The organism is Paraflavitalea speifideaquila, from assembly GCF_032395985.1.
GTDB lineage: Bacteria > Bacteroidota > Bacteroidia > Chitinophagales > Chitinophagaceae > Paraflavitalea > Paraflavitalea speifideaquila.
In genome coordinates this window covers 5666307-5720489 of the sequence record NZ_CP135920.1, presented here as the reverse complement: position 1 = coordinate 5720489, position 54183 = coordinate 5666307, and the positions used below count along the sequence as shown (strand labels likewise).

At 45.6% G+C, this 54183-nt stretch carries 78 protein-coding genes and 2 pseudogenes (1 of these 80 cut by a window edge); 32 read left to right on the top strand and 48 right to left on the bottom strand.

What is annotated here, in order from left to right; all coding sequences use genetic code 11:
* Window positions 1–554 precede the first annotated feature (554 nt).
* The 7 genes from RS881_RS39335 to RS881_RS39305 all read right to left on the bottom strand — a co-directional run bounded on the left by RS881_RS39335 (window position 555) and on the right by RS881_RS39305 (window position 3608).
* Window positions 555–929 (bottom strand): LysM peptidoglycan-binding domain-containing protein, encoded by a 375-nt coding sequence (locus RS881_RS39335; protein ID WP_315815772.1) that lies wholly within the window; start codon window positions 927–929, stop codon window positions 555–557.
* A gap of 19 nt (window positions 930–948) precedes the next feature.
* Window positions 949–1146 (bottom strand): hypothetical protein, encoded by a 198-nt coding sequence (locus RS881_RS39330; protein ID WP_315815771.1) that lies wholly within the window; start codon window positions 1144–1146, stop codon window positions 949–951.
* An 89-nt stretch (window positions 1147–1235) separates the two neighbouring features.
* On the bottom strand, window positions 1236–1457 hold the full coding sequence (locus RS881_RS39325) for a hypothetical protein (protein WP_315815770.1): 222 nt from the start codon (window positions 1455–1457) through the stop codon (window positions 1236–1238).
* A 138-nt stretch (window positions 1458–1595) separates the two neighbouring features.
* A complete protein-coding gene (locus RS881_RS39320; protein ID WP_315815769.1) occupies window positions 1596–2030 on the bottom strand; it encodes a hypothetical protein in 435 nt (144 codons plus the stop codon).
* A complete protein-coding gene (locus tag RS881_RS39315; protein WP_315815768.1) occupies window positions 1949–2260 on the bottom strand; it encodes a hypothetical protein in 312 nt (103 codons plus the stop codon). The genes RS881_RS39320 and RS881_RS39315 overlap by 82 nt, the downstream gene beginning before the upstream one ends.
* A complete protein-coding gene (locus RS881_RS39310) occupies window positions 2224–3387 on the bottom strand; it encodes an ABC-F family ATP-binding cassette domain-containing protein (protein ID WP_315824747.1) in 1164 nt (387 codons plus the stop codon). Before RS881_RS39310 ends, RS881_RS39315 begins: the two co-directional genes overlap by 37 nt.
* Window positions 3388–3431: 44 nt before the next feature.
* On the bottom strand, window positions 3432–3608 hold the full coding sequence (locus RS881_RS39305; protein WP_315815767.1) for an ATP-binding cassette domain-containing protein: 177 nt from the start codon (window positions 3606–3608) through the stop codon (window positions 3432–3434).
* A gap of 401 nt (window positions 3609–4009) precedes the next feature.
* Between RS881_RS39305 and RS881_RS39300 the strand changes: the two genes are divergently transcribed.
* The 4 genes from RS881_RS39300 (at window position 4010) to RS881_RS39280 (ending at window position 7047) form a co-directional block, all read left to right on the top strand.
* Entirely contained in the window at window positions 4010–4603 is a 594-nt protein-coding gene (locus RS881_RS39300; protein WP_315815766.1) for a DUF3347 domain-containing protein, read from the top strand.
* 36 nt (window positions 4604–4639) lie between these two features.
* Window positions 4640–5380: a carboxypeptidase-like regulatory domain-containing protein gene (locus RS881_RS60540; protein WP_350339996.1), complete on the top strand. Its 741-nt coding sequence runs from the start codon at window positions 4640–4642 to the stop codon at window positions 5378–5380.
* 202 nt (window positions 5381–5582) lie between these two features.
* Entirely contained in the window at window positions 5583–6794 is a 1212-nt protein-coding gene (locus tag RS881_RS39285) for a TonB-dependent receptor plug domain-containing protein (RefSeq protein ID WP_315815765.1), read from the top strand.
* Window positions 6760–7047, top strand: coding sequence for a hypothetical protein (locus tag RS881_RS39280; protein WP_315815764.1), 288 nt, complete (start codon window positions 6760–6762; stop codon window positions 7045–7047). Before RS881_RS39285 ends, RS881_RS39280 begins: the two co-directional genes overlap by 35 nt.
* Window positions 7048–7114: 67 nt before the next feature.
* Here RS881_RS39280 and RS881_RS39275 read toward each other — a convergent pair whose 3' ends face one another.
* From RS881_RS39275 to RS881_RS39215, 12 genes and pseudogenes are all read right to left on the bottom strand, one after another.
* Complete coding sequence (locus tag RS881_RS39275) at window positions 7115–7945, bottom strand: DUF8612 domain-containing protein (RefSeq protein WP_315815763.1); 831 nt, start codon at window positions 7943–7945, stop codon at window positions 7115–7117.
* Window positions 7946–7992: 47 nt separating this feature from the next.
* Window positions 7993–8475 (bottom strand): ATP-binding protein, encoded by a 483-nt coding sequence (locus RS881_RS39270; protein WP_315815762.1) that lies wholly within the window; start codon window positions 8473–8475, stop codon window positions 7993–7995.
* Window positions 8476–8620: 145 nt separating this feature from the next.
* Window positions 8621–8986 carry a helix-turn-helix domain-containing protein gene (locus tag RS881_RS39265; RefSeq protein WP_315815761.1) on the bottom strand — a complete coding sequence of 122 codons (366 nt, stop codon included), beginning with the start codon at window positions 8984–8986 and terminating at the stop codon, window positions 8621–8623.
* 95 nt (window positions 8987–9081) lie between these two features.
* Window positions 9082–9435, bottom strand: a complete 354-nt coding sequence (locus tag RS881_RS39260) for a response regulator (protein WP_315815760.1) — start codon at window positions 9433–9435, stop codon at window positions 9082–9084.
* Between the two features lie 66 nt (window positions 9436–9501).
* Window positions 9502–11239: pseudogene (locus RS881_RS60535) on the bottom strand (GH92 family glycosyl hydrolase).
* A 92-nt stretch (window positions 11240–11331) separates the two neighbouring features.
* A pseudogene (locus RS881_RS39245) lies at window positions 11332–11748 on the bottom strand (GH92 family glycosyl hydrolase); the annotation flags it as partial.
* 204 nt (window positions 11749–11952) lie between these two features.
* Window positions 11953–12630 (bottom strand): DUF4973 domain-containing protein, encoded by a 678-nt coding sequence (locus RS881_RS39240; protein WP_315815758.1) that lies wholly within the window; start codon window positions 12628–12630, stop codon window positions 11953–11955.
* Complete coding sequence (locus RS881_RS39235; protein ID WP_315815757.1) at window positions 12624–12779, bottom strand: hypothetical protein; 156 nt, start codon at window positions 12777–12779, stop codon at window positions 12624–12626. Before RS881_RS39235 ends, RS881_RS39240 begins: the two co-directional genes overlap by 7 nt.
* 12 nt (window positions 12780–12791) lie before the next feature.
* Window positions 12792–14327: a RagB/SusD family nutrient uptake outer membrane protein gene (locus RS881_RS39230; RefSeq protein WP_315815756.1), complete on the bottom strand. Its 1536-nt coding sequence runs from the start codon at window positions 14325–14327 to the stop codon at window positions 12792–12794.
* Window positions 14328–14344: 17 nt separating this feature from the next.
* The gene (locus RS881_RS39225) at window positions 14345–14791 is read right to left on the bottom strand and encodes a RagB/SusD family nutrient uptake outer membrane protein (protein WP_315815755.1); all 447 of its coding nucleotides are present in this window, start codon (window positions 14789–14791) and stop codon (window positions 14345–14347) included.
* Window positions 14792–14812: 21 nt separating this feature from the next.
* Complete coding sequence (locus RS881_RS39220; RefSeq protein WP_315815754.1) at window positions 14813–17191, bottom strand: SusC/RagA family TonB-linked outer membrane protein; 2379 nt, start codon at window positions 17189–17191, stop codon at window positions 14813–14815.
* The gene (locus tag RS881_RS39215; RefSeq protein ID WP_315815753.1) at window positions 17188–17394 is read right to left on the bottom strand and encodes a TonB-dependent receptor plug domain-containing protein; all 207 of its coding nucleotides are present in this window, start codon (window positions 17392–17394) and stop codon (window positions 17188–17190) included. Before RS881_RS39215 ends, RS881_RS39220 begins: the two co-directional genes overlap by 4 nt.
* A gap of 323 nt (window positions 17395–17717) precedes the next feature.
* Here RS881_RS39215 and RS881_RS39210 point away from each other — a divergent pair, with 323 nt between their 5' ends.
* On the top strand, window positions 17718–17858 hold the full coding sequence (locus RS881_RS39210) for a hypothetical protein (RefSeq protein ID WP_315815752.1): 141 nt from the start codon (window positions 17718–17720) through the stop codon (window positions 17856–17858).
* A gap of 59 nt (window positions 17859–17917) precedes the next feature.
* Here RS881_RS39210 and RS881_RS39205 read toward each other — a convergent pair whose 3' ends face one another.
* The 5 genes from RS881_RS39205 to RS881_RS39185 all read right to left on the bottom strand — a co-directional run bounded on the left by RS881_RS39205 (window position 17918) and on the right by RS881_RS39185 (window position 20667).
* Window positions 17918–18325 carry an NHL repeat-containing protein gene (locus RS881_RS39205; RefSeq protein ID WP_315815751.1) on the bottom strand — a complete coding sequence of 136 codons (408 nt, stop codon included), beginning with the start codon at window positions 18323–18325 and terminating at the stop codon, window positions 17918–17920.
* 121 nt (window positions 18326–18446) lie between these two features.
* Window positions 18447–19070: an IPT/TIG domain-containing protein gene (locus RS881_RS39200; protein ID WP_315815750.1), complete on the bottom strand. Its 624-nt coding sequence runs from the start codon at window positions 19068–19070 to the stop codon at window positions 18447–18449.
* Complete coding sequence (locus RS881_RS39195; protein ID WP_315815749.1) at window positions 19067–19249, bottom strand: hypothetical protein; 183 nt, start codon at window positions 19247–19249, stop codon at window positions 19067–19069. Before RS881_RS39195 ends, RS881_RS39200 begins: the two co-directional genes overlap by 4 nt.
* A gap of 486 nt (window positions 19250–19735) precedes the next feature.
* A complete protein-coding gene (locus RS881_RS39190) occupies window positions 19736–20359 on the bottom strand; it encodes a phytanoyl-CoA dioxygenase family protein (protein ID WP_315824744.1) in 624 nt (207 codons plus the stop codon).
* A gap of 65 nt (window positions 20360–20424) precedes the next feature.
* Entirely contained in the window at window positions 20425–20667 is a 243-nt protein-coding gene (locus RS881_RS39185) for a hypothetical protein (protein WP_315815748.1), read from the bottom strand.
* Between the two features lie 142 nt (window positions 20668–20809).
* Here RS881_RS39185 and RS881_RS39180 point away from each other — a divergent pair, with 142 nt between their 5' ends.
* Entirely contained in the window at window positions 20810–22423 is a 1614-nt protein-coding gene (locus tag RS881_RS39180; protein ID WP_315815747.1) for a M20/M25/M40 family metallo-hydrolase, read from the top strand.
* A gap of 272 nt (window positions 22424–22695) precedes the next feature.
* Here the strand turns inward: RS881_RS39180 and RS881_RS39175 are convergent, their stop codons facing one another.
* The 4 genes from RS881_RS39175 to RS881_RS39160 all read right to left on the bottom strand — a co-directional run bounded on the left by RS881_RS39175 (window position 22696) and on the right by RS881_RS39160 (window position 24953).
* Window positions 22696–23541, bottom strand: coding sequence for a hypothetical protein (locus RS881_RS39175; RefSeq protein WP_315815746.1), 846 nt, complete (start codon window positions 23539–23541; stop codon window positions 22696–22698).
* Between the two features lie 237 nt (window positions 23542–23778).
* Window positions 23779–24315: a hypothetical protein gene (locus RS881_RS39170; protein WP_315815745.1), complete on the bottom strand. Its 537-nt coding sequence runs from the start codon at window positions 24313–24315 to the stop codon at window positions 23779–23781.
* A complete protein-coding gene (locus RS881_RS39165; RefSeq protein WP_315815744.1) occupies window positions 24296–24436 on the bottom strand; it encodes a hypothetical protein in 141 nt (46 codons plus the stop codon). The genes RS881_RS39170 and RS881_RS39165 overlap by 20 nt, the downstream gene beginning before the upstream one ends.
* Window positions 24423–24953 carry a hypothetical protein gene (locus tag RS881_RS39160; RefSeq protein ID WP_315815743.1) on the bottom strand — a complete coding sequence of 177 codons (531 nt, stop codon included), beginning with the start codon at window positions 24951–24953 and terminating at the stop codon, window positions 24423–24425. The genes RS881_RS39165 and RS881_RS39160 overlap by 14 nt, the downstream gene beginning before the upstream one ends.
* A 240-nt stretch (window positions 24954–25193) precedes the next feature.
* On the opposite strand from RS881_RS39160, the gene RS881_RS39155 reads away from it, so the two are divergent.
* From RS881_RS39155 to infC, 4 genes are all read left to right on the top strand, one after another.
* Window positions 25194–26075, top strand: coding sequence for a TGS domain-containing protein (locus tag RS881_RS39155; protein WP_315815742.1), 882 nt, complete (start codon window positions 25194–25196; stop codon window positions 26073–26075).
* Entirely contained in the window at window positions 26069–26734 is a 666-nt protein-coding gene (locus tag RS881_RS39150; protein ID WP_315815741.1) for an aminoacyl--tRNA ligase-related protein, read from the top strand. The genes RS881_RS39155 and RS881_RS39150 overlap by 7 nt, the downstream gene beginning before the upstream one ends.
* Window positions 26731–27126 carry a His/Gly/Thr/Pro-type tRNA ligase C-terminal domain-containing protein gene (locus RS881_RS39145; protein WP_315815740.1) on the top strand — a complete coding sequence of 132 codons (396 nt, stop codon included), beginning with the start codon at window positions 26731–26733 and terminating at the stop codon, window positions 27124–27126. The genes RS881_RS39150 and RS881_RS39145 overlap by 4 nt, the downstream gene beginning before the upstream one ends.
* A gap of 143 nt (window positions 27127–27269) precedes the next feature.
* A complete protein-coding gene (infC, locus tag RS881_RS39140) occupies window positions 27270–27875 on the top strand; it encodes a translation initiation factor IF-3 (RefSeq protein WP_315815739.1) in 606 nt (201 codons plus the stop codon).
* A gap of 142 nt (window positions 27876–28017) precedes the next feature.
* On the opposite strand, the gene RS881_RS39135 is transcribed toward infC, so the two are convergent.
* Both RS881_RS39135 and RS881_RS39130 read right to left on the bottom strand, forming a co-directional pair.
* Window positions 28018–29010 (bottom strand): OmpA family protein, encoded by a 993-nt coding sequence (locus tag RS881_RS39135; RefSeq protein WP_315815738.1) that lies wholly within the window; start codon window positions 29008–29010, stop codon window positions 28018–28020.
* Window positions 29011–29188: 178 nt separating this feature from the next.
* Window positions 29189–29311: a hypothetical protein gene (locus RS881_RS39130; RefSeq protein WP_315815737.1), complete on the bottom strand. Its 123-nt coding sequence runs from the start codon at window positions 29309–29311 to the stop codon at window positions 29189–29191.
* 20 nt (window positions 29312–29331) lie between these two features.
* On the opposite strand from RS881_RS39130, the gene RS881_RS39125 reads away from it, so the two are divergent.
* The gene (locus RS881_RS39125; RefSeq protein WP_315815736.1) at window positions 29332–29787 is read left to right on the top strand and encodes an MmcQ/YjbR family DNA-binding protein; all 456 of its coding nucleotides are present in this window, start codon (window positions 29332–29334) and stop codon (window positions 29785–29787) included.
* Window positions 29788–29841: 54 nt separating this feature from the next.
* On the top strand, window positions 29842–30294 hold the full coding sequence (locus RS881_RS39120) for a transmembrane 220 family protein (protein ID WP_315815735.1): 453 nt from the start codon (window positions 29842–29844) through the stop codon (window positions 30292–30294).
* A 139-nt stretch (window positions 30295–30433) separates the two neighbouring features.
* On the opposite strand, the gene RS881_RS39115 is transcribed toward RS881_RS39120, so the two are convergent.
* The 7 genes from RS881_RS39115 to RS881_RS39085 form a co-directional block, all read right to left on the bottom strand.
* Window positions 30434–30880 (bottom strand): hypothetical protein, encoded by a 447-nt coding sequence (locus RS881_RS39115; protein WP_315815734.1) that lies wholly within the window; start codon window positions 30878–30880, stop codon window positions 30434–30436.
* Between the two features lie 33 nt (window positions 30881–30913).
* Entirely contained in the window at window positions 30914–31339 is a 426-nt protein-coding gene (locus RS881_RS39110) for a c-type cytochrome (RefSeq protein WP_315815733.1), read from the bottom strand.
* A 163-nt stretch (window positions 31340–31502) separates the two neighbouring features.
* Window positions 31503–31718, bottom strand: coding sequence for a hypothetical protein (locus RS881_RS39105; RefSeq protein WP_315815732.1), 216 nt, complete (start codon window positions 31716–31718; stop codon window positions 31503–31505).
* A 16-nt stretch (window positions 31719–31734) separates the two neighbouring features.
* Window positions 31735–32079, bottom strand: coding sequence for a hypothetical protein (locus tag RS881_RS39100; protein WP_315815731.1), 345 nt, complete (start codon window positions 32077–32079; stop codon window positions 31735–31737).
* Window positions 32070–32243: a hypothetical protein gene (locus tag RS881_RS39095; RefSeq protein WP_315815730.1), complete on the bottom strand. Its 174-nt coding sequence runs from the start codon at window positions 32241–32243 to the stop codon at window positions 32070–32072. The genes RS881_RS39100 and RS881_RS39095 overlap by 10 nt, the downstream gene beginning before the upstream one ends.
* 190 nt (window positions 32244–32433) lie before the next feature.
* Complete coding sequence (locus tag RS881_RS39090; protein WP_315815729.1) at window positions 32434–33147, bottom strand: ThuA domain-containing protein; 714 nt, start codon at window positions 33145–33147, stop codon at window positions 32434–32436.
* On the bottom strand, window positions 33080–33736 hold the full coding sequence (locus RS881_RS39085; protein ID WP_315815728.1) for a ThuA domain-containing protein: 657 nt from the start codon (window positions 33734–33736) through the stop codon (window positions 33080–33082). The genes RS881_RS39090 and RS881_RS39085 overlap by 68 nt, the downstream gene beginning before the upstream one ends.
* 369 nt (window positions 33737–34105) lie before the next feature.
* Here RS881_RS39085 and rpmI point away from each other — a divergent pair, with 369 nt between their 5' ends.
* From rpmI to RS881_RS39060, 5 genes are all read left to right on the top strand, one after another.
* On the top strand, window positions 34106–34303 hold the full coding sequence (rpmI, locus tag RS881_RS39080) for a 50S ribosomal protein L35 (protein ID WP_315815727.1): 198 nt from the start codon (window positions 34106–34108) through the stop codon (window positions 34301–34303).
* 83 nt (window positions 34304–34386) lie between these two features.
* Window positions 34387–34731 (top strand): 50S ribosomal protein L20, encoded by a 345-nt coding sequence (gene rplT, locus RS881_RS39075; RefSeq protein ID WP_315815726.1) that lies wholly within the window; start codon window positions 34387–34389, stop codon window positions 34729–34731.
* Window positions 34732–34887: 156 nt separating this feature from the next.
* The gene (locus tag RS881_RS39070; RefSeq protein ID WP_315815725.1) at window positions 34888–35163 is read left to right on the top strand and encodes a hypothetical protein; all 276 of its coding nucleotides are present in this window, start codon (window positions 34888–34890) and stop codon (window positions 35161–35163) included.
* Complete coding sequence (locus tag RS881_RS39065) at window positions 35129–35821, top strand: type III PLP-dependent enzyme domain-containing protein (RefSeq protein ID WP_315815724.1); 693 nt, start codon at window positions 35129–35131, stop codon at window positions 35819–35821. Before RS881_RS39070 ends, RS881_RS39065 begins: the two co-directional genes overlap by 35 nt.
* 40 nt (window positions 35822–35861) lie before the next feature.
* A complete protein-coding gene (locus RS881_RS39060) occupies window positions 35862–36284 on the top strand; it encodes a type III PLP-dependent enzyme domain-containing protein (protein WP_315815723.1) in 423 nt (140 codons plus the stop codon).
* 81 nt (window positions 36285–36365) lie between these two features.
* Here RS881_RS39060 and RS881_RS39055 read toward each other — a convergent pair whose 3' ends face one another.
* Window positions 36366–36941: an RNA polymerase sigma factor gene (locus tag RS881_RS39055; RefSeq protein ID WP_315815722.1), complete on the bottom strand. Its 576-nt coding sequence runs from the start codon at window positions 36939–36941 to the stop codon at window positions 36366–36368.
* Between the two features lie 351 nt (window positions 36942–37292).
* Here RS881_RS39055 and RS881_RS39050 point away from each other — a divergent pair, with 351 nt between their 5' ends.
* The 14 genes from RS881_RS39050 (at window position 37293) to RS881_RS38990 (ending at window position 47006) form a co-directional block, all read left to right on the top strand.
* On the top strand, window positions 37293–38396 hold the full coding sequence (locus tag RS881_RS39050; RefSeq protein ID WP_315815721.1) for a FecR family protein: 1104 nt from the start codon (window positions 37293–37295) through the stop codon (window positions 38394–38396).
* Between the two features lie 217 nt (window positions 38397–38613).
* On the top strand, window positions 38614–39777 hold the full coding sequence (locus tag RS881_RS39045) for a SusC/RagA family TonB-linked outer membrane protein (RefSeq protein ID WP_315815720.1): 1164 nt from the start codon (window positions 38614–38616) through the stop codon (window positions 39775–39777).
* A complete protein-coding gene (locus RS881_RS39040) occupies window positions 39702–42071 on the top strand; it encodes a SusC/RagA family TonB-linked outer membrane protein (RefSeq protein ID WP_315815719.1) in 2370 nt (789 codons plus the stop codon). Before RS881_RS39045 ends, RS881_RS39040 begins: the two co-directional genes overlap by 76 nt.
* Window positions 42072–42108: 37 nt before the next feature.
* Complete coding sequence (locus RS881_RS39035) at window positions 42109–42300, top strand: hypothetical protein (protein WP_315815718.1); 192 nt, start codon at window positions 42109–42111, stop codon at window positions 42298–42300.
* A 44-nt stretch (window positions 42301–42344) separates the two neighbouring features.
* A complete protein-coding gene (locus RS881_RS39030; RefSeq protein ID WP_315815717.1) occupies window positions 42345–43247 on the top strand; it encodes a RagB/SusD family nutrient uptake outer membrane protein in 903 nt (300 codons plus the stop codon).
* Entirely contained in the window at window positions 43234–43482 is a 249-nt protein-coding gene (locus tag RS881_RS39025) for a RagB/SusD family nutrient uptake outer membrane protein (protein WP_315815716.1), read from the top strand. The genes RS881_RS39030 and RS881_RS39025 overlap by 14 nt, the downstream gene beginning before the upstream one ends.
* 2 nt (window positions 43483–43484) lie before the next feature.
* Window positions 43485–43670 carry a hypothetical protein gene (locus RS881_RS39020; RefSeq protein WP_315815715.1) on the top strand — a complete coding sequence of 62 codons (186 nt, stop codon included), beginning with the start codon at window positions 43485–43487 and terminating at the stop codon, window positions 43668–43670.
* 4 nt (window positions 43671–43674) lie between these two features.
* Entirely contained in the window at window positions 43675–43938 is a 264-nt protein-coding gene (locus RS881_RS39015; protein ID WP_315815714.1) for a hypothetical protein, read from the top strand.
* A gap of 8 nt (window positions 43939–43946) precedes the next feature.
* On the top strand, window positions 43947–44261 hold the full coding sequence (locus tag RS881_RS60530; protein WP_350339995.1) for an FG-GAP repeat domain-containing protein: 315 nt from the start codon (window positions 43947–43949) through the stop codon (window positions 44259–44261).
* Window positions 44171–44428 (top strand): hypothetical protein, encoded by a 258-nt coding sequence (locus tag RS881_RS39010; RefSeq protein ID WP_350340378.1) that lies wholly within the window; start codon window positions 44171–44173, stop codon window positions 44426–44428. Before RS881_RS60530 ends, RS881_RS39010 begins: the two co-directional genes overlap by 91 nt.
* A 55-nt stretch (window positions 44429–44483) precedes the next feature.
* Window positions 44484–45305: an FG-GAP repeat domain-containing protein gene (locus RS881_RS39005; protein ID WP_315815713.1), complete on the top strand. Its 822-nt coding sequence runs from the start codon at window positions 44484–44486 to the stop codon at window positions 45303–45305.
* A gap of 2 nt (window positions 45306–45307) precedes the next feature.
* Complete coding sequence (locus RS881_RS39000; protein ID WP_315815712.1) at window positions 45308–46018, top strand: ASPIC/UnbV domain-containing protein; 711 nt, start codon at window positions 45308–45310, stop codon at window positions 46016–46018.
* Window positions 45982–46746, top strand: a complete 765-nt coding sequence (locus RS881_RS38995; RefSeq protein ID WP_315815711.1) for an FG-GAP repeat domain-containing protein — start codon at window positions 45982–45984, stop codon at window positions 46744–46746. The genes RS881_RS39000 and RS881_RS38995 overlap by 37 nt, the downstream gene beginning before the upstream one ends.
* On the top strand, window positions 46743–47006 hold the full coding sequence (locus RS881_RS38990) for an FG-GAP repeat domain-containing protein (protein WP_315815710.1): 264 nt from the start codon (window positions 46743–46745) through the stop codon (window positions 47004–47006). The genes RS881_RS38995 and RS881_RS38990 overlap by 4 nt, the downstream gene beginning before the upstream one ends.
* A 219-nt stretch (window positions 47007–47225) precedes the next feature.
* On the opposite strand, the gene RS881_RS38985 is transcribed toward RS881_RS38990, so the two are convergent.
* The 7 genes from RS881_RS38985 to RS881_RS38955 all read right to left on the bottom strand — a co-directional run bounded on the left by RS881_RS38985 (window position 47226) and on the right by RS881_RS38955 (window position 51182).
* Window positions 47226–47549, bottom strand: a complete 324-nt coding sequence (locus RS881_RS38985) for a T9SS type A sorting domain-containing protein (RefSeq protein ID WP_315815709.1) — start codon at window positions 47547–47549, stop codon at window positions 47226–47228.
* A 100-nt stretch (window positions 47550–47649) separates the two neighbouring features.
* The gene (locus tag RS881_RS38980) at window positions 47650–48357 is read right to left on the bottom strand and encodes a PQQ-binding-like beta-propeller repeat protein (protein ID WP_315815708.1); all 708 of its coding nucleotides are present in this window, start codon (window positions 48355–48357) and stop codon (window positions 47650–47652) included.
* A 14-nt stretch (window positions 48358–48371) separates the two neighbouring features.
* Window positions 48372–48668 carry a hypothetical protein gene (locus tag RS881_RS38975; protein ID WP_315815707.1) on the bottom strand — a complete coding sequence of 99 codons (297 nt, stop codon included), beginning with the start codon at window positions 48666–48668 and terminating at the stop codon, window positions 48372–48374.
* Window positions 48623–49129 (bottom strand): hypothetical protein, encoded by a 507-nt coding sequence (locus RS881_RS38970; protein WP_315815706.1) that lies wholly within the window; start codon window positions 49127–49129, stop codon window positions 48623–48625. Before RS881_RS38970 ends, RS881_RS38975 begins: the two co-directional genes overlap by 46 nt.
* A gap of 209 nt (window positions 49130–49338) precedes the next feature.
* Window positions 49339–49698, bottom strand: a complete 360-nt coding sequence (locus RS881_RS38965) for a hypothetical protein (protein WP_315815705.1) — start codon at window positions 49696–49698, stop codon at window positions 49339–49341.
* A gap of 223 nt (window positions 49699–49921) precedes the next feature.
* A complete protein-coding gene (locus RS881_RS38960) occupies window positions 49922–50521 on the bottom strand; it encodes a carboxymuconolactone decarboxylase family protein (RefSeq protein ID WP_315815704.1) in 600 nt (199 codons plus the stop codon).
* A 97-nt stretch (window positions 50522–50618) separates the two neighbouring features.
* Window positions 50619–51182: a peroxiredoxin gene (locus RS881_RS38955; protein ID WP_315815703.1), complete on the bottom strand. Its 564-nt coding sequence runs from the start codon at window positions 51180–51182 to the stop codon at window positions 50619–50621.
* Window positions 51183–51643: 461 nt separating this feature from the next.
* Here RS881_RS38955 and RS881_RS38950 point away from each other — a divergent pair, with 461 nt between their 5' ends.
* The gene (locus RS881_RS38950; protein ID WP_315815702.1) at window positions 51644–52021 is read left to right on the top strand and encodes a transposase; all 378 of its coding nucleotides are present in this window, start codon (window positions 51644–51646) and stop codon (window positions 52019–52021) included.
* Window positions 52022–52214: 193 nt separating this feature from the next.
* Here the strand turns inward: RS881_RS38950 and RS881_RS38945 are convergent, their stop codons facing one another.
* The 3 genes in view from RS881_RS38945 to RS881_RS38935 are tightly spaced (each overlapping or abutting the next) and all read right to left on the bottom strand, a layout consistent with a single transcriptional unit that may run on beyond the window.
* Window positions 52215–53000: a triple tyrosine motif-containing protein gene (locus tag RS881_RS38945; protein WP_315815701.1), complete on the bottom strand. Its 786-nt coding sequence runs from the start codon at window positions 52998–53000 to the stop codon at window positions 52215–52217.
* Window positions 52937–53887: a hypothetical protein gene (locus RS881_RS38940; RefSeq protein WP_315815700.1), complete on the bottom strand. Its 951-nt coding sequence runs from the start codon at window positions 53885–53887 to the stop codon at window positions 52937–52939. Before RS881_RS38940 ends, RS881_RS38945 begins: the two co-directional genes overlap by 64 nt.
* On the bottom strand, window positions 53836–54183 hold the 3' end of the coding sequence (locus tag RS881_RS38935; RefSeq protein ID WP_315815699.1) for a ligand-binding sensor domain-containing protein. Its footprint extends 945 nt past the window's final position; only the last 348 of its 1293 coding nucleotides appear in the window; the start codon falls outside the window, past its right edge — the gene reads right to left on this strand; its stop codon occupies window positions 53836–53838. The genes RS881_RS38940 and RS881_RS38935 overlap by 52 nt, the downstream gene beginning before the upstream one ends.

The window sequence follows — 54183 nt, the reverse complement described above, 5'->3', positions numbered from 1 at the left end:
CGTAACGCCAATCTTCGGGCGTGCGGCTGGGGTGGGCTGTGCACGGGAAAAAAAGTGAGATCAGTAAAAGGATACAGGCAATACTGTATTTCATTGACGCGTGGGTTAGAGTGTAATTTACAATTTACAGCTGCTACTATTACAAAATAAAAGCCGTTCCGTTTAAATGGAACAGCTTTGTTTCAAGAAAATGTTAAAATGCCTGGGAGAAGGCCATTAGGTATAAAGGCCAACAGGCACTGGGAGGGAATATGCTGCGGTCGCGGAAGGACTACAAGACATCTGGTGCCTCCCTCGTTGCCTCGATGCCTCTACGTCTTCCCAAAGCCTAAAAAGGTGGGCTTGCCCTGTTGTGCGGCCTGCAGGGTGCCCACCTTAAAGAGTGCCAAACTTGACGGATCCGGACAGCCAGCATTATTTTTCCGGCCTTCCCGCCCAAACCTGTCAGGTTCTATAGTCTATCAGCTTGTTCAATCAAAGTATCTCCATAGCCTAAACATCTCTATACCTCATAATCCGTGCAATCCATAAAAATCAGTGTAATCTGCGATTCCTTAGCCCTTCGGTATCTTCAATTTAGCCCCCACGTGAATGAGGTCGGGATTTTTGATCTGGTCTTTATTGGCCTCAAAGATATCCTTCCAGCTTACCCCGAACTTCTTACCTATTTTGGTCAGGTTGTCGCCGGCTACCACTACATATTCTTCCGATGCCGCACTGGCCGATACTGTAATATTCAATACAAGGTCCGAAGCACGGTAATCCGGATCTATTTTATTGTAGATATTCCACAACTGATCTTTTACTGCATTGGTAGGCGCTTCACCATCTACATACAACACATTGTCCTGTTCCCGCACCTGCAGGTTCGTTACGCCCGATCCCTTGGCCGCATCTACCAGTTCTTTGTATTTGTCTTGTAATGCCATGACTTGGTTCCTCCATTGATTATTTAATGGTTAGTTTATTCTCGATCTTCTTGGGTTTTAAGGCATGCAACAGGGGCATCAGCGTAGGTAATTGCGTTTTTTTGATCTCACCGGTAAGTGTCACTACGCCATCCTTAACATCTGCTTTTACACCGTTATACGCTTTGATCACATCCGCCACCGCTTTATTGAGCGTTTCATCTGGCGAAATAACCACGGGCTCCGGCGTTACTGGGGCAGGTGCTACCGTAATATTGTTGATGACCTGTTTTACGCCTGGAATGGTTTTGATGGCCGATTCATAAGCTACTTTGGCTGTTTCATCAGTAGCTTCCCAGTCAAGGTTACTACCCCATCTTTTACCGAAGCAGTAGCGGTACCCAGGCCGGTGATTGTTTTTGCTTTATCGGCTATGACCAGTTGCAGGTCACTGTCTTTTACCTTGCCTTTACAGGAATAAAACATTACCCCGCTTACGGCTATCAACAGGGAAAGCAGCGTAAGCCTCATTGGAATTGTTTTCATCATTTTATAGCTGGTTTTATGAAAATAAAGGACCATGCTACGGATGGAGTGGGGAGTGCAGGGCAAAATATACCTGCTTACGCAGATAAGGGTGCTATCCACGGAATAGTGTAATGGGGAATGATTATAACAGTGGCTGGGCTACTGAGATTCCAGGTCAATAATGCTTTCAAATACTTTTTCGTACTGAGCACCCGTTTCTTTAAGACTGTCTGCAACAGATTTGTATTCGCGTTCTGTTGCCAGGAACTTATTCTTATCCGAAAATACATCGGGCGATGCCAACATAGCTTCAATTCGCCCTTCCGTGTTGTTAAGGTAGTTATTTTTCTTCCAGTTCTTTAAAAAGCCGTTGCTTTTTTGAAGCTCCTTTTTAACCTCTTTGTTAACAGGCTCCTGTTTGACAGGCACAGGTGGAGGGGGAGCCACCGGTGCAGACTGCGATTTCGGCTTATCTTCAGCTTTTTTATCTTTCATGTCTGACGTCTGACTTTTCACGCCTCCCTTCTGTATTTTGTCTTCTGAATTTTGTGTTCTTTTTCTTCTTCCTGCTTCTTCTTCATCCGCTCTTTCCATTCTACCCATTCCTCATAACCGCCATCAAAATCCTTGATCTCATAATTGTCGATCTCCCAGATCTTATTGGCTACTTTAGAAATGAAATAACGGTCGTGACTTACCAGGATCAGGCTGCCTTCATATTTATTCAAGGCTTCGATCAATAAGTCTACTGTATGCATGTCCAGGTGGTTCGTAGGCTCATCCAGCATCAGGAAATTAGCTTTGCTGATGATCGTTTTAGCCAACGCCACCCTGGCTTTTCTCCTCCACTCAATACCTTGATCTTTTTATCGGCATCATCACCACTGAATAGGAAACAACCCAATATCGTGCGCAATTCCAGTTCAGTTTTCTGACTGCCTGCATTTTTCATTTCATCCAGTATCGTATCGTTGATATTGAGCGCTTCCAACTGGTGCTGGGCATAGAAACTCTCATCCACATTATGACCCCAACGCCGTTCACCGGTAAATGATTCTACTCCGGCTATAATACGCAACACAGTGGATTTACCTTTACCGTTGGCTCCGATCAAAGCGATCTTATCCCCGCGGTTGATCTCGGCGCCCGTATTTTCGATGATCTTATTCGTACCAAAACTCTTACCCAGGTGTTTTAACTCACACAATACCTTGCCAGGTGTTTTGTCGACCTGGAAATTGATCCGCAAACTAGGACGTTCAATGCCGATATCTTCCAGCCTGTCCAGTTTATCCAGGCGCTTCATTGCACTTTGTGCAGCTGCCGCTTTGGAGGCCTTGGCTTTAAAGCGCTCAATAAACCTTTCCTGCTGCCGTATATAGTCCTGTTGGTTCTCAAAAGCCCGTTGCATCAGTTCCAGCCTTTGTTCCTTCTCCGTTTCGTAGAAGGCATAGTTGCCATTGTAAATATGCAACTTGCGCTGGTACAGCTCAATGATCTTCGTCACCATCCGGTTCAGAAAGTATTTATCGTGGCTGATGATCACCACCGATCCCTGGTAATGCGTCAGGTATTTTTCCAGCCATTCAATAGAAGGAAGGTCAAGGTGGTTCGTAGGCTCATCCAATAACAGCAGGTCGGGTGCCTGCAGGATCATTTTGGCCAGCAATACCCGCATACGCCAGCCACCACTGAATTCTTTATAAGGACGTCCCAGATCGGCATTGGCAAACCCAAGGCCCTGTAGTATTTCTTCTGTTTTGTGGTGGATATTATAGCCGCCCAGCGTTTCCAGCTCGTGCAGCATATCCGTATACTTGTGCAGCAGGTCCTCGTCCCCCGTTTTTTCCAGCTCTTTACCCACCTCCTCAATTTCTACTTCCAACTGGCGCACCCGTTCAAAAGCGCCCAGCGCTACTTCCAGTATACTATCATTGGTATCAAAGCTCAGCAGGTCCTGGTGCAGGTAGCCAATCGAAGTGCCACGGCTCCGTTCTACCGTACCCCTGAAGGCAGGTATTCGCCTACCAGCAGCTTCAATAAAGTTGATTTACCCGTTCCATTGTAACCGATCAATCCAATCCTTTCATTCGGCTGAATATGCCAGGTTGCATCTTCCACAATGGCCCGCGCACCAAACTCAAAGGTCATATTCGTAAATCCTGCTAACATATATGGTTGTATTTCTTAATTCTATAATTCAACTTAGAATAGTCCGAAAGTCAGTAAAGTCCGAAAGTCGGTAACCAATGTAGTCGTTCACCAGCCGTTTTTCTTCCCGTCTTTCCGTCTTTCCGTCTTCCCGTCTTCCCGTCTTCCCGTCTTCCCGTCTTCCCGTCTTCCCGTCTTCCCGTCTTCCCGTCTTCCCGTCTTCCCGTCTTCCCGTCTTCCCGTCCGGAAACCCCGCAAGTTACGCATTATCATGGAAATCCGGGACTCGAAAATGCTATTCCGGCATCCCGTATAGGTTAAATCTTTTAACTTTGCCCAAACTTTTTCACCGGGAGCCATAACTGTCTGGAAATGCCCTCCCTGGTGAACCCGGCAGGACCCTATAAATAAAATGCAGACTGATGAAAAAATTGATCATAGGCCTGGTAATACTGGCTATTGTAGGCCTGATTGCCTGGAAATGGCTGGCTGGTAAAGATGAAACGCCTCGTGAAAAACAAAAACCTGTGGCTATTGCCGAAAATACCGGCCCTTTCAACCAGTCTTATGCGGTATTATTGGCCGCCTATTACAGTGTAAAAGACGCCCTGGTAGCCAGTGATACGGCTAAGGCATCGGCAGCTGCCCACAACCTGGTGGTAGCCTCTGATGGGTTGAAAGTGAATGAAATACAGGGCGATTCTACCGGCATGATCAAAGAAACCGCTAAAAGTTATACCGCCAATATCAGCACCACTGCCAAGGTACTGGCCAATAGTAAAACACTGGACGACAAACGCAAGCAATTTGAAATGATTGCCGATGCCGTGTGGAGCCTGACCCGTACAGTGAAATACAGTGGACAAAAAGTATACTGGCAATATTGCCCCATGGCTTTCAATGACAAAGGCGCTTATTGGATGAGTAATGATACAGTGATCCTGAATCCCTATTTTGGCGATGAGATGTTGCATTGCGGAAGCGTGGAAGACTCGCTGGATTATTCAAAGAAGTAAAAGATAATAGGCGAGCCGCTCCCGCATGGCAGAGAAGTGCTGCCCACTGGCATTGGCAGTATGGCAGAGCAGCCCACCTTCCTGGCCGCAATTGATATGAAGCACTGCGCCACCACCATACTTATCCTGCTATTCATTTTTCCTGCGCTGGCGCAGCCCAAATACACATTAAGCGGGTATATCAGGGATTCCCTCTCCGGCGAATCACTTATTGGCGCCACCATAGCTGTGAATGGTCAGGGCAAAAGCATCAGCAGCAACCAGTATGGGTTTTATTCCATCACCCTTCCCCAGGCCACCTATACCATCTATGCTTCCTTTGCCGGCTACCAGCCCATACAAATGACCCTGGCATTGGACAAAAACCTTGTCTTCAATTTCCATCTCTTACAACGCTCTTTGTTAGAGGAAGTAGTTGTATCCTCCCGCCGACGTGATGGCAATGTGCAAAATGCCCAGATGGGTAAGATCGACCTGTCCATCAACCAGGTAAAAGCAGTGCCCGTATTGTTGGGCGAGGTTGACCTGCTCAAAACATTACAATTGATGCCCGGTGTACGCAACGCGGGTGAAGGCAATACCGGATTGTATGTACGTGGGGTGGTCCTGATCAAAACCTCATCCTGCTCGATGATGCCATTGTATACAATACCGGTCACCTCTTTGGCTTTTTCTCCATCTTCAATTCCGATGCTATTAAGAACATATCCCTTATCAAGGGTGGAATGCCGGCACAATATGGCGGTCGATTGTCTTCTGTTCTGGACATTGCTATGAAGGAGGGCAATATGAAAAAGTTTGAAGTAGAGGGTGGGATAGGGGCTATTGCCTCCCGCTTATCGGTACAAGGGCCCATTAAAAAGACAAAGCTTCCTTTATCATCTCCGCCCGCCGTACCTATATTGACCTGCTCGTAAAACCATTTATCCGGAAAGACAATTCCTTTTACGGCTCCGGATATTATTTCTACGATGTGAACATGAAGGTGAATTATAAATTCTCGGAGAAAGACAGGCTTTACCTCAGCGGTTATTTTGGTCGTGATGTATTTGATTTCCGCAACGCACAACGCTCTTTCAATGCCCGCATCCCCTGGGGCAATACCACCGCCACCTTGCGGTGGAACCATGTATTTAACCGGAAACTATTTGCCAATACCACCCTCGTATACAACGATTATGCTTTTTCATTTGGCGCTTCGCAAAATGATTTCTCCCTCAAATTATCATCCGGTATCCGTGATGTAAATGCCAAGGTCGATATCGATTATTATCCCGATCCCCGGCATAAACTGCGCTTTGGCGGTATGTATACTTATCACAGTTTTACCCCCAATGTATTGAGCGGCAACCAGGGCAGCACCACTTTTGAACCCAACAATGAAAGCAAAAAGTATGCATTGGAATCGGGCATCTATATCCAGGATGATTGGGAATTGAGCCAACGAATTAAGGTCCATGCCGGCCTTCGTTTCAGCAGCTTTACCCAGGTAGGACCCTATACCATTTTTCAAAGAGATGCCAATGGCAATAAACTAGACAGTACCCTATATAGCCGCGGCAGCCGGGTGAAAACCTATGGTGCCCTGGAACCCCGCTTTACCATGCGTTATACATTGGATGATGCTACTTCCCTCAAAGCGGCTGTTACCCGCAATAGCCAATACATCCACCTGGTGAGCAATGCGGGCTCTACCTTGCCTACCGATCTATGGGTGCCCAGTACTTACCGCGTAAAACCACAGATCAGTTGGTTGTATGCTGCTGGTATCTTTAAGAACTTTAAGGACAATATGTTTGAAACGTCCATCGAGCTCTATTACAAAAGCATGGCCAACCAGATCGAGTACCGCGAAGGTTATACCCCTTCTTTGAAAGATCCCGAAGAAGAGTTTGTGTTTGGCAAAGGGTGGAGTTATGGCGCCGAATTTTTTGTGAATAAGCAGAAGGGCAAGCTCACGGGTTGGATAGGATATACCTTATCCTGGACCTGGCGTAAGTTCGATGGCATTAATGGGGAGAGAAATACCCCGCTAAGTACGATCGCCGCCATGATATGTCCGTGGTGGCCATGTATGAGATTGATAAAAATGGCAGATCTCCGGCCTCTTTGTATATGGTACCGGCAATGCCACTACCTTACCCGAAAGGTTTTATGTGATAGGTGGCGTGCTTACTCAGGAATACAGTAAGGTTAATCAGTATCGCCTCGAAGCCTATCACCGTGCTGATGTATCTGTAACCCTTACACCCCGTCAAAAGCCTGGTCAAAAATGGCAGCAAAACTGGGTCTTCAGCATCTACAATATGTACAGCCGCCTCAATCCTTATTTCATTTACTTCGACCAAACCGGCAGCCCCTACGATGGAACCCTTAAAGTAGAATCACGCCAGGTTTCCCTCTTTCCCATCATTCCTGCGGTTACATGGAACTTCAAGTTTTAGTAAGAGTTAGAACAGGGCTTTTAAGGAAGCTGATTAAGTTTGAATAGTGACTCTTTGTGTGCCTTTACTAATCCTGCTTCTCAATTTCTTTTTCAAACCACTCCAAATAACCATCAATTTGCGATACCAGGAAATAGGGTAGGCTCAAGAGAAAGTATTGCTTTTGCGCTGGTGTTGTTATGGGAGTAATATCAATTTCGCCGGCATAAAAGCGAACGGCCATTTGGTGTGGCGTCGTATCCATGTATAAATGCAATGATCTTAGTCGTCCCTCTGTACCCGATTTTACCTCGATGGGAATCAGTTTGCTGTCGTATTGGTACAGGTAATCAATTTCAGCTGTAGCGCCTGCTTTCTCCCTGACCCAAAAGTTAATACCATGTAACGCGCTGAATTGCTTGGCCAATAATTCTTGCCCAACAATATGTTCAATCATAGTTCCCTGATAAATGCTACTAAGGTCTGCAATACCCAATATCTCTTTTTGTATCCCCACGATATAGTTCAGCATTCCGGTATCCAGCACATGCAGGCGGGGTGATTTGCTAAGGTCTGGTTGAATTGGAAGCGTAGGACTGGTTTGAGGATAAATGAGGTGGATCAACAAGGCCTTTTCCAGCGCTCGTAAGGCTTCTCCCATCTCTCTCGACTTATAGTTTGAATTTCCAAATCCCTGGAATTTGATGCGCTTTCCTGCTTCACCAAAACTCGATCGGATAGCATGGCGGATATAATTTGCCTGAACCGGATTGGCTGCATACTTTTCGACATCATCGATATAAGAAACAAGAAGTGATTCGTATACAGAACTCAATTCAGAAAGATCCTTTTGGTCCGCATAAGTAGCCACAATTTCAGGCATGCCTCCAATCAGGCAATAAGTCCTGAATAATTGCATCAATTTGTCTTTGGCGTATCCTAGTAAAGGAACCTCCTTCAGTTTCTCTAAAGTGGCAGTTTCCCCATAGCTCCCAAAAACTCAACAAAGGAGGCGGGATGTATCACCAGGTACTCTACCCTTCCTACAGGGAAACTGATATCTGGATCGAAAAGGCTTTCCAACATAGAACCTGCTGCTATCACAGAAATCTCCGGGGCTTCCTCATAAAAATAGCGCAACTGCTGCGTCGCTTCAGGGGCTTCCTGGATTTCATCAATAAAGATCAGTGTGTTTGAACGCTCCGAAAGTGTAAGATTCTTGAGAAAAAATAAAGCCTGTAGAAGCGTATCAAAATTGACAAACTCCTGAAATGGTTTTTTATCCTGGGGAAGTTCCAGGTTAAGATAGAGGAATTGTTTAAACTGCTTACCAAACCGTCTGCCGACAGTTGTCTTGCCAACCTGCCTTGCGCCTCTGATAATCAAAGGTTTGCGGTTCTTTTTCCTTTGCCATTTGGCTAGTTCGTTTTCAATGCTCCGGTCAAACATGTAACAAAATTAGGGCATTTTTAGAGCTTTCATGTTACAAAATAGGGGTTATTTGTGGCCTATTTTGTATCAAAATGGGGGTTATGGGGAGTCGTCAGCTGGAATTCTGACAGGATTCCCATCATTCCCACCGTGACCTGGAACTTCAAGTTTTAGTATTAACACGAATAGCGCTCTTGACCTTCTCAATATAGCCTGACAGCGTCATCTTAAACTGTTTTTGAAAGTTGCGTCTCAGCTGGGCCGAAGACCGGTAGCCCACTGCTCTTGCCAATTCATTGATCCTGAAATTGCCGGCGTTGATCAACTCGGCTGCTTTTTTTAGCCTGGCCAAATTAATAACATCATTGGGCGAACCGCCCGATAGGGATTTTATATTGCGGTACAAGGTAGATCGGCTCATATTCATCATTGCAGCAATTCTTTGTACATCCAGATCCGGCTGGTGCAGATTATTGAGGATCATATCCGTTAATTGCTCACCAAAGGTTTCCTCCAATTTGGTTGGCACGATGCCATTGACAGGCGCAATGGAAGGCCTGGTAAAACTCTCTTTTAACTTAAGACGGTTTTCCAGTAAGTTATCAATTTGTACATACAGATGGTCTAATGAAAACGGCTTTTCAATATAGGCATCTGCGCCTGTTTTAAGTCCTTGTATCTTCGATTGTAAGGTGTTTTTCCCGTTAGTAAAATAACGGGAATATGACTTAATTCAGAGGCTGTTTTAATTTTTACACAAAGTTCAAACCCATCCATTTCGGGCATCATCACATCGCTTACTACCAGTTGTACAAATTCATACGCCAAGATCGTAAGCGCTTCATGTCCGTCCCTGGCGGTGTAAATATTGTATTTCTTTTTTAGATCGGTAGACAAATAGTCCAGCAAGTCTTCACTGTCATCTACCAGTAAGACCACGGGTTTGGCCGTCTTCGGAAACGGATCCATTTCTTTCATTAGGATGGGTATTGATTATGAAATATACGAAGTAGTCGTATAGTAATATAAGCAATAATTTATCCATTAGCGACCGGATACTTTACCATTGGAAACCGAGTAGGGCAGATCAGCTTGTCTCAATTTCAATGATGTATCCGGATGGCTTTTCATTTGGAATGTCAGTGTACCACCATTAATAATGTCCTGATAAGTAATAAATGTCTTTGCGTACTTCTTGTTGTTCAGCTTCGCACCATGCGTATAAACGTTTGCCGCTGTATTGTTTTTAGCCTGAATGATGAATTTCTTTCCATTCTCAAGCGTGATGGTGATCTTTTCAAATAGCGGACTGCCTAAAACATATTCATTGGTGCCCGGGCAAACGCTGTAAATTCCCAATGCGCTTAATACAAACCAGGAGGATGTTTGCCCCTGGTCCTCATCACCGGGATAGCCGTCTTCGCTTGCATTGTATAGCCGCTGCATCACCTCTCTTGCATGGAACTGTGTTTTCCAGGGCTGGCTTCCATAATTGTATAAATATACCATATGCTGTATGGGCTGATTGCCGTGCGCATACTGCCCCATATTGGCCATCACCATTTCTGTCATTTCATGAATCATACCGCCATAAGTACCCACTTTTACATTGTTCGGTACTGAAAACACCGAGTCTAGTTTGCTACAAAATGCCGCATCACCGCCCAATAGTTTTTAAGCCCTTGATATCATGAAATACCGACCACAACCAATGCCATCCATTGCCTTCCGTAAAGGGCCCGCCCCATTCAACCGGATCAAAGTTTTTTACCCAGCCACCGTTTACATCCTTTCCGCGCATGAATCCTGTTGAAGCATCAAAAACGTTTTTATAGTTGAACATCCTTTGCCCAAATAACTCCACGTATTGCTTATTGCCCGTAGCTTTTGCCAGCGTATACCCACAAAAATCGTCATAGGCATATTCCAGGGTTTTGGCCGTAGCTTCTCTGTATTGAGGGTAGGGAACATAGCCGGCCTCATTATAGGCTTTATACCCGTCTCTGCCGTTGGCTGGCCCCCAGGGGCCTTTATTATTGGCTTCATGGTGGTAAGCCTCCAAAGCCTGTGCAGGATCAAAACTGCGTATGCCCTTGGCCCAGGCATCGGCCAGCAGGGAGATGGCGTGATTGCCAATCATACTGCCCTGCTCATTAGGAAATGACCACGACGGTAACCAACCACACTGTTTTTGCGCATCCAGCAGGGCTTGCATATATCGCCCGTGCATCGTTGGGTACAAAAGCGCGTTTAAAGGAAATTGTGCCCGGAAGGTATCCCACAGACCGGTATCGGTAAATAGATAGCCATCATGTACCTTGCCATCGTAAGGACTGAAGTAATAAGGCGTTCCATCCCGCTTAAGCTCATAAAATTTTCTGGAAAACAAGCTGGCCCTGAAGAAACAGGAATAGAAAGTAGCCTTATCTGCTTCAGAATTGCCTTCTACTACAATGCGTGACAGGTGCTGATTCCAGGTTTCCCTGGCAGCGTCCCGGGTTTCTTCAAGAGTAGCATATTGCCCCAGTTCACGGGTTACATTTAAAATTGCCTGTTCTTCACTAATGTACGAAGAGGCCACTTTTAATTGTACTGTAGCACTTTCCGCAAACTGAAGGAAGGCACCTCGACCTTTTCCTTCATCTTCCAGGCTTCCATGTCGTATCGTATTACCGGCGTTTTCCCAGGTGCCGTAAGCAGCAAAAGGCATATCAAATTCAATGACAAAGTAGTTTTTCCATCCTTGCTGAAAGCCTCTGCCATTATTGACATATCCCGTAATCCTTTTTCACTGGGGAATATTTTTACCCCACTGATGCCCGTATAGCCATCGAGCACGATATAACTTTTATGACCCTTTGGAAAGCTGAATCGTATATGAGCTCCCCTTTCAACAGGGGATAGCTCGGTACTGATGCCATTGTTGAGCCCTACTTTATAGTAATAAGGCCTGGCTACTTCATTTTCATGCTCAAAGGCCGTGGCTCTTTGATCTTCCTGCACCGTAAGCTGATCAACGACAGGCATGAAGGAAAATACAGCATAGTCATTGGACCATGAACTGCATTGATGCGCCTGTTGAAAACCACGGATCGCTTTCTTCTTGTATTGATATTTCCATCCATCTCCATTCCTGCCTGTTTGTGGGGTCCAGGTGTGCATACCAAAGGGTAGGGCAACGGTAGGGTAGGTATTCCCCCTCGTTAATTCATGACTCGAATTGGTGCCTTGTAATGTATTTACATAATCGGCAAGCGCTGTACCTTGGCACAGTGTCGATATAGTCGTCATCCATTGAATACAGAGAACCAGGAAACATTTTCTCATAACAGGAATGGTAGGGATTTAAAAACAATGATCATTGTTCAATCTGCACTTGCTGGTCTTCATCAGGAATTTGGATATTCTTTACCTTTTCAAGCGTTAACGGCCCAATAAATCTATAATTGATCGGAAAGGCCGGGTTGGTAATATCGCTGTACCAATACTCAAGATTCATGGTAATATAAGTTTTTCCAGGTACGGTTGTACTTCATCCATTCTTTTGCGGATGGAATAAGTACCTTTCTGCTGGGTAAAATTGATGGATGCATCGGGTGCAGAAAGTGTAACCGTACTATCAGTATTTAACTTCGCTATTAACTTATACTTTTTACGGTCGTAAGCTTCTTCGTCAATATTGCCGGCAAAGAAAAATACCGATTGCTCATCCACTACCCAGGCCGTACGGTAAGGCGTGGTCAAAGCGGTTTGGTTATTTTGCGGTACATCCCTATTCCAAATAAGACCTGCATTGGAATACCTGCCCGAATAATCATTGAACGGAATGACTTGCATCAGCGATTTGCTATACCATCTTCTTTGAGAAACATTGTCCCTGGAAGTCGATACTATTTTTATAGGGAGAATGTATTTGTTGATCAGATCCACCCCTTCCAACTTCAGGTCTAAGTCGAAATAACCTTGTAACGCCCCATTAGGGATAGTTGTGGTCATAGACTTAAAGGAATAATTCACTTGCGGAAGCTCCAGGAAATACAGATCACTCCTCAACCTGAACCGGTCGAAGTTCAGTTTCTCCAGCGTATCCTTGTCCAGCGCAATCGTCACCTCTATATTATCCCTGTTGCCATTGGTGCCACTGACGCCTACAGGCACTTTCAGTGTTACCATACCCCCTGGCTTTTGTATTTTGCATTTACCCGTACAACCCCACTCTTTACAAAAGACACTTCTTTTTTATACAATTCCTGTGTCCATTCTTTCTTACAGCCAAGGCCCAAAAGCAAGCCTGTTACTATATATAAATAAGACTTTTTCATGTTGATACTTTTTTAATAAGGTGTTGTCCAACCGGGGTTTTGTGTGAGCTTGCTGTTTCTTCTCAACTCATCGTATGATATGGGCCACAAATACATCTTTTTTACAAATATCGTAGGGAAGGAGGGGATCACAACAGGCGTATGGAATAGATCCCGCTGTGCTGCCGTCATATCCATATTACATCCCATTATTGGCATTGCTTCTTCCACAGGTGCATCTTTCCATCGTCTTAGATCATAGTACCGGTGGTTTTCTCCCAGCAACTCAATCTGCCTTTCCCTTTTGAGCGCTTTTCTGAACGAATCTTTTGAGCCATATACACCGCCATCAAAATCGGGCAATCCGGCCCTGATCCTTACCTGACTGATGGCTTTACTCATCTCCAGGATATTTCTCGATATGGCGTGCGTAGTGGCGCCGGTATAGTCGGGGATATTGTAATTACCTCCCAGTTCATTGAGCGCCTCGGCATAAATTAACAGCACTTCCGCATAGCGGATAGCAGGCTCATACTTCGGCACAACAAAAGAGCCCAACACTTTTCCATCGTGCGAGTCAATGGGATTGATAAACTTTTTGACACCCAATCCTGTCCTTACATGGAACTGTGGAGATGCCGGTTGCTTGCCGTCCGGTTCTCCCCGGTAATAAAATACCTGTTTACTTCTTAAACCTGGATCAAGCGCACTTAACCTGTACCAGATGCTTCCATTATAAGCCACCGAAGCATAAAAGCGGGGCTCGCGGTTGGCATATTGCAAAGAAACACCAGCAGGCAGGGGCGGATTATCTACCGCATTGTTGGTAAAGCCTGGCACCCGTGGGTTGGTGGAAATGTCACCACCATCATTCCTATAATAGGCATCGCATTGTTTTTGCGTAATGCCATGCGCATTCCATCCCCCCATTGAATAGGGCGTTTGGTGTTTGGCCAATGCTTCCGGCCCTACGCCATTTACTTCTGTTACCCGTGAAAATATCAATTCAGGATTGCCCGAAGCCGTAAGTGCCCCATTGAATAACTGGCGGTACGACTCAAATGGATCGATATCTTTCCAGCCATTGGGATAAGAGGCGTCTGAATACCGGGGATTATAAGGAGGCACGATCGTTTTGGGTTGAGCCGGCCCCTGATCTGTAGCATTAAAGGGGGCTGTGAAAAGGCGATAGATACCCAGGTCCATTACATCTTTGGCTGCTGCGGCGGCTTTCGCCCATTTTTCTTCATTATAGGCCTGCGATATAAGCGGTTTTCCTTCTTTATTGACCAGGTCTGCCATTTCTGTGTTCCCATTAAATTCAGGACTGGCTGCATACAAGTATACTTTAGCACGGGCGGCCAGCGCTGCTCCTCTTGTGGGGCGTACCATATCCCGGTTGGTACGGCTGGCAGGAAGGTCTTTGGCGGCCGTTGCCAGCTCTCTGGTGATGAAATCGACACAGGAATCATAGCTGCTTCTGGGAATAGCCAGTTGGTCGTAAGGCAATGTATAATCGATACCTGTCTCGGGTACTATTGGTACGGGTCCATACTTTCTAATCAACAACCAGTAATAATAAGCCCTTAAAAACGGGCTTCTGCTTTGCGGCCGGCAATTTCGTCTGTACTCATTTCCCGGTTGCGATCAATATTAAAAATAAAGATCGAAGCCTTTCGGATGCCCTGGTAGCAGGAGCCCCAGGAGTTTTGCGTCCAGCTTTCATTATACTCTCCATTCTTGTAGTTTTTATAACTCCTGCCATCCAACTCATCACCCCGGTCTCCAAAGAACATGTCGTCGGAGATGAGGTTGAAAGGCGCAAAGTCTTTACTGGCCACATCCAGGTTTTCACCTTTCAAATGCGTGTATACATCTGCCAGCCATTGATCGGCATAATCTTTTCGCACAAATAAGGTATCAATATTCATCCTGTCTTTAAAGAAGTGATCCATATTCATAAACTTCTTGCAGGCAGAGAGAGAGCCGGAGACAACCGCTATTAATAGAATGATATTTATATACTGTTTCATGATTGGCTGTTGCGTAGTTGATTAAAATTTGAAGGTCATACCCATCGTGAATGTTTTGGGCAATGGGTAACGCGTACCATCACTGGTGGCCATTTCGGGATCCCATACCTTTACTTTATCCCACACCATCAGGTTTTGCCCCAACAGGTACACCCGCAACCCCCGGAGACGTAATCTTGTTGCAATACTGGCCGGTAAAGTATACCCCAACTCTAATAGCTTAAAGCGCAGGTAAGTCCCATCCCTTAACCAAAAAGTAGAAGAACGGTAATTATTTGCATTACCACCATAACTTAAACGTGGGTATTGGGCAGCAGGATTTTCAGTACCCTTACCTCCACCAGGCGAAGATTCAGCTATCCACCGACTGCCTGGCTTTACCATTTCAGCTAGAATATTGCCCCATCCACCTTCCACAAAAGGATACACCGTAGGGCCACTTAAGAAGTATGAATTGCGCCCAGCTCCCTGAAAGTGAACATTGATATCAATCCCTTTATAACTGGCCGACATACCCATGCCGTATTCCAGCGATGGTCTCCATCCGGCGCCCACAGGTACCACATCTTCGTCAGTAATAATACCATCCCCGTTTACATCTTTGTATTTGATGTCACCAGGCATATACGAGCCGAATGTTTGCCGGGGGCTGTTCCTGATATCTTCATAATCCTTGAACAAACCCAGCGCGATCAACCCCCTCGTTTGCTCGGCACGGTATCCCTTTTGTAACAGGTACTCATAACTGTTAAATTGTTCATCCCGGTCCAGTATCTTATTCTTATAATAAGTGAGGTTTCCCCGCAGTACAAAATCAATCTGATGGATCTTTCTCCGGATCGCAAAATTGCCATCGATACCCCGGTTGTCCATCTTGCCCACATTGGCCCAGGGCTGGCTGCTGATGCCGGTCATTGAAGGCAACTGGCTTCTACGTATATAGATGTTCTGGCGGGTTTCCTGGAAGATGTCAACCGTGAGCGACAGGGCATTGTTAAAGACGCTGAGGTCCAGGCCCAGGTTCTGTTTCCTGGCCACTTCCCAGGTAAGTGCATCCGACGCTACCTGGGTATAATACAACCCGGAATAGGTATTGGGACTTACCGGTTCTCCGAAATTAAAACCGCCGCCGCTTTCAATCGTACTCAGGTAGGCAAATCGCAGGTTGCCAAAATTATCGTTGCCTACTTCCCCAATAGAATAACGGAGCTTGAGCAGGTTCAGCCAACTATATTTTTCCTGGATGAATTTTTCCTCAGCTATGTTCCAACCTACCGCCACGGCCGGAAAGAAACCAAACTGATGCCCCGATTTGAAATTTTCCGATCCGGTATAGCCAAAGTTGAATTCTACCAAATACCGGTTCATATAGCCATACATCGCCCTGCCCGAAAGCGACAGGTTGCGGCGGGGTAACCCATTTTTAATATCTGTTCCCAGGTTTTGCGTTTGCCGTTGTTCCCGTACAAAAGATTTGAGCAAGCCTTCCACCGTATGTTTATTGTTAAAGTTCCGGCTGTAGCCCAATTCAATATCTCCCTGGTAAACCCTTTCACCCCATGAGCTTGATTCCTGAGTCATTAACGACGCCGGAGATACCCGGTGCATAATGAGGTTGCCGTTGCGGTCCCTTCTCCGTTCCACATTGTATTGTTCGGGCCATTTGATACGGTTAATATCATTCAGGCTATTGGCGTCAAATGCCAGTCTCGCCGTAAGTCTTAGCCCTCTGGTCAGCATATCCAACCGTTGGTTAAGCGTGATATTGGATTCCGTTTTATTTTCCCAATGTTCCCGGTAACCGGTTTGTGTGGCCAATACCCAGGGATTGGTTTGGTTGCCCGTACCATAGGCAGGTATCAGTCCATTAGAATATTTAAACGGTATAGAAACCGGCGACTGGCCAATCAGTGAATACCAGATATTCATATTATTCAAACCCGGAAAGTTCTGCTTCTCCAGGAATCCGGAAACACCCAGCGCCAGGGTGGTTGATTTGGAAATATCAAGATCATAGTTCACCCGGTAATTCCACCTCGACAAGTGCGCATTTGTTTTATAATCTTGTAATGCCTGATCCGTTTTATACATACCCCCTTCGTCCACGTAGCTGGCCGAAACAAAATACCGCGCAATGGAGGCCCCGCCTGATAGATTAATAGCAGCCCTGTATATGCTGGCCCCGTCTTTCAGCATCTTGTCCTGCCAGTCTACATTGGGATATAGATCGGGATCTAACCTTTCCTTAAACAATTGGATCTCATTAGCCGTATACAATGGCTCCTGGTTCCTGGTGATCTTCGCTTCATTGGCCAATTGAGCGTAAGTATAGCCATCAACAAACTTGGGCGTGCGTGTACGTGTTAAATAACCGTATTCAATTTTCCCATCCACATTCACTTTGCCCGTCCGGCCCTTTTAGTAGTGATCAGGACCACGCCATTGGCGCCCCTGGAACCATAAATGGCCGTAGCCGATGCATCTTTTAAGACCGAAAACGACTGGATATCTTCAATATTGATCTCATTAAAAGGCCGTTCAAATCCATCCACCAATACCAGGGCACTTTGATTGGCGCCAAAGGTGGAGATCCCCGGATCCAAAATTCAGATTGATTGTTACCTGGTTCTCCCGACCCTTGCATAGCAATAATGCCCGGAACATTCCCGGCAAGCCCATTCGTGATATTGGCAGTGGGCGTACGCAATTCATCAATATTGATGGACGAGATGGCCCCCACAACAGATACTTTTTCTGCAGACCTGCTGCGGTCACGATCACTTGTGTTAATGCACTCGAATCCGCTGTTTTAAGCCTTACATTCAATAGCGTCTTATTCCCTATTTTAATTTCCTGGATACCAAAACCAACATAGGAGAATATTAAAGTACTATAAGGATCTGTTCTTATCGCATACTGACCTTTTTTGATTAGTCATCGTACCGCCGCTTATCTTATCTTTTATGGAAACACTAACACCAACGAGCGGATTATTGGTATCATCGGTTATGGTGCCCGTTACCTGTATGGTTTCCTGGGCATGGGTAGCCATCAAACTACCGACTAGTAGCAGTAGTAATGTTATATATTTTTCATTGTTACAATATTCAGGTTGCGCTGTGTAGGTTAGCTGTTACATGTGTTATTCTGTGGAGATGATTCTGATACGCCTGTTTTTTGATCGGCTACATAAAAGGTGCCGGTTGCTTTATCATAGATGATGCCCATTGGCCGGTCAAATTGAGCATCCCGCAAAGCACCATCTGCATAGCCGTATGTCCTGGGACGGCCGGCAAAAGTGCTTACTACACCTTCAGGCGTTATTTTCCGGATACAATGGTTATAAATATCGCAGACATAAAAGTTGTCATTTTCATCGAAAGCTCCCTGGTGCGGTTGATCGAACCGTGCATCCGTACCCACCCCGTCCTGATAGCCTGGACTTCTTCTTCCTCCAACAAAATGCACAGGTGTTTCCAACTGCCTGGTCTCCCGGTTAAAATTGGCTTTCAGAATATAATGCTGGTTCACCACTACGATGTAAGCGAAATCTCCACTGGGGGCAAATTGGATATTGAATTCCCAGCTTACATCGCCTATGCGGAAAAGCTCTCTGGATACCTTTGCTACCCGGTCCCATTTAAAAATGGCGCCATTAGAATAAGAATTGTAAAAGTATTCCCCGTCTGGGGTTGTACGTCGCCCCCGTTGGTTTGCAAGCTATAGATGAGCGATGTCCACCTGGTAAAATTATCCCCTTGGTAGCTACTGCCGTACTTAAACCCGTCCATGACCCTTGATCGTTGGTGATATAAAGTGTATCCCAGGTAGGATTAAAGGCCAGCGTTCTCGGACGGTCCATTCCGTTACCTGTTCTGAATTTGGTGGTTACCTGCGTTTTGGCGGCATTTATAAAACGCAAGCCCCTGCGTTCTTCCAACAAATAGATATTCTTTTGTTCGTCAAAGCACAGCCAGTAAGGTTCTTCAAATTGTGCCTTGTCAATAGGACCGTCTACGATGGCCGTTCTGCCGTCTTTATCCGTAAAGCCGGCCAACGTACTGACAGAGGGCAGGAAAATGTATTTGAATGGACCAGGGGCGATCACTTCTTTGGCAGGATTGCCAATCACCACTTTTACTTCGCCCGTGCCGGCTTTGGAAGGTACTAAAACATAGAGTGCTGTACCGTTGATGCCGATGATACGGGCGGGATGCCTGTTGATGTACACTTTGATAAGGGACGTATCATTGCCGAAATTGGAACCATAGATGATCATTTGCGTGTTAACGCCCCGCTATCGGGAGCAATGCGGCTAATACTTACAGGTTGGGAAGGATCGTAAGACGTTCCTGTATCGATCGTGTTTTTGTCCGAACACGCATAGACCAGGATAAACAATAGCAGGGCAGGCAGAGGCAATGCCCTTTTCGGTTTGGTGGCAAGGTTGGTATTCATACTAAATCGTTAAAGCAGTTAGGCTATTAGCCTCAAAAGTACAAGACGACTTAGCGAGTAGGCCTCAATATTGGATCAAAACCGGTTCAATTTGTACCAATCCTTTTAATACCTCAAGGCAGGCTGTCTCTCCATAGGCGGGACCAGCCACTTTTTATGGTAAGGGGGAGTTCTTCCTCTGCAACACCTCATCAGGTCTTTCCTACCTGTTTGGCTAGAATTATCCTGGGAACAGGCATAGACAGGCTTATCGTGATGCTTAGATATTCCGTATATGTTCCGTATACATCACGTATATATTACGTATATAATACGTACTTTAAAGGGACGGAATGTCTACGGAATGTATAGGTACTGTATACGTTTTGTATACGGATTGTATTAGCCGGTGAATTGGGTGGAAAATGGCTTATAGCAGCCTTTGCCAGGCTGCGGACTGGCTGATTAATGGAGTAACATTGATTGTAGGTAGTGGGGAGTTGGTGGTTAATCTTCCAGCAAGGAAGGCCGTTCTGTGATTTCGTGGTATTTGATCACATCTTTGGCATAGTAGTGGATCACCATGCTTTTACGGGTGCTTGTTTTGATAATGGGTGCGCCACCGTGAACCAGGTTGGCATGCCAGATGAGTATATCGCCTTTGCGAGCCAGAAACTCCTTCTTTTCATAATTTTTAGTGGCTATCAATTCTTCCACCATATCCTCATAATCGGGATAATCTTTTTTGCCTAACCTGAGCTTGGTTGACCCCTCATTGAAATCATTGTTAAGGAGGTAGGGTAGTTGATGGCTGCCGGGGTAATAAAACAGTGGGCCATTGTCGTTGGTTACGTCTTCCAGTGCAATCCATACGGCAATAAGATAACCCAACGGATAGGTGGTCATGTGGATGCTATCTGAATGTGCCCGCTGCTGGCTGCCCTGAATGAAATTGATGGTTTGGAAGGGCACTACTTCTTTATCCAAAATGAATTGTAGTAAAGCGGTGAGATCAGGGTTAAGGGTAAGGTCCTTTATAGGGGCTGATCTTTTATTCGCAAACATGAGTTTATTACCATAGGTAAAAGCCAGTTTGCCTTTTTGCTGTAGTTGGTCAATTTCCTGGTTTATAATATTACAGGTAGTGGTATTGAAGAACTGTTCCAGGATGAGGTAACCATTGGCACTCCAATCTTTTAGTTTTTGTTGTACCGCTGGTTCAAACTTGTGAAAGCCTTCTTTTGAGGGGCTAATTGTGCCGAATTTCCCGTATCCAACCAGGCCTGTGATGTTTTGTCCGGGAAATCCTTGCTGGAAATAGAAGCGATGAGCGATTTGCGAAAGCCATACCTGCTATAGGCGGCTTTGTTGTGTTGCAGCGCCTTATAGTTTAGCAGGTTGTAAATCCAATGCAGGGGCTTGAATTGCTTAATGTTCATGGGTTAAATAGACTTCAAATATAATGCAATAGCCTTGTCAATCTGCCATTCATCCTCTATTTAAACAAATTGTCTTGTTGGGTCTTCGCTTTACAGCAGGAATGCCCTAGTTTTCCCGTCCAACCAATAAAATTTATCACTAATGAGAAAATTGCTATTCACCGGGGCTGCTTTCCTGGTTAGCTATCTGTCCATGGCCCAGGAAAAACTGGATGCCGATATGGTACAAAAGATACGCGCCGAGGGGCTCAATAATTCCAAAGTGATGGACATTGTTTTCTACCTCACCGAAGTAAGCGGTCCCCGCCTCAACAATTCACCTGGCTACCTGCGTGCTGCTAATTGGGCCAAAGCCGAGCTTGCCAAATTTGGCGCTGAAGGTGCTCAACTGGAATCCTGGGGCGAATGGGGTAAGGGCTGGGAACTGGAAAAATCTTATGTAGCCATGACGGCCCCTTACTATAAGCCGCTGATTGCCTTCCCCAAAACCTGGACTTCCAGCAGCAAAGGATTGAAGAGTGCTGAGGTGATCATTTTGAACGCCAAAGATTCTACCGAATTACAAGCTTATAAAGGAAAACTGAAAGGCAAGCTGGTTCTGTTGCCCCGTACCGATACCCTGAAGCCTACTTATAAGACAGACGGCAGCCGTTATACCGAAGAAGAGCTGGGCAAGATGGCGGCGTTCGATCCCAAAAATGTTCCTACCCGTGATGTTCGTGGTGGTGGCGGACCAGGCGGCCCGCGTGGTGGTTTTGGTGCTGCCATGGCATTGCAAGGCAAGATCAGGGAATTGGCCAAAGTCGAAGGTGCGTTGGCTTTATTGAGTACCAGCCCTCGTGGCCGTGATGGTACTTTATTTGTACAGGGTGGTGGTGCTTACATTGGGTCGGCTCCCGAAAACTTCCTGGATATTATGCTGGCCTATGAAGATTATATGTCGCTCCAAAGACTGGTTAGCGCTAATATACCTGTGAAGATTGATGTGGATGTAAAATCAAAGTTCTATACCAATGACCTGAAAGGATACAATGTGGTTGCGGAGATCAAGGGTACCGATCCTCAACTGAAAGAAGAACTGGTTATGTTGGGTGGTCACCTGGATTCCTGGCATGGGTCAGTAGGGGCCACGGATAATGCAGCCGGCTGTGCGGTGATGATGGAAGCCATCCGCATCCTGAAAGCATTGAATATAAAACCGCGTCGTACCATTCGCATTGCTTTATGGGGTGGGGAAGAGCAGGGCTTGCATGGGTCGCGCAACTATGTGCGCAACCATTTTACCGATACCGCTACCCGCCGCTTCAATGCAGCTGGTGATAAAGTGGCTGCTTATTTTAACCTCGATAATGGTACGGGTAAGATCAGGGGTATTTATACCCAGGGTAATGAAGGGGTGAAGCCTATTTTTGCCGAGTGGCTGAAACCTTTTAATGATCTGGGCGCTACCACGGTTACCCTGCAAAATACCGGCGGTACCGATCACCTGTCATTTGATGGCATTGGGTTGGCTGGTTTTCAGTTCATCCAGGATGAAATAGAATACAATACCCGCACGCACCATACGAATATGGATTCTTATGATCACCTGCAGGCTGATGACCTGAAGCAGGCTGCAACGGTGATCGCTTCTTTGTTTATCATGCAGCCCAGCGCGATGAAAAATTGCCACGCAAAGCGCCTGCTCAGGGTACACAAGGAAGGCAAGGGTTTTAAGGAGAGAATACAGAATGAAGATTCAATATCGTTAAGTTAAGAAAGCTTTTGCCAGTTACAAAGGTGGCCCACTCTGCAGCGCTGCATTAGCCGGGCGGTAGCGTGACTCACCTTAAAGGTGTGACAAGCTTAATTGAACGAGATTGAATGTGGAATACAGAATGCAGAATTTAGAATACAAAAGAATTCAACACCCCGAAGATCTCATCAGCAGATGATCATTCTTCCGGACGTTCTGTTTTATTTACAATCTAAACTCTTGAAACACTAATTCATCGAAGCAAACGCATTGCCGATTCACGATTGGCGACATCACTGCGTATACTTAAACTTCACCACTGCACTCTTTTGTTCACTGGATGAAAGTCGTACTTCATACCGTTTTTTACCGGCTGTGATCACCATGAGTGAGGTATTGGGAGGGATGCGGCCCAGGTTTTCGGCATACATCATCAATTCATATTCAGTATTGGGAAAAGCATTGAATTGTAAGGTGAGCGGTTTGTCTGTAAGCCTTTTCTTATGCAGCAATAAGGTATTGTTCAGGAATACACTTACTGTATCATCATCGATCTCTGCATTGTCATACAATTCAATTTTGATAGCCGACGTGTCAATCACCACCGTTTGCACAATTTCCTTTTCCCGGTTTTGCAGTTTCAGATTTTTCTGCACATTCACTAAGGTATCGCTTTGAAATACATCAACAGGGAAAGTGGGTACAGCCTCCCGGTTCAAGGTGATCTTGCCCGGTGGGCAGGCATTGTTATTGCCCATTTCATGTCCTTGCCATTCGCCCAGTAAGGCTTCCTGACCGCCATTTTTAGACCAGGTAAGGTCGTATGTCTTGATACAAGGAATGCAATTGGCAGGAACGCTGTATTGCAATACGGCGCTTTCTGTGATCACCATCCGTTTATTCAATGGATTGTATCGGCCCGTGAAATTGATCTTGGTGTATTGCTTATTGTCAATATAACTGTAGGCATTGCCCATGATCTCTTTTTCATTGGACCAGGTAATATGCATCTCCAGGTAATATTCAGGAAAACAGCCTTGCGAACCTTGTGTGCGTTTACCTCGCCAGATGCCAGTAAGGGACTGTGCTGCCAGGGAGCTACTACAGATAACCAATAAGCAAAGCAGGAGAAAACGCATCCGGGGATTTTAATGGAAATTAATAACTACTACAATGTCCACCATGGTAATTTATGTGAACGGTATCGCTGATTATTGGATTAAGAGGATTTCGCAGATTTGATAAAAGCGGCTATTAGTGCGCCATATCCTAATCATTTATTCAGTGCTTTTTATCAATGAAATCCAGTAAGTCTTATTGATCAACGATCCCCATCAGTGTAATCCCTAAAATCCTTCTATCAGCGATTTGTTTCTTCAACGTTGATACTTAAAGTTCACTACTGCATTCTTCTGTTCTGTGGAGGTGATCCGCACTTCATACTGCTGTTTCCCGGCCTCAACAACCATCAGTGAAGTATTGGGAGGTATTTCTCCCAGGTTTTCCGCTACCATCACTAATTCATGGAAATTGTTGTCGTCATCCAGCTTGAAGCTTAAAGTGATCGCTTTTTCTGTCAATCTTTTCTTAGAGAGGACCAGCTTTTTATCCAGGTATACCGAAATCGTATCATTGTCTACAGCGCCATTATCGTAAATCTTGATATATACCTCATTGGCATTGGTAGTAATGGTTTTCACCAGCTCATTTTCCCGGGTGATTAATATTTTAGGGGTAGGAACTGCGGGGGCTGCTACAACAGGTTTTTCTATTTTTTTAGAACTGTCGATAGTAATGGGTTTGGTGGTTGGTTTTATTTCCGGGGCCTGGGCAACCGGTGGATTTTTCTTGGGCGTTGTTTTCTTGACGATCGCATTGGTTTTGGGAACTGTTTTAACAGGCGGTGTAGCCACTGGTTTTTACCGGTGTGGTGGTTTTGGCTATGGTACCGGGTTGCTTTTTAGCGATACCAGATTTGGTTTCCGGCGTTGTCTTCCTGGCAATGGTGCTGCTATCGGGTTTAGGCGTCACCAAAGGTTTCTTTTTCCGCTTCCTTTTCCCGTTCTACCAGGAAAGGTTCTTTATAAAAATCGGAGGTGACTACTTTTCGCAGGAATACTGTACCCTTGCCGCAATCGGAAGAATCGCTGGTTTTCATGCTGGAGTAGGTGCCTTCCAGGAATTCTTCTTCTCCCACCTTGGAATATTGCAGGAATAAGGTCATGATACAAATACCGCCTCCGCTACTCATACGTTGTTCTACAATCTTGATCTCTTCCAGTAAAACTTTATGCGTTTTGGGATTTACTGTACCCTCACAGGTGGCTTTACCATAAAAAACGGTGGTGAGATATGAATAGGTAACGCCAGAGAAACGTTTATCCTGCTGGTCTATCTGTACTTCAAACTTATACCGGTCATCCTGGCCCAGCATTTCCATCAACCGGTTCTTGACGGTTGACCTAAATCCTCCTCTCCAGATGCCCGTCAGATCCTGGGCCGATGCGGAAATACTGATACAACAAATCGTAAAAAGTAAAAATCGCTTCATGAATAGTAGCCTCACGTTGGCAAATTAATTAAATTCTTAGTTTATTACGACAAATATCGTATGTCGCAGTCTGCAAAAGTTCGTTAAATTTGCGGTCTTTCGGATATGGGACAACAGGATGCGGGCTCAAGATACGTGTTTCACCAATACGATCATCTACCCTGCATCCCGGAGGCAGCATGAACAGTTAGCTCATACCGTATGTTAGTAATCATTCAATAGAAACGGCAATAATAACAAATGATCAAAATTACATTACCGGACGGAGCAGTACGGGAATATGAAGCAGGTGTTTCTGCTTTAGACATCGCCAAATCGATCAGTGAAGGGCTGGCCAGGAAAGTATTGGCCGCCAATGTGAACGGACAGGTATGGGATGCTACGCGCCCCATTCAGGAAGATGCAGCGCTTAAATTATTGACCTGGGATGATGATGGTGGTAAGAGCACCTTCTGGCATTCCTCTGCCCACTTGATGGCAGAGGCGGTAGAAGACCTGTTTCCCGGCGCGAAGTTCTGGGTAGGACCTGCCATTGAAAAAGGCTTTTATTATGATATCGACCTGGGTGGCCGCCAAATCTCAGAAGATGACCTGCGCAAGCTGGAAAAGAAGATGGGTGAGCTGGCCAAACAAAACAATAGTTATGTACGGAAAGCCATGCCCAAGGCCGAAGCTGTTCAGTATTTTACTGAAAAAGGGGATGAATACAAGCTGGACCTGTTGAGCAACCTCAACGACGGCGAGATCACTTTTTATTCCCAGGGTACTTTTACCGACCTGTGCCGTGGACCGCATATCCCTACTACTGCTCCCATCAAGGCCATCAAGCTGACCAATATTGCCGGCGCTTACTGGAAAAATGACGCCAACAATAAGCAATTAACGCGTATTTACGGGGTTACTTTTCCTTCGCAAAAGGAATTGGATGAATACCTGGCGATGCTGGAAGAGGCCAAAAAACGCGATCACCGCAAGTTGGGCAAGGAATTGGGGATCTTTACCATGGATGATGATGTGGGCCCTGGTTTACCCCTCTGGATGCCCAATGGCACCATTATAATTGAGGAGTTGGAAGAACTGGCTAAGGAAACGGAGATCAAAGGTGGTTATAAAGGGTGGTGACCCCGCATATTGCCAAGGAAAGTATGTACCTCACCAGTGGGCATCTGCCTTATTATCAAGACAGTATGTTCCCTCCCATGGAGCTGGACGGTACCAAATACTACCTGAAGGCCATGAATTGTCCGCATCACCATAAGATCTTTGCAGCCGAACCCAGGAGCTATAAGGAACTGCCATTGCGCCTGGCGGAATATGGCACCTGCTATCGATATGAGCAAAGCGGGGAGCTGTTTGGATTGATGCGCGTGCGCTGTTTGCACATGAACGATGCCCATATCTATTGTACCCGGGAGCAGTTTGCGCAGGAGTTCAGGGCTGTTAATGACATGTATATCAAGTACTTTAAGATATTTGGTATTGATAAATACGTGATGCGTTTATCATTGCACGAGCCTTCCAAGCTGGGGCAGAAGTACATCAACGAGCCGGAATTGTGGCTGGAAACGGAAGAAATGGTGCGGCAGGTACTGAAGGAGTCAAATATTCCTTATATCGAAGTACCTGATGAGGGCGCCTTTTATGGCCCAAAGATCGACGTACAGATCTGGAGCACCATTGGGCGTGAATTTACGCTGGCCACCAACCAGGTGGATTTTGCTCAGGGACGCAGGTTCAAGCTGGAATTTACCAATAAGGAGAATTCCCCGAAACGCCCTTGATCATTCACCGGGCTCCCCTGGGGACCCACGAACGCTTTATCGGGTTCCTGCTGGAGCATTATGCCGGAAAGTTCCCAGCCTGGCTGGCGCCGGTACAGGTGAAGGTTTTGCCCATTAGTGATAAGTTCTTACCTTATGCAAATTCTATTTTAGAATCCCTGAAAAATGCGGATATTCGTGGAGAGGTCGATGACCGCAATGAGAAAATAGGTAAGAAGATCCGGGATACTGAACTGATGAAAGTGCCATATATGCTGGTAGTTGGGGAGAAGGAGATGAATGAAGGCAAAGTGGCTATCCGTCGTCAGGGTAAGGGTGATACAGGGGTAAAACCGATTGATGAGTTCATCGCAGAATTGTCGGCCGAGATCAAGGAAAGAAGAGGCGAATAACGGTATAATAGACGCAACGATGTAAGCATAAACGTACTCAATATTTATCCCGGTCATTGCCGGGCATGCAGTTCACCTCCGGCTGGTGAATGCAGGGAAAACAAAGATGCCGGTATTTAAAATTATTCACGTAAAAATTGTAAATGGCATTTCCACCGAGACCTCCGAGAGGTAATTTCAATCCACGTTTTAGAAAAGAACAACAACAAGAACACCGTACCAACCACATGATCCGCGTACCACAAGTACGTTTGGTTGGCGACAATGTAACAGTAGGGGTATACTCTACGCAGGAAGCGCAGAAAATGGCGCAGGATCAGGGACTTGACCTGGTAGAGATCTCACCACAGGCAGACCCACCAGTATGTAAAATCATCGATTATAATAAATTTCTGTACGAGAAGAAGAAGAAGGAAAAGGAGATGAAGGCCAATAGTAAAACGGCTGAAGTAAAAGAGATCCGTTTTACACCTGGTACAGATGATCACGACTTTGACTTTAAAGCCCGCCATGCGGAATCATTTCTGAAGGAAGGCAACAAAGTAAAAGCGTATGTGCAGTTCAAAGGACGCGCCATCATGTTCAAGGAAAGAGGTGAGCTGGTTCTTTTGAAGTTTGCAGAGCGCCTGGCCGAAATAGGACAACCCGAAGGTATGCCTAAGTTGGAAGGTAAGCGTATGTTGATGATCCTGGCACCAAAGGGCAAGCAAAAGAAGCCGAAAGACGCAAAGAGTAGCCTGCGCTACTGATCATATTAAAAAAGCATCCTGCCTTGGCGGGATGCTTTTTATTTGGGCATGTCAGGCAGCGCTTGTCGACTTTCAGCCTTGTCGAAGGTGGCCCACCTTTCGTCTAAGGGAGCTTGCCGAAGTCGGCTTTCCTATAATGGCGTTACAACCTAATAAACTCCACGCGCCTGTTATTGGCCTTGCCAGTGGGCGTATCGTTTTTATCAGTAGGCTGTGATTCCCCTTTACCATCTGTTTCCAGGCGGGAGGCATCAATGCCAAACTCTTTTGATAAGGCTGTCTTTACAGCCGCAGCACGGCGTTTGGAAAGGTCCATATTGGCCTGTTCTTCCCCATCACTATCCGTATGGCCAATGATCTTTACTTTCACCTCTTTGTTTTCTGTAAGCACAGTAGCAATTTCCTTTAACACCCCATAAGAGTCGGGTTTGATCCGGTCACTGTTTACATCGAATAAGATGCCATGCGTTACAAAACGTCCTTCTGTGATCAGTTTATTGCGTGTATCAGGCGCTCCCACCGCGAGCCGTAGGTTATGGATCAGGTAGCGGTCCTCGGCTTTGTCGGTTCTCCCTGTCATGAATAGAAGCGTATTGTATTTTTGATCTGTTTCAAAAGCACGGGGAATATCCCATACTTTCTCTTCATTGAGGTATACCCGTAAGCGCTGCTTCTGACGCCATACAGAAACCTTTACGTAGTTATTGGTCTTATTATGGAATTGAGGTGTGCTGCTTTCATTGTGCAATCCTTCTGTACCACCATCCCAAACCGTCAAGCCCGTATGACCACGATTGTTCCCTGCTTCCAAAGGATGTATCCATACTTCCACCCCTTCACGTTTGGCCGTGCCTAAATACTTGTAATTGTGAAAGTCTTTCCGGTTGGCCAGGGCTACCATGTACAAATGAAGTTCGGTAGAGTAGTAGCTGTATTCTGTGTTGCACATCACCTCAAATTCAAGGGTGAAGTTTTCGGGCAGGGAGGTGATGAATTCCGGCATAAATACACCCTCTTTGGCCAGCGATAACCATTTGCCGGTTTTGCCTTCTACTGTAACCAGCTCACCGGTGGAATTCGTATTCCATTTATCGGGAAAATCACCCAGGACATCTTGTGAGAAATCTTCTTCCACCAGGATCTTATCGCCGGGAACAAAATCAAATTTGCTGTAGCTTTTAAGGCTGCCTGGCTTACCATTGCTACCATTGTTGTTATTGGACCCTTCTGTAGGATCGGATGTTTCGCTACCAGTTTTTCCCTTTTCCTTTTGGGTTTCTTATTGCCATCTACTGCATCGTCAATTGCCTTATCTACCTTTTGATCAAGCTTTTGCTCAGCTTTTGTTGCGCCCGGTTGGCAATACGCTTGAGTAGCTGCGCCTGCGTGAAATGTGTACAACATACAATCACTGCCAGGAGGGTGAGCTTTTTCATGATCACAGGTTTTAATAGTTGTGTTCACAATATTACGCCGCCTGCACAGCCGCCACAAGATGCCTTTGGTACTATTACATGTAGTTGTTTTTATCCAGGAAATTGTTTATAGCTTGCAAGCGTTTTTGGGAGAGGTGACACCTTTCGTTCTTCGCAGCAAAGGAAAGGTGTCACCTCCCGTTAATTATTTATACCTCAATATGGACATAGAATGGTTACAGAAAACCTGCCTTTCCTGGCCTGCCACGGAGGAAGAGGTGAAATGGGAAAATGCCCTGTGCTTTATGGTAGCACGAAAGATATTTTGCCTGGTTAGCCTGGATGAAAACCGGGTGTCTTTTAAAGTGCCCGATGAACAGTTTGAGGAGCTGTCGGGCACCGATGGATTCATTCCCGCACCCTACCTGGCCCGTGCCAAATGGGTTACTTTAGTGCAGTTAGAGAAAGTGAGTAAAAAGAACTGGCTGCTTACCTAAAACAATCGTATGACCTGATTAAGGCCAAATTGCCCAAAAAGGTGAAAGCCGAGTATGGTTTATAATGCTTTTGTATATTGGTGTATGAAAATCCTGAACCTGTTCTTTTGCCTTCTTTTTGTAATCAGCGCTGCCCTTCAGTACAATGATCCCGATCCTTATGTATGGGTTCCCATTTATAGTTATGGTGCCGTACTCTGCTGGCTGGCTTTCAGGGGCAGGTTTTATCCCCGGGCCTACCTGGCCGGAATGATCGTATACACCCTCTATGCCGGTTATTTATTCTTTACCAACGATGGCGTGCTGGATTGGATCAACAAACACGATGCCGAAAACATTGCACAAACCATGAAGGCCGAGCGTCCCTGGATTGAGGATACCCGCGAGTTCTTCGGATTGATGATACTCAACCTGGCTTTGGTCATAAATTATTGGTACCACAAGCGCATAAAAAACGCAGTTGATCTATTGACCAACTGCGTTAGCTCTTTAACTGCCGTTACCTGACCTGGATCCACTGAACCCCACCTGGCTGGTCTCTGTGGCATCAATTGGTTTGCTTACAATGTATAAGTTGTGTTTTTTACCGTCTGTTACTCCTTCAAAAGCAGTAGCCAATGCTTTGCTGGTAAAGGGTTTTTGTTCATTACCTGCTTGTTCTCCGCCGGGCAGTGTAATAGCTCCCAGTTTTTACCACCAGGCCCATCCAGGTGAAACTCGAAGCTATAACCCGATTGAGCCGGTTTTCCCATACCAGGTTCAACGTGACATTGGTGATGCCTGTAAGGTCGACGGAGTCTATTACAAACCAGCCTGTAGTCTTAGGAGCCAGTAAGTAGCGCATGCCCTGTTTATCTTCGCTGGTATATTTTTCCTTCTTCTTGAGACCTTCTACGTATATTTTGCTATTGCGCAGTGCTACTACCTCGTTATTCGTCATGGGTTTAATATTATTGCCTCCCTTATCTGTATAACTGGCGCTCAGGTACAATATCCCATTGTCTTTTTCTGGTTTATTCAATGTAGGCTGCAAGGTGCCGGTAGCGGGTAAAGATTTCTTGGTTTGTTGTGCTGCGGTGAGCGATTGTATCAAGTCACGATCTGTTTAGCATCTGATTCTTTCAGGCTAGGGTGGGCGGCCATGGCCACCTCTCCCCCATACGCCACCTCCACCTTTGATGATCTTATCCACCAGGTAGGAAACAGCTTTAGGGTCTTTCTCGTATCGCTTGGCAACATCCTGGAAAGAAGGTCCGATTGATTTTTCATCTACTTTATGGCAGGTTTTACAATCCAGCGATAGCATCAGGTTTTTGCCCATGGTAGCTTCTGTGAGCACCTGGTGTCCCTGCGAAGCGCCTGCTTTATCACTTCCTTCTACATAATCAGCCGAAACGATCAGGTTATTGAGGTCTTTTACTTTAGCGGTATCGTCCTTGTCAACAATCTGCACACTATATTGCACGGGGCGACCGGCAAAGTAGAAGCTCTGGTTTCCCTGCAGTGTAATATTTACTGTAGGTGTTTCATTACCGGCATACACATTTACCACACTGCTTTTGGCCTTTGCTTTCTTATCATCAATTACATCTACTGAAATGGCATAATCTCCCGCTTTCTTGATGGTATATTCCAGTTTGGGTTCTGTAGTTTCCTGTATTGAATCGCCAATATGCCAGGTATACCGGAGGGCATCTTTTCAGGATCTTTGGCTATTACGGTGGCCCGCACCACAAAGGGAGTGCACCTGAAAATTTGTTTACTTCCAGGCTGTCTACCTTGGCAGGGCGGTTGCCTCCATTGTAATCTACCCGTGAAATGGCGGCATCCACATTTTTGCTGAACCAGCCAGTACCATATTCCAGCATGTACAATTTCCCATCGGGGCCTACTTCCAAATCGATCATGGAATTGAGTTTGGTATGTTCCATGAAAGGTTCCATTTTATCAAAATCCCCATTGGGTTTTAACGTCACCGTTTTTATCCACCCCGTACCCAATCATAAATGAACACCTTATTATTGTAATAGCTGGGAAGGCGGGTGCTATCCGGGAATAGATCGGTATAATAAGCAGGGCCTGCCATCGCATTACGCCCCCACTACCCACCTGCGGAAATTCGGTGGAATTGGCATACGGGTACCAGATAAAGGCCGGCTGGGCAGGTGGTAATGACTGTAAGCCGGTATTGTTGCGTGAATTATTAACTGGTTTGGCTGGATCATAGGAGCCTGCGGAAGCGCCCGTATTATAATTATAAGCGTGATAGGCGTAGTTGTTGCCTACGAACAAAGGCCATCCAAAAAGCCTGCTTTACGCGCCTGGTTTACCTCATCATAACCACGTGGACCGCGGCTGTCCAGGCTATCATTACTGGCATCTGGTCCTACTTCACCCCAATACAGGTAATTGTTCTTCTTGTCGACTGAGATACGGTAAGGATTGCGATTGCCCATTACATAGATCTCTGGTTTGGTATTGGGGTACCCTTGGCAAATAAATTGCCCGCTGGTATTTCATAAGTCCCATCCTCCTTCAGCTTAATTCGTAAGATCTTACCCCGCAAGTCATTGGTATTGCCAGAGGAACGGCGTGCATCATATTGCTGATGGCCTGGCCGGTCGTCCAGTGGACCAAAGCCATGATTTACATAGCGCTGCTTAGGCTCATCAAAGGGGTGGAGTTATCGCCTGTTGAAAGGAACAACTCATTTCCTTCACGTCCAAAGGCTATGGAACCGCCTGTATGGCAACAGATATCTCTTTGTGAATAAAACTGGAGGATGATCTTTTCCGACTTCATATCCAGTGTATCCTTTTCAAACTTGAAACGCGAAAGCCGGTTAACGGAAGTGTCCCTGGGGCTATAGAATACGTATACGAAGTGGTTCTGGGCAAAATTAGGATCGGCCTGCAGTCCCATAAACCCTTCTTCGGCATTTACATCTGGTACATTGGTTTTGTGGTATACATCCAGAAACCCCACCTGTTTAACACAGGCACAAGTGTCGAGCTTCTTATACAACAAAAGTTCTCCCCGCCGCTGGGCAACCAGGATATCCAGGTTGGGCAAAATGGTCATTTCAGTGGGTTCAAAGAACATTCCTTGCGCCAATACGGTTTTGGTGAAGCGATCTTCATCCGGCGTGCGGGCCGATTTAGCTTTTGAATAATCAAGTTTGTAGTTGTTGCCCATTGCATACCGGATACCTCCCAGCAGGTGCTTCAGGTAATTTTCTTCGGTAAAGGATTCTTCTGTGTGCCCCAGACCAGTATAGAAGGCGCGGCCACCATCAAAATCGCGGTACCAGGCCATGGGGTGGTTGTCGCCATTCTTGCCTCCCTGGTAACTTTTTTTCATCGATGGTGAGCACAACGTGTACACTCGAATCCAGGTTCTTATAATTGTACCATTCGTCTTTCCGTTGCCATTCATGAGGCAGGTGCCGGGTAGACAAATGGTTAGAATCCTTAACCAGCAATTTAGCTACCTGCTGTTCGGGGTGGCTTTCAAAATACCCTCCCACCAGGCGGCCGTACCATCCCCAGTCATATTCGGCATCGGCGGCGGCATGGATGCCTATATAGCCACCTCCGGATTGTATATACCGTTCAAAATCAGCTTCCTGGTATTGATTCAGCAAATCGCCTGTAGTATGCAGGAATATCACAGCTGCGTATTTGGCCAGGGAATCTTCATTAAAATAAGAGGCGTTTTCGGTGGTATCCACCACAAAGCCATTTTCCTGTCCCAGTTTGGAGATGGCAGCTATGCCCTGGGGGATGGATGTGTGCCGGAAGCCGGTGGATTTGGTGAAGAGCAGTACCCGGGCCTTGCCTGGGCGGGATTTATTACAACCAAACAGATTGAATACCAATGCTACGATAGCAAGTAACCAGAGCGTTTTTTCATATGCGAAGGGGATAGGTTTTAAAGATAAGGTTTTCAATACATTCAGAGTGTTATTGGTACACGTATAATTCCTGACAAAAAGTCTTTAACCAGTACTATAAGCATTTAGCTATAATTGTTGACTCGAATATGGTATATATAGTATTGATAATGAGATACTTACTTCTTTTTATCATTTTTCAGTACTTTTGCTAAGTTATTAAACCTGGTGTTTTCCAGCATAAATGGGAGGAATAGCTAATCTTTCTTTGGGAAATACTTCTCATTTGACGTCCTTTTTCCTACCTTTGCGCTCCATTTTCAGGTTTTATTCTTTTTTGAATAAGGCCACTATTGCCCACAAGGCCCAAAAAGTTCCCCGGAGGACCGGGGGCGCCAGCAGGGTGTAACAATTAAAGGTGTAAAAATGCCTAAAGTTAAAACAAACTCCAGTGCCAAGAAGAGGTTCAAAGTAACCGGCACCGGCAAGATCACTCACCAGAAGTCTTTCAAACGTCACATTCTTACCAAGAAATCCAACAAGCGTAAACGTGCCCTCGGCAAAGTTGGCATAGTACACAAATCCAACCTGGATTTCGTAAAACGCCTGTTGAGGCTGAAATAGGCTTCTAGCCGTTCGCTATTCACCTTCAAGGGAACGCCACGGCCTGGTAACAATTCAATTTTAACTTTCAAACTTATTAAGATATGCCACGTTCAGTAAATGCTGTAGCAAGCAGGGCACGCCGCAAAAGGATTTTAAAACAAGCCAAGGGCTTTTATGGCAAACGTAAGAATGTATATACCGTTGCCAAAAACGTACTGGAAAAAGGTCTCCAATACAGATATGTAGGCCGTAAGCTGAAGAAAAGGGAGTACCGCGCATTGTGGATCGCCCGTATCAATGCCGCCGTTCGTGAAGAAGGACTGACTTATTCCGTATTCATCAATAAGCTGGCTGTAAAGGGAATCACCCTGGATCGTAAAGTACTGGCCGACCTGGCCATGAATGAGCCAGATACCTTCAAGCTCCTGGTAGCTTCTGTAAAATAAGCTGCTTAACGATTTCATAATACTGAAAGCCGGGCGTTAAACAACGCCTGGCTTTTTTTGTTTGTAAAACCTACCAAACTGTTACTTTTGTATACTTTTTTGAATGGTGTTTTTTGCTAACTATTTAAATTCACTGCCATCAGCCAGAATCAGTTCATGAACAACTCGTACACCGACCTGGTGACGCAAACCTTTAACTTTCCACAGGAAGGGTTTGAAACGAAAGACAATAACCTCTTCTTTAATGGCCTTGATATAAAGGCGCTGATTGACAAGTACGGTACACCCATGAAGCTTACCTACCTGCCCAAGATCGGTATGCAGATCAAAAGGCCAAGAAGATGTTTGCCAATGCCATTAAAAAGCATCGGTATGAAGGGGAGTACAATTATTGTTATTGTACCAAGAGCTCCCACTTTTCTTTCGTGGTAGAAGAGGCGCTGAAACACGATATTCACCTGGAAACATCTTATGCTTACGATATAGAGATCATCAAAAGCTATACGAGAAGAAAAAGATCACCAAGGATACTTTTATCGTTTGTAACGGCTACAAGCAAAAGACTTATACCAGCCGCATCGCCCATTTGCTCAATACGGGCTTTAAAAATGTAGTGCCCGTACTGGACAACAAGGAAGAACTGCAGCAATATAAAAAGTCTGTCAAGGTTCCTTTCAAACTGGGAATACGCATAGCCGCTGAAGAAGAACCCACCTTTCCTTTCTATACCTCCCGCCTGGGTTTCAGGCCAAGGGATGTATTGGAATTCTATGTAGATAAGATCGAAGGCAATGAAGACAGGTTCCAATTAAAGATGTTGCATATTTTCCTCAACAAGGGAATTAAGGATGATATCTACTATTGGAGTGAGCTAAACAAGGTCATCAACTTGTATTGCCAGCTCAAGAAGATCTGTCCAGAACTGGATTCTATCAATATCGGAGGCGGTTTCCCCATCAAGCATTCCCTGGGCTTTGAGTATGACTACCAATTCATGATCAATGAGATCATTGGCAATATCAAGAAAGCCTGCAAAAGAACAATGTTCCCATGCCGCATATCTTCACCGAATTTGGTAGCTATACGGTAGGGGAGAGCATGGCCCATATATACAGTGTGATAGGACAAAAATGCAGAATGACCGGGAAACCTGGTATATGATCGACTCTTCCTTTATCACTACCTTGCCCGATACCTGGGGTATTGGTGAAAAGTTTCTGATGCTACCTATTAATAAATGGGATCAGGAATACCAGCGGGTGGTGTTGGGAGGTATTACCTGTGATAGCCATGATTACTATGATTCGGAAGAACATGTGAATGAGGTGTTCCTGCCCAAAATAAACAATGGCGAGCCCTTGTACCTGGGCTTCTTCCATACAGGGGCTTACCAGGACCAGATCAGCGGTTATGGAGGTATCAAACACTGTCTCATCCCTTCGCCCAAGCATGTAATTGTAGGGCATGATAAGAACGGTAAATTGGTAGATTGGGTATATGCCAAAGAGCAAACCGCCCAAAGTATGCTGAAGATCCTGGGATATGTAAAATAGATATTACATTACCTTACATAATAAGGGTGGGGCGCCTGCTGGCAAGCCTCGCCCTTTTCTTTTATACCCTGGTAGAGGGGCTTATTTTGCAAGGAACTCTTCCTGCCACAGATTGCGTAGTTTTTGGAGGGCTTCATGCAGGAGGTTGTATACGCTTTGGCGGGATACATTCATGAGCTCGGCAATTTGCCCATGATCGAGTTGTTGGAAGAACTTCAGGTAAATCACCTCATGTTGTCTTTTAGAGAGCTGGGATAAGGTTTTACGAAGGGCGGCTGCTCTTTCTTCGGACAGCTGCTTTTCAATGATCAGGCGTTCTATGGAAAACTCCTGTATGAAATCATAGCTGATCTGCCAATCAGCCATTTCTGTTCGCTGTGTTTGTTGATGGAGTGATTTGAGTACTTTGTTCTTGACAGCCCGCAATAGATAATATTTAATTGAGAGTATAGATGTTACATTCAGTCTTCGTTGCCAAAGGCTGATAAACACTTCCTGTATGGAATCCTTTACCAGGCTTTCATCCATTGTAAAACGAATGCCAAAGCTGTACAGGTTGGTATAATACTTTTTCATCAGCGCGGCAAGGGCTTGCTCATCGCTTTGTTGCAGTTGTTGCAGCCAATTTTGGTCGGCTTGTGCATCATTCTCTGGCATCAGCAATCACTTGGTTATGGAGCAGGTTGATCCGTTTAGGCAACCGGGTAACCTTACAATATTAGGATATAAACATTATTCAAAAACTATGCTGCACTAAAACACCTAATAGGAAATGCCTATTCAAAAGACGCATTCATACTGTGTAAAAGACAGCAAAACTCATTGTGTATGAGCAATGTTTAGACAGTATGGATAGTATCGTTGCTTTGTGCGAATAATTGTTAAAAACACCAATAACAGTTAAAATTGTATCACTGCCCGGATCGGCCATCTTTCTAAAAAAATACTTTCCATTTTTCCAGTAGATTTTGCTTCCCGGTGGAACTTATAGGTACAACACCGCCAGGAATGAAAGATTTTCGCTTGTTCGATATTACGGACTTCGTTATGGATGAGGACTTTGCACGTTGGGTTTATGAGCGGCGGCTTGAGGATGATGCAGCCTGGAATACATGGCTTGCCAGGAACCCTGGTAAGCATTTGGTGATAGCCGAAGCCCGCAGCATCCTCGAATCAATTTATATAGCTCCTCCTGTGCTTCCGGCGCAGGAAATAGAAGAGGAAGCTGCCCGGTTATTACAAACCATTCAGCGGCATCCAGTACCCCAAACACCTGTAATAAGCCGGATGAAAGCTCGTAGCTGGTATGTGGCGGCAGCTGTATTGGTTGTTTGCCTAATGGGTGGTGTATTGTATTTGTACTTTACATGGGGTCATGCAACACCCTTTACCTGGGAGAAAATGACGGCCTCCCGCCAATTGATTGAAAATGTAAATACCTCGGATAAACCTGTTACCATCGCCCTGCCGGATGGAAGTTCTCTTTCCTTGTCGCCAGGCAGCCGTATTGGCTATGGGAACCAGTTCGATAGTTCGGTTACCCGGGATGTATACCTGTCGGGAGAAGCTTTCTTTGAAGTGACTAAAAACCCTGACCGCCCATTCCGCGTTTTTGCCAATGAGATCGTTACAAAAGTGTTGGGGACGAGTTTCACGGTGCGCTCCTTTGAGAATGATACTACCATACAGGTTATTGTTCGTACTGGTAAAGTAACCGTATATTCTCAGGCCATTACCAATACCCGCCGTAGCGCTACCGATCATAAACCAGGCGAGGTGATCTTAACACCCAATCAACAACTGGTATATGAAAAGACCGGCCATAAATTCCAAAAGGTATTACTGGATGATCCTTTATTGATCGTGCCCCGTGTATCCGAACAAAAGATGGAATATGAAGATGCCCCTGTAGTCAAGGTATTCAATGAGTTGGGTAAAGCTTATGGAATAGGCATTGTGTATGATAATGAACTGTTGGAGAAATGCACGGTAACTGCCGACCTGAAAAGTGAAACGTTTTACCACAAACTGGACCTGATATGCACGGCCATTGGCGCTGTGTATGAAGTGATTGACGGACAGGTGGTCATACAGTCCAATGGATGTCAATAAATATAAGCTGAGAGTTAAGAACTGCGGGCAGGGAGCTGATACAATAGGTTTTGCGAGTCAAAAGGCTCAAATCTCAAAGCGCGTAGCCCGAAGCTATCAATAAAAAGGCTGGTATTGCTGCGAACAATATCAGCCCGGAATTTTCCCCACAGCCACCAAAGATTGCGGGGACCTGTTTTGATTAAACCGATTTGCTTTAACCAAACAATGCAAAAGTATGAAAAAACAGCTCGTTAACCAGTTAATTTACGGGTTTATGAGGATAGGACTGCTGCCACTATTAATGATTACAATGCTCCATGTAGTTATTCATGCCAATCCCATCAATGGGCAGGAAGTATTGAATAAAAAGATCAATCTTATTGCCGAACAAAAGGAGGTAAAAACGGTACTGGGCGAGATCAGTAAGCTGGCCGGGATCAAGTTTGTATATAGCTCCCAGCGCATTCCCACCCGTCAAAAAGTATCTGTTGTAGCCCAGGACCGCCGTCTGGGTGATGTGCTGGATGTATTACTTCAACCGTTGAATATATGTTACCAGGTATCTGGTACGCAGGTAGTACTGATGCGTAAGGGAGATGGCAATGGTGTAAATATTGCTTTTTATGAGGAAGGCGCTTTGGAAAAAACTGATGTGATCAATGAAATGTCTTATAAGATCGTGACAGGTAAAGTAAACAACGAGAAAGGCGATGGACTGGCCGGTGTTTCGGTGGTGGTAAAAGGCACAGCGAAAGGAACTTCTACTAATACCGAAGGGGCTTTTTCGATCAATGCAGAAGTGGGAGAAACGCTGGTGTTTTCCATGGTGGGTTATAAACCATTTTCGGTTTTGATTGGACAGGAGAATGAGGTGGCGGTCACCTTACAGGCTGAAATGATCAATATGAATGAAGTAGTCATTGTAGGGTATGGAAGTCAGCGCAGAAGCACCCTCACGGGTGCCATTGCTTCGGTAAGTGGTAAAACCATTGCAGAACTACCGGTGGCCAGTGTTGAAGCCGCCCTCCAGGGGCGGGTAGCAGGACTTACTGTTACTAATAATGGTGAACCTGGCACCACCCCCATTGTACGCATCCGGGGTATCAGCTCCATCAGTTTTGCATCTGATCCATTATATGTTATTGATGGTTTCCCTACAGGTAACCTTAGCAATTTCAACAGTCGTGATATTGAATCGGTAGAAGTATTGAAAGATGCCAGTGCTGCCGCTATCTATGGTTCCAGGGCCACCAATGGGGTGATCCTTATTTCCACCAAAAAGGCCGGAAAGATGGTAAGCTGCGCATCAACCTCGATAGTTATGTGGGTACGCAAAGTGCCTGGAAGAAGATCGACCTGCTCAATACGGCGCAATACCTCCAATACGAAAGAGCATTGAACGGTAATGCAGGTATTGGTTTGCCGCCCCGGTTGGAAACTGCCAATTTCAACAAACCCATCTATGCTGGCGCTACGCAAACTTTTGCACAGACCAATACTGACTGGCAGGATGCTTATTTTAAGAGTGGTATCCTTACGCAGCAAGATCTTTCATTGGCAGGAGGTAATAATGTTTCCCGTTATTTCGCTTCTGCCGGGTATTTCAAACAGGATGGTATTGCAAGAGGAGTGAATTATGAACGGGGAAACTTTCGCATTAATTCGGACCATGCCATCAGTAAAGTGTTTACATTCGGTGAGAACCTCTTTATTTCTTATTCCAAGCAACGATATGATAATACAAATGGCAACAGGACACGCCTGGTGAATGTGATCCGCAACCTGCCTTATTTGCCCGTGTATGATCCTACTACGATTGGCGGTTACCGGGGCGCTGAAAATAGTGTGGATGGGGCCGATCCTACCAACCCGGTTGAAGATGCTGAACTGTTGGGCAATGCCACCAATAAAACACTGAAAGTACTGGGTACTGCTTTCCTGGAAATTAATTTTACTTCCTGGCTTAAATTCCGCTCTACCTTCGGGGTAGATCATGTAAACCTGTTTCAGCACCAGTTCCTTCCCATCTTCAATGATAAAGGGCGAAACTCTGCAGTGTCGACCATCAGGGATCAACGTAATTCATCAACGACTATCTTATTTACTGAACAACTTACTTTTGATAAAACTTTTGGTGATCACCATATTAATGCGGTAGGCGTATTTGAGGTACAAGGGACCAGGAGTGCTGCGGAGAACGCATCGGGTAACCAGAACAGCAATGATATTGAGGTATTGCGTGGCGCCACGAATGTAAGCTTTATATCTACCACGAGTGAAAACCTGCTGCAATCGATGGTAGGCAGGATAAGTTATGAGTATGCCGGTAAGTACCTCTTGAGTGCTGCTATCCGGCGCGATGGATTATCTCTGTGGGCGCCCGGAAAGAAATATGCTAATTTCCCCTCTGCTTCGGTGGGATGGCGTATAGACCAGGAGCAATTCATGCGCACTGCCCCCTTCATCTCTGAATTAAAGGTAAGGGCTGGTTATGGTATTACGGGCCTCAACGCAGTAGCTGCCCTCAATAATGATTATCCCTGGCAGGTGGTGGTGGCTGCCAATGGTGCCACGTATCCCTTTAACAACGTGAACTCTACGGGCAATGCTTCATACTACAATGCACTGGGCAACGCCAACCTGGAATGGGAGAAAACCAAACAGTTGAATATTGGATTGGATATAGGTGTTATGAACAATAGGTTTACGCTTTCTGCCGAATATTTTGTTCGCAAAACGGACAACCTTATCCTGAATGTACCCACTCCGCCTTCCTTTGGTTTTGCTGGTACAGGGGTGTTGGCCAATGTCGCAGCCATGGAAAATAAGGGGTTGGAGTTTCAGGCAGGATACAATAAGAACCAAGGTGCGTTTACCTGGAACCTTACAGGAAATATTAGCTTCATACGCAATAAAGTAACTAGCCTGAATACAGAAACGGCTACTATTGATCAAGGAGGCGACCAGGATTTTGGTGGGGGTACAGCCATTACGCGTACGAGGGCAGGGGAGGCCATTCAATCCTACTATGGGTATGTAGTGGCAGGTATATTCCAAACAGCTGATGAGGTGACTAAAAGTCCTACGCAAGCCCCGGGTACGGCCGCTGGTGACCTGAAGTTTGCTGACCTGGATGGAGATGGAAAGATCACAGATGCGGACCGCACCTTTATCGGCAGCTACCTGCCCAAGTTCTCGTATGCCCTGAATTATAGCGCCAAGTATAAGAACTTTGATGCTTCCCTTTTTCTGCAGGGGGTGCAAGGCAATAAGATATTTAATGCTGCCCGGATCATTAGTGAAGGCATGGCCCGCTTATTTGGTTCCGGTACGGCTGTGCTGAATGCCTGGAGCCCAACGAATAAAAATACTGACATACCAAGGGCTGTTAGTGGCGATCCCAATCAGAATGTACGTCCTTCTACCCGTTGGATAGAAGATGGGTCCTATTTGCGGTTGAAAAATATTATTATCGGTTATACCATTCCCAATAAAGTATTGCAGTCAGTATCAAAAGGAGCTATTAGCAGTTTCAGGTTATACATATCATCCCAAAACCTGCTAACCTTTACCGGTTATAATGGTTGGGATCCTGAAATAGGTTCCAAAAATACAACGCTTACAAATGGGATTGACTATGGTCAGTATCCGGCGGCAAGGTCATTCCAATTTGGCCTTCAGGTCGGATTTTAAAGGCATTCATTCCAAATCGTTTCTTAAAAAGCTTCATATGAAATATGCAGTTGTATTTAAAGTAATAACACTGGCCTGTATCTTCACAGGGATTGTGCTGATTGCTTGCAATAGAGAGCTTGATAAAACCAATCCCAATTCGCCTACGGTAGATAACTATTTTAAAAACAGCACCGAACTGCTGGGGGCACCAATGCTATTTATTCCATTTTCCATTCGGCGGCTTTAATTGGCCGCGAATGGTTTTTCCTGCACGATACGCGCAGTGATGATGTGTCGGCCGGTGGTGGGCAACTGGAACCTCCGCGTGCACAATTGCTGAACGGCGCTACAACTGCTTCCAATGCTGTGATGAACAGTGTTTGGAATGGTTTGTATACGGTCATTCATCGCGCCAATACGGTGATCGATAATGGCCCTGCTATAACAGACAATACAGCCCTTCGTGACCAGTGTGTGGCTGAAGCCAAATTCTTCCGAGGCTGGGCTTATTTTGAACTGGTTTCTCAATGGGGTGCTGTGCCATTGTATGTTAAACAAGTTACGGCGCCCGACCAATTCCAACCAAGGACTCCGGTAGATGCTGTCTATAACCAAATATTCCAGGACTTGAAAGATGCTGCCGCCGGATTGGACGCGGTGACTACGGACCTTGGACGGGCTACCAAGGGCGCAGCCAATGCGGTATTGGGCAGGGCCTATATGCAAAAGGGGGATTATGCCAATGCTAAAATTGCCCTCCTGGCTGTTAACCCCGGTGGTAGTGTTTATAGCTTGCGCCCCAATTACCTGGATAATTTTGATGAGGAGCATGAGTTCAACAGTGAGTCTATTTTTGAAGCGGTATTCTTCGACCGGGGCGACAATAACTTTAACTGGGGTTATACAGGCGATGATAATCCCAACGCACAACCACAAAGTACGGTACGTAACCAGGAATATTCTCCCATTGCCTGGCGCAACCTCATACCCTCCAATAAATTCCTGAATGAGTTTGAAAATACGGCTTCAGGCGCCACGAAGACCGATCCTCGTTTTGCTTTTTCGGTATACCAGACGGGGGATAAATACAATAACAACGCCAATACGCTTACTGATGCCGAGCAAAATGGAAATACCTCTGTGGTAAATGGCGTAACAAAAGATCAGCTGGCGCAAATTCATGCTGATCTATAAGGACAACAATACTTTTAGGCCAGGTGGGATCAACCAACGGATTATACGTTATGCTGAGGTGCTACTGATGCTGGCTGAATGTGAAAATGAATTGAATAACCCGGGTGCTGCCATTGGTTACCTTAACCAGGTTCGCGACCGGGCCAGTGTGGCTATGCCTCATTACCCTACCACCCAATACCCCACCTCGAATAAAACAGAGATCGCCAAAGCCATCATACATGAAAAACAGTAGAGATGGGTGGTGAAGAGGTGCGCAACCGGGATATTCTTCGTTGGCGAAAGAAAGGGTATTTTGGCATTCCTGATCCCATTTCCTATTACAAAACAAGGGATGAGTTATTACCCATACCACAAGCCGAGATAGACAATAACCCACGGTTGTCGGATGGTGGCATTGACAGGCAAAACCCAGGATATTAGAAAGATGATCTTATTAAAACCGCCCTATTATTATTGTTGCTGTATACTTCTGGTAATGGTAGTGGCCTGTAAGCCGGCAAAGGTGGATACCTTATTTTCTCTAATACCAGCCACTCAAACAGGTATTTATTTTAGCAATGATATACAAGAGAATGATACGTTGCAATCCTTCATCAATGAGTTTGGTTATATGGGTGGGGGAGTAGGGATAGGCGATTTCAACCACGACGGATTGCCTGATATTTTTTTTTTACGGGCAACCAGGTAAGTTGCCGGTTGTACATCAATACAGGGAATAATCGTTTTGAAGACATTACAGAGTGGGCGGGTCTCCACACGCAGGTATGGGCTACGGGTGTGAGCATCGTGGATATCAATAATGATGGGTTCGATGATATCTATGTATCGGTATTTGGGAAAACCTTTCACAACGGGCGGCTAATCTGTTATTCATCAACCAACACAACCTGCACTTTAAAGAATCGGCGGCAGCTTATGGGTTGGCCGATACCAGTTATTCCACGCAGGCTGTATTTACGGATTATGACCGGGATGGTGATCTGGACATGTACCTGGCCAATTATTTACTGAATGGTCCCAATGCCAATACCATTTACCCCCGCAACCTTACGGGCACTTCTCCGGCCAATGACAAGCTGTATAGGAATGAAGGTATACCTACAGGGGGCGATCATCCGGTATTTACCGATGTTACCAAGGCCGCAGGTATCAAAGATGATGGCTATGGGCTGGGGTAGTGGTCAGTGATTTTAACAATGACCAGTGGCCGGATATTTATGTAGCCAATGATTTTTGTCGGACGATCTGCTTTGGCTCAATAATCACGATGGTACGTTTACCAATACGGCTGCAAACAGCCTTCGACACCAAAGTTATTCCAGTATGGGTGCGGATGCCGGAGATATCAACAACGACGGTTTGCCGGATATAGTAACGCTTGATATGATGCCGGAGCTCAACCAGCGGCGTAAGACCACTTTTTCATTCATGAACTATGAACGATACCAAGCGGAGCGGGCGGCTGGATATGAACCCGGCTTTATGCGTAATATGTTGCAATTGAACAATGGTGTTTATAAGTCCGGCGATACTCATATCCCTTTCTTTAGTGAAATTGGCCAATTGGCAGGCATAGCTACCACGGATTGGAGTTGGAGTGTACTGTTGGCCGATTTTGACAATGATGGATGGAAAGATATGCATATCACCAATGGTATTGGCCGCGATTTTATCAACGCCGATTTTATTGAGTTTAGTTCAACGGTCTTTGCCAATAAGCGAAGCTCCCAGGAGCAACGTCAGCTGATCAATAATAAACTGTCTTCTTTAAATCATATTAACCTGGGTAATTACCTCTACCTGAATAACCATAATTATACGTTCTCAGACGCTTCCACCCGGGCGGGAATTGATGAGCCGTCCATGTCAAACGGAGCGGCCTGGGCTGACCTTGACAATGATGGTGACCTGGATATGGTGGTGAACAATATCAATAAGGAAGCTTTTTTGTTTGTAAACAATACCATCCATGCCGGCCAGCCATCACCGGTTCATTACCTGGCCATCAGGCTGGAGGGGATCAAAACAACAGGCAAGGGTTTGGTGCAAAGGTGACCTTGTATAACCAGGGTCATTTGCAGGTGCAGGAACAAGGCCCGGTACGGGGTTATTTTTCGTCGGTAGACCAGCGTTTATTTTTTGGATTGGGTACTACGCAGGTGCAGGCCATGCAGCGCCAGGAGGCGGGAGTAGTACCGGCGGCTACGGAAACATGGAATGTGGGATCGGTAAGGCAAGGGGTATCAACCTTCAGGATTGATTCTATCGAGATCGTATGGCCTGATGAAAGAAGGCAGGTATTGATCGGGGTGCCTGTGGACACGTTGCTGGTGCTTACTATCCGTGATGCCCGGCAACAAGCCAGTGAGTCAATACCTGATCCTGCGCCCGTTTTTACAGAAGCATCTACTGCCACGCATATCGCCTATCAACATACCGAAGGGGCTTATAATGATTTTGCCAATCAACGTTTACTACCGCAGAAGTATTCGCAGTTGGGGCCTTTCCTAACCGCTGCTGATGTAAATAAGGATGGACTGATGGATTTTTTTGTGGGCGGGGCTTTCAATTTCTCCGGGCAGTTATTCATACAGGACGCTAACGGGCATTTTACAGGGCGACCAATTACCAATAGTATAAAGATGCAGGTGGACCAGGATTGTACATTCCTTGATGCAGATGCTGACGGTGATATGGACCTGCTGATCAGTGTGGGGATGTTCGCTTTGAGGTGGCGGCGGTATACAACCAGCCGCTATTATACCTGAATGATGGGCTGGGTCATTTTACGGTGAGTCCGGCTGCCATCCCTGCTCATGTACGTACCATTGCAGGCAGTGTCAGTGTGGGCGATTACGACCAGGATGGCCTGCCCGACCTGTTCATTGGCGGGCGTGTATCCAACCGCTATCCATTGGCGCCGAAAAGTTTTATCCTTCATAATAACAGGGGTGTTTTTTCGGAGGTAACGGCAAATGTATGTGCTGATCTGCAAGAGCCGGGTATGATCACAGGGGCGGTATGGACCGACTTTGACAATGATCAACAAATTGACCTGGTGATAGCTGGTGAATGGATGCCGGTACGGTTCTTCAAAAACGACAAGGGGCGTTTACGGGAAATAACGAATACGACAGGCTTGCAACAGATGGAAGGCATGTGGCGAAGCCTCGCTGCAGCGGATGTGGATGGCGACGGTGATGTAGACATCGTAGCTGGTAATATGGGATTGAATTGTGATTACCGGGTAAGCAAAGAGGAGCCAATGCAACTGTTTGCCAAAGACATGGATGGCAACGGAAGTATTGATCCCATTCCATTTTATTTTTCAAAGACCAGGATGGAAAGCGCAGGTCTTTTCCAGCCATTAACCGCCGGCAGTTTGCGGACCAGGTGCCTACCATTAAAAAGCAGTTCCTGTATCATAAGGATTATGCCCGCGCTTCTTTTGCCGGGATCTATCCTGGTAAGGCTAAGGATAGCCTGCTTTCATTGATCTGTGATGAAACTGGCAGTTGCTGGCTGGAGAATATAGGCAATGGAAAATTTGTGAAGCGCTATCTTCCCATGGAAGCCCAGTTTGCCCCGGTAAATGCTATTGTTTGTGTAGATATAGATGGCGATGGGATGATCGATCTTTTATTGGCAGGCAATGAATACCAGACCGAAGTAATGACCGGCCGATATGACGCTTCATATGGATGTTATTTACGGGGCAGAAAAATAAGCAGTTTAAAGCTGTTCAGCCGGCCATAAGTGGTTTTGTGCTTATAGGAGATATAAAGGACCTGGCCCTGATACCTATGGATAACGGGGGCAGGGTTGTGGTGGCCGCGACCAATAATGATGCTTTGCAGGTACTAAGCCTACAACCGCCCCGGGTAAAGCGGAAATAAAAAGTACGGCCTTCGTTAGTGATAGCCGTGCCGGAACCATCCGGTGCCCCTGCTTACCTGTTCAGTATTTCCAACCTTTTCACACTTTTATCACTGCCATGCTGGATGAAAAATAATACATGCCCGAAGCCAGGCCGGTGAGGGGAACTTCTTCTTTCAATTCAAAGTTGGTTTTGGTGCGTTGCACGGCCATCACTTGCTGGCCGATGGTATTGTATAAAACGATGTTGACAGGACCTGTATAATTGTTTTTCATCGAAAGGAACGCTGTTGTGTTAGCAGGGTTGGGGTATACGGTGAGTGATCCGGTGGCGGCAGGTTGTTCTGTGGTAGATATTGTACCGGCTTTTGTAAAGTAGATATAGCCTTCTCCGTATCCATCCTGTGAATTGCCAGCCAGCACTACTTCATCACCCTGTACCCATATTTTTCTACGCTTGTCTGAACGCCCTGTTTGCCTAAATATTGTACACGCTGCTTATTTCCATCTTTGTTCAGGGTCATCAGGAATCCGAATTTCTCCAGGTTGCCGGCCAGTGGCTCCCCGGTGGTGCCTGCCAGCAGGATGGTGTCGCCGGGTAAATAGGCAAGGGAAAATCCTTCCTCCAGCAGGTGCAGGTCGTAGGTTTTTCCCAGCGTTTATCGCCCTGCCTGGTGAGCTGCATCACCAACAGATCTCTTCTGTCATAATTGGTGCCAGCTGATCCGGCCATCAGGTAATCACCATCTGGTGTGATCACCACATCGTAGAACTGGCCATGAGCATAACCTGCCGAGAAGGTTTTTGACCACAGGATATTCCCTCCTTTATCTACTTTGGCTGCGTAGGCAGCCCCGGCATCATCAAAAGCAACTCTTGATGTACCAGCGATGATAAAATCATGTTCGGGCGTTTCTTTCACACGGGTACCTATTTCCCAGTGTGAGCTAAGGCCTGTTTTTTTTCTCCATAGCTCTTGCCCGGTTGCGTTTGTTTTTATTATGATCAGGTCATAGTTGGAAAGTGTGTGGTCTTCTCCGCCGACCAGCAGATAGCCGCCGTCGGTGGTGGTGATGATATCACGTGCGATGGTGGTGCCCAGGCGGGCAGTCCATAAGGTATCACCATTGGTGGTGAATTTAACAAGTGTATAGATCCTGCCGAATACGTCCTGCTGTTCTGCCATGCCTATAAAGTTCCCATCAAGGGTATTGGTGACGGCTTTCAGCACGCCGGGCTGATCGGTTACTTTTTTTGCCAGGTGGCTTGTCCTGTTTTACTCACTTTAAGAAGATAGGGATATACTTCATCGTCCATTTTATCCTGGAAGTTTCCTCCGGCAATAAAAGTGCCTCCTTCGGCCGGGATGGCTTTGGTGAGTTTTTGTATCGGGGCATCGTTATTTACCAGCACCTTCGTGAAACTGGAGGGTGGAGCCGGCTGAAAGGGCAGGGTAGTGGTAAGGTTGCCCTGGTTATCCGTTTTGAAGAGTACGGCTACGGGGACAATAAACCCGGGCCAGGATACACGTCCGCCAACCAATATACTATTGGCATCGGGTACCAGCACTTTAGTCGCATTGTCTTTCCGGGTGCTCCCCAATGCCTTTTCCACTGTGTGTTGCCCTGCCAGTCGGTTTTCAGCAGCACGATATCTCCCGCTACATCATTGGACCAATCGTCATCAAAACCAGCCTCTGCCAGCAGCAAATACCCATCAATGGTGGGTACTATACTCATGATCTGATCATCCATATAAATATTCAGTTCTTTCTGCCATAGCAGGTTACCATCCTTGTCTGTTTTGTACAATAGACTGTTACCGAATTTGCCGGGCGTGTATACCGAACCTGCCATGGCGTAGCCACCGCCGGGTGCAGGGCAAAAATCGTAGGTAAACTGCTCTGCATTGGGCTGTTTGGGAAGGGGAATCTCTTTGAGTGAAAAATTACCGGTTGCATCAACCTTGAATAACCAGGTTTTCTTATCTCCCCTTGTATTCATTACTATCTCCACGGAACCATTAGGTCCTTCATGTGCAGCAAATAGTTGAGAGGCGTCATTGGTGACAATTTTATTCCATAATTCGTGCCCCTGTTCATTAAATCGAGCAACTACAAGTTGGTAATCCGATCCGTAAGAAAGGGTATAAATGACGAATACTCCATTATTGGACGCCTTGCTGATCCTGATGGTATGAGCCGACGCGTTAACTATCGGTACAGAAAAAGGAGCTGCCCACCGCTGTTCAATTTATACAGTAACATCTTTGAATCGCTGAGGCTGGTAGCCATATAGCCTGCTATATAGAAATGACCTGTTTGGTCTGTCAGCATGGAATACAGGAAGGTGGATATGCCCTGTTTGAGGCTGTTATTGGTCAGGATATTTCCCTTATTATCTATCCGGTAAAAATTGGACCTGGTGATGAAGGCGTACTCATTAGCCGAAACATACACCATGTCCTTTAAAATATCACTATCAGTTCCATCGGGGTAGATCCTGGAAAAGGTGGTCTGGGAATGTACAAACAGAGGCAGTACCAATAGCCACAGCAAATGGATTACTTTCATGAGATTGGGTTGTTACAATGATAAAAATAAGCGGGTGGCTTATTGCAAACGACCGGGAGGGTGATGAACTGGCCTATTTGCGGTGTGACACGTCTGTTGAAGCAGACGACAAACGGTTAACAACCTGATTGAAAGAAACGTTGCATGGAGATAATGGATGCTCAATAATAAAGGCGACACGCATCAGCATGCCGCCTTTATGGATCCTGAAAACAGGTGCATCTTATGCCAATACGTTGATCAAACCTTTGATCACGGCGCCGAGCTTCACAGCCTCAAATACCCGTGCTTCACTGCTGCCGTGTTGTAATACGGATTGTTCGTGTGAAGTAACACACATTTCGCAGCCATTGATAGAAGATACTACCAGGCTCACCAGCTCAAAGAATTCCTTGCCCAGTACCGGATTCATCATAATGCTCATTTTGATGCCGGCCGGCTGGTTATTGTAAAAATCCCTGCCCATGAAATGGCGAAAACGATAAAATATGTTATTCGTATTCATCAGGGAGGTACAGGCGGTGATCTCTGCTATCTCTTCTTCCGTAGCGCCTGCTTCTTTGGCCAGGGTGGCAAAGCTTTCTTTCAGCAGGTCAAATTTTTCATTGATGGCTACTGCCAGGGCCAGCAATAAGGCTTCCTTGCGCTGAAGGTTTTGGCTATTGTTCAATACATTGCCCGTATTGATCTTGATATCCTTGATAAAACGTGCATTTACGTTTAGCAATGCTTGTGCATTGGCTGAAGGTATATAATGGGGAATACCCAGGTCGTTGACCAGGTTCTGAAATGTTTCGTTTGATATAGTGGCTATTGCACTCATAGTAATTCGCGTGAAATGTGAAACGATAAACGTGAAAAAGAACGTGAGGAGCAAGACGCCAAATTAATTTTCGTCTCACTGCTCACGTTTCATATGATTAGTTCAAATTCAACTGGGTGGTCAGTGTTTCCTGTCCTTTATTCCAGTTGCAGGGGCACAGTTCATCTGTTTGTAAAGCATCCAATACGCGGATTACCTCTTGTACGCTTCGGCCTACATTGAGGTCATATACGCTTACCCAACGAACGATACCTTGTGGATCGATGATGAAGGTAGCGCGGTAGGCGATCTTTTCTTCGCTGTCGAGGATACCCAACTCTTCGGCCAGTGATTTGGAAGTGTCGGCCAGCATGGGGAATTTCAGATCGCGCAGGTCGGCATGATCCCTTCTCCAGGCAGCATGAACAAATTCTGAATCGGTAGAAGCACCGATCAATACGGTATCACGATCAGTGAATTCGCTGTGCTTTTTGTTGAATTCAGCGATCTCTGTAGGACATACAAAAGTGAAATCTTTTGGCCACCAGAACATGACGGTCCATTGACCGTTGGCACTATCATTGGTCAATTCTGAAAACTCTTTTCCTTTTTCAATAGATACTACTGCTTTCTTCTTAAAGGCAGGAAATTGGCTGCCAATGGAAATTACTCTGTTGGACATATTATTATGCTAATTAGTTACGACAATAAATAAAAGGATGACAAACTTTTCGCAGGCAGGCTGATCGTGTGTATTAAAGTGGTGCAAATGTAGGGCTTATGCTAATAGAGATTGATCATCGTTTTCTATTGAGTGATAGACAATATCTATGGGTTCCTGGCCCTGGCAGGTTAAAACAGCAGAATAATTATCTAAAGGTTCAGGTTTGTTATTTTTATTATATATTTATCAGGTAAATTGATTAGTTAAACAAGATCATTCGACTGCTTATTTACAGAAACACAGGAAAGCACAATATTTTTCAGTAAGATCATTACTTTTTAGCTTTTCCCCACGTCTGTAAGGTCCTGGTAGACAAAACCCGGAAGCGCAAAGCCTGTGGGGTTCTCAAAGAGCAATTAATCACTGTAGCAGTCAAGTCCAATGGGCTGGTCACCGAAAGGTTAAAACTCAGGCGTGTCTTGTTTAAAACAGAAGACGGTAAAGTATATGCCTATATGACCAATAATTTTACCTTGCCAGCTACTCAGGTCACCACCCTCTATAAAAACCGATGGATGATCGAACTTTTGTTCAAACAGATCAAACAGAACTTTCCCCTGCGATACTTTTGGGGCGAAAGCCCTAATGCCATCAAAATGCAGATCTATTGTGTCCTGATCGCCCAGTTGCTGATGGTGGTTATCCGCAAGGAAGCCGCCACCAAAAAGTCCTTTGCCAATATGATTACCGTTATACGACTGCATCTGATGAGCTATGTAGAGCTATTGGACTTTATGCGGGACACTTATAAAGCCTGGCGAAAAACTAATAATGCCTCTATCGCATTTAGTCCGTAATAATCTGGGGTACTACCCCCTATTTTGAAACCATCTATTTTTAGCCTCAATGTTTTGCCACTGGCTGCATACAGGCTATTTTGTACCGGGTTTACCCGGACAATAATGCAAAAGAATATAAATTATATCTTCCATCTAAAGCCGCCTTAAAAAAGATAGTTGGCTAGGTGCTGAATTATCCTTTATCTTATATTTACCTGTTTTCGATTGCTTCCAGTAAGTAAGCATTGAGTGAAACTTCACCAGGGATGCCCAGCTTCCGCCGGAGCCGGTAACGGCTGGTTTCCACACCCCGTACTGAAATTCCCAGTAATTGAGCGATCTCCTTTGAAGTAAGATCGATGTGCAGGTAGGCGCACAACTTCAGATCGGTAGTTGTGAGCATAGGGAAATGCTTTTTCACTTTTGCCAGGAAATTACTGTGCACCTCATCAAAGTGCCGGGAGAAATGTTCCCAATCTTCTTCATTGTTTTCGGCATCCTCAAAAAGCCGCATCACTCTTTTAAAATGATCTTGTGTTACTGTTGGCTCCAGTTTCTTAATGGTGGTATGAAGTACTTCCTTTATGTTGGAAAGCACCTTACCCCTGTCTACCAGGTGCATGGTTACGGTAGCCAATTCCCGGTTCTTGAAATGTACATCCGACGCTAGTTTATCATTCTGTACTTTGATCAGCGCTTTTTCATTCCTTTCCAATTCCAATTGATGTAGGGAAATAAGATGTTCTTGTTTCTGCTGGTATTTTTGTTGCTGGTGGATGAACTTGCGTTTTTGCCTCCTGTACAGCAGATAGAGTAGACTGATAAAAAGTAAAACATAAAAGGTCTTTGCCAGGTTGGTTTGGTAGAAGGCCGGTAAGATGGTAAAGCTGTACCGGGTTTCTTCCGATTCAAGGCCCAGGTTATTGCGGGCCTTTACTGCAAACGTATAGTTGCCATAGGAGAGGTTGGTGTATTCCTTTTCTGTTTTGAGGTCCACTCACTCCAGGTATTGTTGAAACCCAGGAGGCGGTAACTGTATTCAATATTACTTCCCTGATCATAAGCAGGGGAGGCATATTCAAAATGAAAATCATTGTATCCGTTGGGTAATTGTACCGTACGTTGTTCATCTTGCTTGGGAATTAAGGTACTATCGTTGGAAAAATAACCTCCAAAAAGCAGGCTGTCCGATTTGCCCATGGCACGGGCAGTACCAATAGAGATAGCTGGGCCGGCAGCGGACTGTATGTACTTGCGGTAATTGAGGTGATACAGCCCCTTTTCGGCGGCCATGAATATATTTTCATCATCATAGGGATAGATGGATTCAAAGCCATTTACAATTTTCTGCTGCAATTCCGGGAAGTAAATAACTGAATAGGGTTGATTGTCCGATGGTTTGTGGTAATCTATGATACCCGGGCGGCGGTTAGATGTAAACCAGATATTGCCATTGATATCCTCGGCCAGGAATTGAACACCTATATTACCCAATACATTATAAAACAAAGGCGATTTCACAAAACGTCCGGTAGCGGCCTGGTACTCATAGATCCCACTCCGGGTAGCGATGAGTATCCGGTTACGGATCCTGAAAACAAAATTGTCGTAATCGGAAGGCAACCCCTCCTTACTGGTATACAGTGTATAATGCACGGAATCGCCCGGAGGGCTTATTTTATAGATGCCCCGGTAGGGATGGGAGGCCCAGATGGTATCATCATTGTCTATTGCCAGGAAGCGCAGGGACTCCTTCAGGCCATTAAAATGAGTAGGTGGTGTAAATCCCTTTGGGCTGGCTTGAACGCCGTATAAGCCATCATAAGCGCCAATCAGTACATTGTAGGGGAGGAACGTGCATGGTATGGTTTGTATAACCAGCATCCTTTTTCGGTGGTTAGCTGTGAAGCGTTGTTATTGCTGATGAGAAAGGTGCCTTCGTGGTGACCCATCAACAATTGATTATTTATCACGGACAGGTTCCAAACCTGCCCCTGGCTGTTACTTACCCGTTGAAAATGGTTATTGGAGAAGCTATAATCACTGGTGCTGCATAAAGGGGTACTGTATACTCCATCTGAAGTGCCCACAAAGAGTTTATTGTCAAATACCTGAGCAGCGTAGGTAGTCAACATGTTCTTTTTGTCGGGGTAAATCTGTTTGATGAAAGTATTGTACCT

What these genes read in the sequence shown, in the direction of transcription:
- RS881_RS39060 (WP_315815723.1), top strand. Translation starts at nt 35,862, where the DNA reads ATGCAGAATGACCGGGAAACCTGGTATATGATCGACTCTTCCTTTATC.
- RS881_RS39240 (WP_315815758.1), bottom strand. Translation starts at nt 12,630, where the DNA reads ATGGTAACACTGAAAGTGCCTGTAGGCGTCAGTGGCACCAATGGCAAC.
- RS881_RS39235 (WP_315815757.1), bottom strand. Translation starts at nt 12,779, where the DNA reads ATGAAAAAGTCTTATTTATATATAGTAACAGGCTTGCTTTTGGGCCTT.
- RS881_RS39105 (WP_315815732.1), bottom strand. Translation starts at nt 31,718, where the DNA reads ATGGAACATACCAAACTCAATTCCATGATCGATTTGGAAGTAGGCCCC.
- RS881_RS39120 (WP_315815735.1), top strand. Translation starts at nt 29,842, where the DNA reads ATGGTTTATAATGCTTTTGTATATTGGTGTATGAAAATCCTGAACCTG.
- RS881_RS39045 (WP_315815720.1), top strand. Translation starts at nt 38,614, where the DNA reads ATGAAAAAACAGCTCGTTAACCAGTTAATTTACGGGTTTATGAGGATA.
- RS881_RS39090 (WP_315815729.1), bottom strand. Translation starts at nt 33,147, where the DNA reads ATGAAAAAAAGTTACCAGGGAGGCAAGAATGGCGACAACCACCCCATG.
- RS881_RS39015 (WP_315815714.1), top strand. Translation starts at nt 43,675, where the DNA reads ATGATCTTATTAAAACCGCCCTATTATTATTGTTGCTGTATACTTCTG.
- RS881_RS39020 (WP_315815715.1), top strand. Translation starts at nt 43,485, where the DNA reads ATGGGTGGTGAAGAGGTGCGCAACCGGGATATTCTTCGTTGGCGAAAG.
- RS881_RS39070 (WP_315815725.1), top strand. Translation starts at nt 34,888, where the DNA reads ATGAACAACTCGTACACCGACCTGGTGACGCAAACCTTTAACTTTCCA.
- RS881_RS39225 (WP_315815755.1), bottom strand. Translation starts at nt 14,791, where the DNA reads ATGAAACAGTATATAAATATCATTCTATTAATAGCGGTTGTCTCCGGC.
- RS881_RS38970 (WP_315815706.1), bottom strand. Translation starts at nt 49,129, where the DNA reads ATGAATACAAGGGGAGATAAGAAAACCTGGTTATTCAAGGTTGATGCA.
- RS881_RS39320 (WP_315815769.1), bottom strand. Translation starts at nt 2,030, where the DNA reads ATGGAAAGAGCGGATGAAGAAGAAGCAGGAAGAAGAAAAAGAACACAA.
- RS881_RS39160 (WP_315815743.1), bottom strand. Translation starts at nt 24,953, where the DNA reads ATGAAGCGATTTTTACTTTTTACGATTTGTTGTATCAGTATTTCCGCA.
- RS881_RS39195 (WP_315815749.1), bottom strand. Translation starts at nt 19,249, where the DNA reads ATGAATACCAACCTTGCCACCAAACCGAAAAGGGCATTGCCTCTGCCT.
- RS881_RS39155 (WP_315815742.1), top strand. Translation starts at nt 25,194, where the DNA reads ATGATCAAAATTACATTACCGGACGGAGCAGTACGGGAATATGAAGCA.
- RS881_RS39305 (WP_315815767.1), bottom strand. Translation starts at nt 3,608, where the DNA reads ATGTTAGCAGGATTTACGAATATGACCTTTGAGTTTGGTGCGCGGGCC.
- RS881_RS39300 (WP_315815766.1), top strand. Translation starts at nt 4,010, where the DNA reads ATGAAAAAATTGATCATAGGCCTGGTAATACTGGCTATTGTAGGCCTG.
- RS881_RS39130 (WP_315815737.1), bottom strand. Translation starts at nt 29,311, where the DNA reads ATGAAAAAGCTCACCCTCCTGGCAGTGATTGTATGTTGTACACATTTC.
- RS881_RS39260 (WP_315815760.1), bottom strand. Translation starts at nt 9,435, where the DNA reads ATGAAAGAAATGGATCCGTTTCCGAAGACGGCCAAACCCGTGGTCTTA.
- RS881_RS39025 (WP_315815716.1), top strand. Translation starts at nt 43,234, where the DNA reads ATGCTGATCTATAAGGACAACAATACTTTTAGGCCAGGTGGGATCAAC.
- infC (WP_315815739.1), top strand. Translation starts at nt 27,270, where the DNA reads ATGGCATTTCCACCGAGACCTCCGAGAGGTAATTTCAATCCACGTTTT.
- RS881_RS38960 (WP_315815704.1), bottom strand. Translation starts at nt 50,521, where the DNA reads ATGAGTGCAATAGCCACTATATCAAACGAAACATTTCAGAACCTGGTC.
- RS881_RS39270 (WP_315815762.1), bottom strand. Translation starts at nt 8,475, where the DNA reads ATGTTTGACCGGAGCATTGAAAACGAACTAGCCAAATGGCAAAGGAAA.
- rplT (WP_315815726.1), top strand. Translation starts at nt 34,387, where the DNA reads ATGCCACGTTCAGTAAATGCTGTAGCAAGCAGGGCACGCCGCAAAAGG.
- RS881_RS39185 (WP_315815748.1), bottom strand. Translation starts at nt 20,667, where the DNA reads ATGAACATTAAGCAATTCAAGCCCCTGCATTGGATTTACAACCTGCTA.
- RS881_RS38965 (WP_315815705.1), bottom strand. Translation starts at nt 49,698, where the DNA reads ATGAAAGTAATCCATTTGCTGTGGCTATTGGTACTGCCTCTGTTTGTA.
- RS881_RS39335 (WP_315815772.1), bottom strand. Translation starts at nt 929, where the DNA reads ATGGCATTACAAGACAAATACAAAGAACTGGTAGATGCGGCCAAGGGA.
- RS881_RS39055 (WP_315815722.1), bottom strand. Translation starts at nt 36,941, where the DNA reads ATGCCAGAGAATGATGCACAAGCCGACCAAAATTGGCTGCAACAACTG.
- RS881_RS39095 (WP_315815730.1), bottom strand. Translation starts at nt 32,243, where the DNA reads ATGGGCAATCGCAATCCTTACCGTATCTCAGTCGACAAGAAGAACAAT.
- RS881_RS39325 (WP_315815770.1), bottom strand. Translation starts at nt 1,457, where the DNA reads ATGATGAAAACAATTCCAATGAGGCTTACGCTGCTTTCCCTGTTGATA.
- RS881_RS39275 (WP_315815763.1), bottom strand. Translation starts at nt 7,945, where the DNA reads ATGCAATTATTCAGGACTTATTGCCTGATTGGAGGCATGCCTGAAATT.
- RS881_RS39285 (WP_315815765.1), top strand. Translation starts at nt 5,583, where the DNA reads ATGAAGGTGAATTATAAATTCTCGGAGAAAGACAGGCTTTACCTCAGC.
- rpmI (WP_315815727.1), top strand. Translation starts at nt 34,106, where the DNA reads ATGCCTAAAGTTAAAACAAACTCCAGTGCCAAGAAGAGGTTCAAAGTA.
- RS881_RS38940 (WP_315815700.1), bottom strand. Translation starts at nt 53,887, where the DNA reads ATGCTGGTTATACAAACCATACCATGCACGTTCCTCCCCTACAATGTA.
- RS881_RS39050 (WP_315815721.1), top strand. Translation starts at nt 37,293, where the DNA reads ATGAAAGATTTTCGCTTGTTCGATATTACGGACTTCGTTATGGATGAG.
- RS881_RS38955 (WP_315815703.1), bottom strand. Translation starts at nt 51,182, where the DNA reads ATGTCCAACAGAGTAATTTCCATTGGCAGCCAATTTCCTGCCTTTAAG.
- RS881_RS39180 (WP_315815747.1), top strand. Translation starts at nt 20,810, where the DNA reads ATGAGAAAATTGCTATTCACCGGGGCTGCTTTCCTGGTTAGCTATCTG.
- RS881_RS39035 (WP_315815718.1), top strand. Translation starts at nt 42,109, where the DNA reads ATGAAATATGCAGTTGTATTTAAAGTAATAACACTGGCCTGTATCTTC.
- RS881_RS39175 (WP_315815746.1), bottom strand. Translation starts at nt 23,541, where the DNA reads ATGCGTTTTCTCCTGCTTTGCTTATTGGTTATCTGTAGTAGCTCCCTG.
- RS881_RS39200 (WP_315815750.1), bottom strand. Translation starts at nt 19,070, where the DNA reads ATGATCATCTATGGTTCCAATTTCGGCAATGATACGTCCCTTATCAAA.